This is a genomic window from Pseudomonas sp. CFII68 (assembly GCF_000416195.1).
Taxonomy (GTDB): domain Bacteria; phylum Pseudomonadota; class Gammaproteobacteria; order Pseudomonadales; family Pseudomonadaceae; genus Aquipseudomonas; species Aquipseudomonas kilonensis.
The window spans coordinates 1-51,277 of sequence record NZ_ATLN01000096.1 but is presented as its reverse complement, the minus strand read 5'-3'; the positions used below and the strand labels follow the sequence as shown (position 1 = coordinate 51,277).

The 51,277-nt window shown below is 64.2% G+C and carries 17 protein-coding genes and 3 pseudogenes; 10 read left to right on the top strand and 10 right to left on the bottom strand.

Translation table 11 applies throughout. The features are described 5' to 3' along the window. Window positions 1-98 precede the first annotated feature (98 nt). Complete coding sequence (locus tag CFII68_RS10115; protein ID WP_018609421.1) at window positions 99-500, bottom strand: lysozyme inhibitor LprI family protein; 402 nt, start codon at window positions 498-500, stop codon at window positions 99-101. 142 nt (window positions 501-642) lie between these two features. Here CFII68_RS10115 and CFII68_RS10120 point away from each other — a divergent pair, with 142 nt between their 5' ends. Further along, window positions 643-1,101 carry an SRPBCC family protein gene (locus CFII68_RS10120; RefSeq protein ID WP_018609420.1) on the top strand — a complete coding sequence of 153 codons (459 nt, stop codon included), beginning with the start codon at window positions 643-645 and terminating at the stop codon, window positions 1,099-1,101. A 486-nt stretch (window positions 1,102-1,587) separates the two neighbouring features. Here CFII68_RS10120 and CFII68_RS10125 read toward each other — a convergent pair. Together CFII68_RS10125 and CFII68_RS10130 are read right to left on the bottom strand one after the other, a co-directional pair. Beyond that, window positions 1,588-1,944 (bottom strand): annotated as a pseudogene (locus CFII68_RS10125) (hypothetical protein); the annotation flags it as partial. 179 nt (window positions 1,945-2,123) lie between these two features. Then, complete coding sequence (locus CFII68_RS10130; protein ID WP_018609418.1) at window positions 2,124-3,071, bottom strand: AraC family transcriptional regulator; 948 nt, start codon at window positions 3,069-3,071, stop codon at window positions 2,124-2,126. 201 nt (window positions 3,072-3,272) lie between these two features. Here CFII68_RS10130 and CFII68_RS10135 point away from each other — a divergent pair, with 201 nt between their 5' ends. Next, window positions 3,273-4,010: an SDR family oxidoreductase gene (locus CFII68_RS10135; protein WP_018609417.1), complete on the top strand. Its 738-nt coding sequence runs from the start codon at window positions 3,273-3,275 to the stop codon at window positions 4,008-4,010. 224 nt (window positions 4,011-4,234) lie between these two features. Here CFII68_RS10135 and inhA read toward each other — a convergent pair whose 3' ends face one another. After that, window positions 4,235-4,921, bottom strand: coding sequence for an isonitrile hydratase (gene inhA, locus CFII68_RS10140; protein ID WP_018609416.1), 687 nt, complete (start codon window positions 4,919-4,921; stop codon window positions 4,235-4,237). A gap of 99 nt (window positions 4,922-5,020) precedes the next feature. On the opposite strand from inhA, the gene CFII68_RS10145 reads away from it, so the two are divergent. Beyond that, a complete protein-coding gene (locus CFII68_RS10145; protein WP_018609415.1) occupies window positions 5,021-6,013 on the top strand; it encodes a GlxA family transcriptional regulator in 993 nt (330 codons plus the stop codon). Here the strand turns inward: CFII68_RS10145 and CFII68_RS10150 are convergent. Continuing rightward, entirely contained in the window at window positions 5,982-6,884 is a 903-nt protein-coding gene (locus tag CFII68_RS10150) for an alpha/beta fold hydrolase (protein ID WP_018609414.1), read from the bottom strand. The two genes, CFII68_RS10145 and CFII68_RS10150, sit on opposite strands and share 32 nt — an antisense overlap. A 28-nt stretch (window positions 6,885-6,912) precedes the next feature. Next, on the bottom strand, window positions 6,913-7,290 hold the full coding sequence (locus tag CFII68_RS10155) for a hypothetical protein (protein ID WP_018609413.1): 378 nt from the start codon (window positions 7,288-7,290) through the stop codon (window positions 6,913-6,915). 600 nt (window positions 7,291-7,890) lie between these two features. Here CFII68_RS10155 and CFII68_RS10160 point away from each other — a divergent pair. After that, window positions 7,891-8,256, top strand: a complete 366-nt coding sequence (locus CFII68_RS10160; RefSeq protein ID WP_018609411.1) for a DUF6124 family protein — start codon at window positions 7,891-7,893, stop codon at window positions 8,254-8,256. Window positions 8,257-8,437: 181 nt separating this feature from the next. On the opposite strand, the gene CFII68_RS10165 is transcribed toward CFII68_RS10160, so the two are convergent. The 4 genes from CFII68_RS10165 to tam all read right to left on the bottom strand — a co-directional run bounded on the left by CFII68_RS10165 (window position 8,438) and on the right by tam (window position 13,292). Continuing rightward, a complete protein-coding gene (locus tag CFII68_RS10165; RefSeq protein ID WP_018609409.1) occupies window positions 8,438-10,261 on the bottom strand; it encodes a glycoside hydrolase family 15 protein in 1,824 nt (607 codons plus the stop codon). Continuing rightward, complete coding sequence (locus CFII68_RS10170; protein ID WP_018609408.1) at window positions 10,254-11,054, bottom strand: SDR family oxidoreductase; 801 nt, start codon at window positions 11,052-11,054, stop codon at window positions 10,254-10,256. Before CFII68_RS10170 ends, CFII68_RS10165 begins: the two co-directional genes overlap by 8 nt. A 242-nt stretch (window positions 11,055-11,296) precedes the next feature. Beyond that, window positions 11,297-12,430 (bottom strand): cupin-like domain-containing protein, encoded by a 1,134-nt coding sequence (locus tag CFII68_RS10175; RefSeq protein WP_018609406.1) that lies wholly within the window; start codon window positions 12,428-12,430, stop codon window positions 11,297-11,299. Window positions 12,431-12,521: 91 nt separating this feature from the next. After that, window positions 12,522-13,292 (bottom strand): trans-aconitate 2-methyltransferase, encoded by a 771-nt coding sequence (tam, locus tag CFII68_RS10180; RefSeq protein ID WP_018609404.1) that lies wholly within the window; start codon window positions 13,290-13,292, stop codon window positions 12,522-12,524. Window positions 13,293-13,508: 216 nt separating this feature from the next. Between tam and CFII68_RS10185 the strand changes: the two genes are divergently transcribed. From CFII68_RS10185 to CFII68_RS10205, 6 genes and pseudogenes are all read left to right on the top strand, one after another. Next, window positions 13,509-14,291: a thioesterase II family protein gene (locus tag CFII68_RS10185; RefSeq protein ID WP_018609402.1), complete on the top strand. Its 783-nt coding sequence runs from the start codon at window positions 13,509-13,511 to the stop codon at window positions 14,289-14,291. A gap of 214 nt (window positions 14,292-14,505) precedes the next feature. Next, window positions 14,506-27,090, top strand: a complete 12,585-nt coding sequence (locus tag CFII68_RS10190) for a non-ribosomal peptide synthase/polyketide synthase (protein WP_018609400.1) — start codon at window positions 14,506-14,508, stop codon at window positions 27,088-27,090. Continuing rightward, on the top strand, window positions 27,091-38,178 hold the full coding sequence (locus CFII68_RS10195) for a non-ribosomal peptide synthetase (protein WP_018609398.1): 11,088 nt from the start codon (window positions 27,091-27,093) through the stop codon (window positions 38,176-38,178). Then, window positions 38,178-39,590 (top strand): annotated as a pseudogene (locus tag CFII68_RS27530) (condensation domain-containing protein); the annotation flags it as partial. The gene CFII68_RS10195 and the pseudogene CFII68_RS27530, both read left to right, overlap by 1 nt. 190 nt (window positions 39,591-39,780) lie before the next feature. Further along, complete coding sequence (locus CFII68_RS0126085) at window positions 39,781-50,892, top strand: non-ribosomal peptide synthetase (protein WP_218187452.1); 11,112 nt, start codon at window positions 39,781-39,783, stop codon at window positions 50,890-50,892. 144 nt (window positions 50,893-51,036) lie between these two features. Beyond that, window positions 51,037-51,277: pseudogene (locus CFII68_RS10205) on the top strand (alpha/beta hydrolase); the annotation flags it as partial.

Here is a 51,277-nt window from a genome sequence, read left to right as displayed (position 1 = left end):
TGCTGATGCAGGTAGGGGTTTTGTTTTTGCCTGCAATAAAAAGCTTTGGCCAAAAAAAGGATGACCTGTAGAGGTCATCCTTTTTTGCATCCAGGCCCTTAAGCCTCGGGTACTGGGCAGCTCAGATCCCCTTCCTTGCACTTGAGATAGGTCTTGAATGCCTCGACCCGGGCTTTAGTCTGGGCGGTGATGCAATTGCTGTAGATCAGCGGATAGACGCTACCGCCCTCGACCCCGGAGGCGGAGAAATTGCATTCGGCATCACGGAAACCTATCCAGGCACGCTGCGCCTTGACCAGCATCTGCTTGGCCTCCGGGTTGTCCTTCAGGCGTGCTGTGATCTGCTTGTACAAGCTGTTCAGCTCGTTGTCGGCGGCCTTGTTTTCTTTGGCTGCGCATTGGTTCATTTCGCCTTGAGTGGTGGCGTCGGCGCAGTCGTCGGCCTGGGCAACAGTGACGAAAAGCAGCGGCATCAGGGCCAGAAGCAAGCGCGGGGACATGTTTGGTCTCTCCTTGAGGGGGGTGAAAACGCCGGGTGAGTTTACATTGCTCCATGCAGTTTTAAAGAAGGCGGTCCTGATACAACTTTCTGGTTGGCCTTGTGGTCTTACAAGCCTACTGTTGAAACACAGGAGGTGACCCATGCATTCATCCGACCGCATTGAAAGAAAGATCCTGCTCAAGGCTCCGCGCTCTCATGTCTGGCGAGCCCTGGCCAATGCCGAAGCTTTCGGCCAATGGTTCGGTGTCGCCCTTGAGGGGAAACGGTTTGTGGCAGGGGAGCGTACCCAAGGGCAAATCACTTACCCAGGTTACGAACACCTCATCTGGGACGTAGCGGTGGAGCGGGTGGAGCCCGAGCGGGTCTTCTCGTTTCGCTGGCACCCGTACGCTGTCGAGCCGCAGACGGATTATTCCCAAGAGTCCGAAACCCGGGTGCAATTCGAACTCGAAGACATGGACGGCGGCACCTTACTCAAAGTCGTGGAGTCAGGTTTCAACAAAATTCCTGAAGCTCGCCGGCTCAAGGCTTTTCGCATGGACAGTCGTGGCTGGGACGAGCAGATGGCCAACATTGAAGCGTTCCTGAACAAGTCTTGAGCTTGGCCGGCGGATGGGGCTAAGGGGTTTCGGAAGGGTAGGTATAGCGAATGTCTTACATGAAATGGTAGCTATGTCGTCTATTTCATTTTGGATCCGAGGCGTAATCTGGACTCATCCACTGAAGCACAGGAAGTGCTCAGGATCAGGGACGATCGACCATGCAAGGATTGGCTATCGACAGGGAGTCGTAATGGTCTTGGAAAAACCCGCTTCGGCGGGTTTTTTTTCGCCCGTTAAAAAGTCAGGAAAGCGCCCTATAGCGAAACGCTTACACACCGTTGCTGCTTTCTCGTCTTTTTCCACAATACCGATGGGCCTAATCTATGTTCATCCACTGGGTACAGGGAGTGCTCGGGGTCATGGATGATTGGACCAGGCATGGAATGCCGGACAGGGAGTCAAATTGGTCCTCAAAAAACCCGCCTAGGCGGGTTTTTTTTCGTCTGTGAAAAAGTGGCCTGATCATGCCAGGCGCCGGGTCATGGTGCGGTCGGAGCCATCGGCAGCCAAGGTCTGGCCTCCCGGCGTCCGGTCCGCACCATCAGCAGCGAGAGTCTGACCCCCAGGCGTCCGGTCCGCGCCATCGGCAGCCAAGGTCTGGCCCCCAGGCGTCCGGTCCGCGCCATCGGCAGCCAGGGTCTGACCTCCAGGCGTCCGGTCGGCACCATCGGCAGCCAAGGTCTGCCCTCCCGGCGTCCGATCCGTACCATCAGCGGCCACTGGCTGCTGGTAATCGCCAGCCTGGGTAAAGAAACGGTCTTGTTGCTGGCTCGGCAGGGCAAACGCACTGACGCTCAGGGCGAAGGTGGTAACGGCGATCAAGGTGTTGAGCGTTTTCATGGTAAAGACTCCGGTCATATCAAGGGTTGAGTGCCGGGTCGTTCAGATGTCGTGATCTGCTGAACCCGTTGCAGCGGCGACGGTTGTCTTTGCTGCATGGGTTCAGATTAGGGGCGAGGCGGGGGCGGGCGTTAGACGGATACTGTCCTGGTTTTGCCTGATCCTGTTTGTGTGCAGGATCAGGCGCTACTGGCTTGCAGTGCCTGGGCACGCAAACGAGCGATGTCCTTGCTCGGGGAGGCGCCAAATAGACGGCTGTATTCACGGCTGAACTGCGAAGGGCTTTCATACCCCATCTTGTAGCCAATTGACGAAACGTCGCTGTTCTCTGCCAACAGCAACCGTCGAGCTTCCTGCAAGCGCAGTTGTTTCTGGTATTGCAGCGGGCTCATGGCGGTCACGGCTTTGAAGCGGTGATGCAGCGCCGAAGGGCTGAGATTGATCATTTGTGCCAGGCTGTCGATGCTCAGCGGTTCGGCGTAATGGGTATTGAGCCACTCGATGGCACGGCTGATGCGATGGGTCTGGGTGTCGGGAATGGCGATTTCGTGCAAGCGCTGGCCTTGGGTACCACGCAGCAGCCGGTAGAAAATCTCCTGTTGGGCCAACGGCGCGAGGGTGGCGATATCGTCCGGGCTGTCCAACAGCCGCAACAAGCGCAACAGCGCGTCGAGTAATGGCGTATCGATACGGTCCAGGAACAACCCGCGTCCGGTTCTTTCGGCCGGCACGCCGATAGGGCTGGCGTCGGCAATCAGGCGGCAGATCTGAGCCGGGTCGATATCGAGGCGGATGCACAGGTAGGGGTGCTCCGGGCTGGCTTCAATCACCTGGCCGGCCAGCGGCAGGGTCACCGAGACGACCAGATAATTGAGTGGGTCATACACGTAGCATTCGTCCGCCAGGCGCACTTCCTTGCGTCCCTCGATAATCACGCATAAACCAGGCTTGTGCACGGTGTGCAGGGCTTCGGTCGGCTGGTCGCTACGGATCAGGTGCAAGGCCTCGATGGCCGTAGGGTGGACGCCGTATTCCGGCGCAAAGCGCTTCATCAGGCTCGCCAGTTCGGCGCGGCGCTGGCTGACGCCGTCGTCTGGCGCAATGTGGATGGACGTGGATACCGACATGCCGATCAATCTCCCAGGCCAAATTGAGTGGACCGCGCTAGTAAAACCGATTGCGCGGCTGTCGGCCAGAGTCGGTTTTATCGCCACAGGATCGTGCAAGTGCGCAGGAGGATCCGGCTAACCCAGGCCGTGGTCGGTTCCCTAATCTGGACCTGTCAAAACGCTCCCACCGGGGCAACACATCCAGACGAGGGAACCATCATGTCCGATATTCAAAACAAAGTAGTGGTCATCACCGGCGCCAGCAGCGGGATTGGTGAAGCGGCGGCGCGGTTGCTTGCGGCTCGCGGTGCCCGTGTCGTGCTTGGCGCCCGGCGCATCGATCGTTTGCAAACACTGGTGCAGGAACTCGAAACCGCCGGCCAGCAGGCTGTCTGCAAAGCGGTGGACGTGACCCGCCGCGACGACGTCCAGAACCTGATCGACTTCGCTGTCCAGCGTTTCGGCAGGGTCGACGTGATCATCAACAATGCCGGGGTCATGCCGCTCTCCAAGCTCGAGGCGCTGAAAGTCGAGGAGTGGGACCGCATGATCGACGTCAACATCCGTGGCGTGCTCCACGGCATCGCCGCCGGCCTGCCGCTGATGCAGCGCCAGCGCAGCGGCCAGTTCATCAACATCGCGTCAATCGGTGCCTACGCCGTCAGCCCGACGGCCGCCGTGTATTGCGCCACCAAGTTTGCCGTGCGGGCGATTTCCGAGGGCTTGCGCCAGGAAGTCGGGGGTGATGTACGGGTGACGGTGATTTCCCCCGGCGTGACCGAATCGGAACTGGCCGAGAGCATTTCCGATGAAGGTGGCCGTGCCGAAATGCGCGAGTTCCGCAGGATCTCCATTCCCGCCGAAGCCATCGCCCGGGCGATCGCCTACGCCATCGAACAACCAGCGGATGTGGACGTCAGCGAACTGATCGTGCGGCCCACTGCCAGCCCGTTTTGAATCGAGTTGACCCGACAGGAGAACCCTCATGAGCGAGTGGTATCGCCATGAGGGAAACCTGAGCTCTGTGGCGGGCCCTGCTGTGTGGGAGCAAGGCTTGCCCGCGATAGAGGCGATGCGGTCTTTCCAGAAACAGAGGCGCCTGTTTCGCGAGCAAGCTTTGCTCCCACAGATGAGCTCAGTTCCCACAGCCCAGCCCAGCTATGCCTGGCTGGGGCTTAGCGTTACGCCAGTTCCAACCGCGCCGCAGCACGTTGGGCGATCTGCGAGCGCACCCGGAACGATTCTGCGGTACGTCGGTGGGCTTCTTCCAGGACGCGCGTCGGCGCGGTGTCGGGACTGCCGGCGTTGAACGGCGGGGCAGGGGCGTATTCGAGCTGCAGTTGGACCAGTTCGGCGGTGTCCTGGTCGAACAGTTCGGCCGCCAGGGTCAAGGCAAAATCGATTCCGGCCGTGATGCCGCCACCGGTGAGCAGGTTGCCATCGCGGACCACGCGATCCTTGACCGGTGTCGCGCCCAAGGTTTGCAGCAGGCTGTGATAGGCCCAATGGGTGGTGGCGCGTTTGCCTTGCAACAGGCCCGCCGCACCAAGCACCAGCGAACCGGTGCACACGGACGTGATGTATTTCGCCTCGGCGGCCTGCCGCTTTATGAAGGCCAGCGTCTGCTCGTCTTCCATCAGGGGGCCGACGCCGGTCCCGCCGGGAACGCAGATCACGTCGAGCTTCGGGCAGTCCTCGAACGTGGTGGTGGGCAGCAACACCAGCCCGGTGCTGGCAGTGACCGGCGCCAGGTCCTTCCAGATCAGGTGGACCTTCACGTCTGGCAACGAGGCCAGTACGTCATAAGGGCCGGTCAGATCCAACTGCTGGACTTGGGGGAATAACAGCAAACCGATCTGCAGCGTCATGTCGCGTGCTCCTTTGGATGATGCCCGAGGGGTGGACGGTTTTACTTTAGATCCGTAGGCTCTGGCGTATACGCCAATAAACCCACGAATCACGCCAATATGCCCAACCCACCGAAAACCGTTCATGTGCTGGCCTTCGCCAACGTGCAAGTGCTGGATGTCACCGGGCCTTTGCAGGTGTTTGCCTCGGCCAACGACCTGGCCCGCCAGCAAGGCCTGCCGTTGCCCTACACGCCGACGGTCATCGCTGTGGGTGGCGGGGCGGTGATGTCCTCGGCAGGGTTGGCGCTGGTAGCCGAGCCGCTGCCGAGTGAAGGCAGCGACACGCTGTTGATCGCCGGTGGCTGGGGCGTGTACGAAGCGGCGAAGAATCCGGCACTGGTGGCCTGGGTCAAGGAGCACGGCCTGCGTTCGCGACGGGTGGCGTCGGTGTGCACCGGGGCGTTCCTGCTGGCCGCCAGCGGTTGGCTGGACGGGCGGCGTGTGGTGACGCACTGGACCCGCTGCGAACAACTGGCCGAGCAGCATCCGCAGTTGCGGGTCGAACCCAACCCGATTTTCATCAACGATGGCCCGGTCTGGACCTCGGCTGGGGTCACGGCCGGCATCGACCTGGCCTTGGCGCTGGTGGAGGAAGACCTGGGCCGCGCGGTGGCGCTGGAGGTCGCCCGGCAGCTGGTGGTGTTCCTCAAGCGTCCCGGTGGGCAATCACAGTTCAGCGTGACGTTGTCGCTGCAAAAGCAGGGCAGTCGGTTTGATGACCTGCATGCCTGGATCGCCGAAAACCTCACCCGCGACCTGGGCCTGTCGAGCCTGGCCGCCGAGGTCGGTATGAGCGAACGCAGCTTTGTGCGGCACTACCGCGCCGACACCGGTCAGACCCCGGCGCGGGCGGTGGAGTTGATTCGCGTGGAAACCGCTCGCCGCCTGTTGTCCGACACCGCTGTGTCGATCAAGCGGGTGGCGGTGCAATGTGGCTTCGGCAGTGAGGAAACCTTGCGCCGCAGCTTTTTGCGGGCCATGGGGGTGACACCCCAGGCCTATCGCGAGCGGTTCGCCGTCAGCCCTCAAGCAGATCCAGCAATGCCTTGAGCGTGGCCTTGGGGGCTTCCTGTGGGATGTTGTGGCCGACACCGACCAGCACGCGGCGCTCGTAAAAACCTGTGAAATGTTCGGCGTCTTCATCATGTTCCGGCGCTGGCCCCACGCCGTCGTCGGCGCCGCACAGGGAAATGCTCGGCACGCTGATGGCCGGTTGTGCCGCCAGCCGTTCCTCCATCCACTCCAGCGTCGGGTCGCCCGGTGCGTACATGAAGCGATGGCGGTAGGAGTGGATCACCACGTCGACGAAGTCCGGGTTGTCGAACGACGCAGCACTGAGGGGATACCGTTCGGCGCCACGTTTCCAGGTCGGTGACCACAGGCGCCAGAGCAACTCACACAGTTCACGTCGGTTCCGGGTCAGGCCCTCGACGCCCCGCGCCGTGTGGAAATAGTACTGGTACCACAGGCGATGTTCGGTTTCCGGGTCCAGCGGCTGCGTGGAACGGGGAATGTCCTGCAGGTTGTAGCCGTCGCCAGTCACCAGGCAGCGAACGCGCTCGGGCCACAGCGCCGCGACGATACACGCCGCCCGACCGCCCCAGTCGTAGCCGCACAGCGCGGCCTGGGGGATGGAGAGTGCGTGCATCAGGTCCAGCAGGTCCTGCGCCAGTGCCGCTTGTTGGCCGGAGCGCAGGATGGCCGGGTTGTTGAACCGGGTCGGGCCGTAGCCGCGCAGGTAGGGCACGATGACCCAATATCCACGCTCGGCCAGGGCGGGTGCGACTTCATCGAAAGCCCTGGGGTCGTAAGGAAAGCCGTGCAGCAGGATGACGGGCTCGCCGCTGGCGGGACCGTGTTCTTCGTAGGCGATGCGCAACAGCGGCGTCACGGCGAAGTTGACCTTGGGATCGAGGTTCATGTTGGCCTCCGGCATTGCTCGGTTGCGGTCAGGCGGGTTCCTGGTTCACGTATTTGGCCCGATCCGGCGTGAACGTCACGATCATGTTCGTGCTGGAGCAGGTCAGGGTGCGCTCCTGGGTCAAGTCGATGTCCAGGTCTTCACCGCGCAGGCCCTGCCATTGGGCGAGGTACTTGAGACAGCCGAATTTTTCGTTTTTCTTCAGGCTGCGGCTGACGCCACCTTTCCACCCCAGTACCGGCAACTCACCGGCCAGGCAGCGTTGCGCCAGTTCGGGAAACTTCACCGCGCGGTCGCGGCCGATTTCCCAGCATTTGATCAGGCCCCGGTCCTGGCCCTCCCAGAGGTCTTCGCGGGTCAGGCCTCTTCGGGGGGGGGTGGTGATGGGGCGTTTGATATGGGTCATGTCAGGTCCTTGAGTCGGGTTTTTATCGGGCAGCTCCGCTGCACCCGTGAGAGCAACGATCTTAGGAGGGGTTTGGGGGGCTGGCAACTCGAAACGGGACGTAACTAGTTTTTGTGGCGAGGGGATTTATCTGTGGCGAGGGGATTTATCCCCGTTGGGCTGCGAAGCAGCCCCCTAAACAGCCAACTCAATCTGCCTGATGCACCGAGGCGCTGATTACAGGGGCTGCTGCGCAGCCCAGCGGGGATAAATCCCCTCGCCACAGTGGTGCGGTGTTCCTACAAAAAAATAGGTGAACCGGAATTTTCTGACGAGTCGCGGCGGTTGCCGGTTAGGAAATAGCGGGGATAGGCTTTGCTCGTCGCTGCAAAATCAGCGACCGGGTTTGGTCACCCGTCCAATGTCAGGCGCACACGCGCCAACCTCAGCATGTCGGCGCTTTTTTGCGTGCTTGTCGGTATGCTTTGCGGTGGGCTGTGCGCGGGGCACTTTCGAGTGCGCCGGGTGCCTGACTTCCCGGTTGACCAACCTGCGTATAGCCCACCACCCTCGTTTGGTCACGAGGTGGGGTGAGCTCAACTTCAAGTCAGGAGTTTCACAATGGTCAAGATCACCCCCAACCCTCCACGCGCCGAAGACCTCTCTGCCTACACCACCCTCGATACAAAAAAACTCCGCGAAGCCGCCGACCGGGCGCTGAATATCCATTTGTCGCCCACGCCGCCTAAACCCGACACCCAGGACGGCCAGGTTTTCACCGTGGTCCCCGGCCTCAACACCGAATCGGTGCTGACCACCCTCAGCGAAACCCTGGCCTCGGCCGATGCGCTGGTCAGTGACCTGGGGTTCGATCTGGAAGGTTCCCGGCGGCATGTTGCGCTGGGGATTCAGCAGTTGATCGAACTGGCCAGGTTGCTGGCTAACCGTGCGTTGGATGACCTCGAGCTGGCCGACTCAGCGCGGTAGCCGGCACACCATGATCGTTCCCACGCTCCGCGTGGGAATGCAGCCCGTGACGCTCTGCGTCACCCTCCAGAAGCGGAACGCGGAGCGTCCCTGGCGGCGTTCCCACGCGGAGCGTGAGGAACGATCACAATGAACGCGTCACCTTCATCGCGGGCAAGCCTTGCTCCCACAAAAGCCTAGTTCACGGCTGCCAATGAGTTTTCTCCCCGCTCAACTTGCGGTCCAGGAAGCTCGCCGCGCTGATCAGCGCAAGATGGGTCAGGGCTTGGGGGGTGTTGCCCAGGTGGTAGCCGTGGCTGTCGAATTCTTCGGCGTACAGCCCCAGCGGGTTGGCGTAGCGCAGCAGTTGTTCGAACTCCAGCTGGGCTTTTTCCACGCGGCCGGCGCGGGCCAGGCATTCGACGTACCAGAACGAGCAGGCCGCGAATGAGCCTTCGATGCCGCTGAGGCCGTCGATGGGGCTGTCGTCGTTGCGGTAGCGATAGACCATGCCGTCGCGCACCAGGTTTTTTTCGATGGCGTCGAGTGTCGAGAGCCAGCGCGGGTCGCGGGCGCTGACGAAGCGCACCAGCGGCATCAACAGCATCGAGCCGTCCAGGGCGGTACTGCCCTGGCGCTGGATGAAGTGCTGGTGTTCGTCGTTCCAGAAGTTCGTCCAGATGTCCTGGTAGATGGCCTGGCGCGTCTCGTCCCAGCGGGCGAACGGGGCGGGCAGGGAGCGTTTTTCGGCCAGGCGGATGGCGCGATCCACCGCGACCCAACACATCAGCCGCGAATGCAGGAAATGCTGTTTGTCGCCGCGCATTTCCCAGATACCCACATCCTTGTCCTGCCAGACCTTGCACACCTGGTCGACCACCTCGACGGTGTGTTTCCAGCCTTGATGGGAGATGGCTTCGCCGTATTTGTTGACCAGGTACACCGCGTCCATCAGCTCGCCGAAAATGTCCAACTGCACCTGTTTGTAGGCCAGGTTGCCGATGCGCACCGGTCGGGCGTTGCCGAAGCCGCTCAGGTGTGGCAACTCGGTTTCCGGTAGCTCCTGCCTGCCGTCCAGACCGTAGAGAATATTGAGTTTGATCGGTTGATCACAGCAGTCACTGACCCGGCCGCGCAGCCAGCGCATGTAGGCGTTGGCTTCTTCGACGAAGCCCAGGCGGATGAACGCATAGACGGTAAAGGAAGAGTCGCGGATCCAGGTGTAGCGATAATCCCAGTTGCGTTCGCCGCCGCGGGTTTCCGGCAGGCCGAAGGTGGCGGCGGCGAGGATGGCGCCGTGTTTGCGCGAGGTCAGCAGCTTCAGCGCCAGGGCCGAGCGGTTGACCACTTCCCGCCAGCGTCCCCGGTAGGTGGACTGGCCGATCCAGCCGCGCCAGAACGCCAGGGTGCGTTCCAGGCAAATCGCGCTGACATCGTCCTGAAGGCGCGGGTCGTCGATGCCACCCAGCAGGAATTCGGCGCTCTGGCCCTGCGCCAGGGTGAACTCGGCCACCGCCGCATTGCCGTCCAGCGTCATGGGCTGGTCGGAGCATAGGCGCAGGCTCGGTTGCCCCGGCGCCTCGAAACAGATGTGGGCAGCGTCCTGGCGCGCCGTGGTGGCGGCCCGGGCGTAGTCATGCCGCACCGCGCAGCGCATGCGAAACGTCGCGCTGCCGACGGTCATGTGCACCTTGCGCATCAGCACCGGCAAATCATCCTCGCTGTCGCCAATGGGCAGCAGGTCGGTGACTTCCACCACGGCGCCGTCGCTCAGCCAGCGGGTTTGCAGCACGTTGGTGTCGGGCAGGTAGATCTGCTGGCGGCGGGCATTCGGCAGGTCCGGGGCCAGTTGGAAAATGCCCGCTTCGGGCGTATCCAGCAGCGAACAGAAGATCGATGGGCTGTCGAATTCCGGCCAGCAGAAAAAATCTATGCTGCCTTGGTCATTGACCAGCGCGGCGCTGCGCATGTCGCCGATGATGCCGTGGTTCTCGATGGGGCTTTGGGGTTCGTCATGATCAGCCATTGCCGCGAAACCCCGGATAAAGGCTCATCCCGCCATCGATGAACAGCGTGGTGCCCACCACATAATCGGACAAATCCGAGGCCAGCCAGACCACCGCGTTGGCGACGTCCTCCACAGCGCCGACGCGACCGTAAGGAATCAGCTCCAGCAGTTTCTGTTCCTGCTCGCCCTCGGTGGCGTCCTGGTTGATGGCCGTGCGGATGGCGCCGGGGGCGATGCTGTTGATGCGGATGCGCTGGTGGCTGGTTTCCTGGGCCAGGCTCTGCATCAGCAGATCGACCCCGCCCTTGGACGCGGCGTAATTGGCGTGGCCGGCCCAGGGAATGCGCTGGTGCACCGAACTCATGTGGATGATCTTGCCAGCGGCCCGGGACACGCCGTGGCGAATACCCTGGCGGGTGAAAATCCGCAGGGCGGCGCGAGCGCAGAGGAACTGGCCGGTGAGGTTGGTGCCGATCACGGTGTTCCAGTCTTCCAGGCGCATGTCGACGGTGGCGGCATCTTTTTGCAGGCCGGAGTTGGCGACCAGGATGTCCAGCGCGCCAAAGGCTTCGAGGGTCTGGGCGAACAGCCGCTCGACGTCCGGCTCCTTCGACACATCGGCCCCGACGGCGATGGCGCGGCCGCCGTTGGCGTTGATTTCACGGGCCAGCGCTTCGGCCGGGCCGGCACTGGAGTGGTAGTTGAGTACCACTGCGGCACCCGCGTCTGCCAACGCCCTGGCCGCGCCAGCGCCAATGCCGGAGCTGGCGCCGGTGACCAGGGCAACCTGTCGGGCGAGGGATATCTGCATGGTCTAGCACCTTGAATGGAGGGCCTTACCTGCTGACTGGCGTGAGGCGTGCAGAGTTCAGTTGGGTGAAGCGGTCTTCATATTCCAGGTCCAAACACAAACCTGTGGCAAGGGGACCGTGGGAGCATAGCTTGCTCGCGAAACAGGCGACTCGATTTCTGAAAGACCGCATTGCCTTCATCGCGGGCAAGCCTTGCTCCCACAATCCTCCAGCCACAAAGAATTTTGCTTCAGGTCGGCTGTTACCAACCCCGCCCCGAATTCACCCAGAAATTCACCGACAACGACGTAGACACCGACTCCACCTGATGGAACCAACCCTCAGGCAAAAACAGCAAATCCCCTGCCTCCAATGTCACGCGCATGAAGGTCACGTCGCGGGCGTGGGGGAAGCGTTGGTAGTCCGGCGCGTCCGGGTTGAAATCACAACCGTCCAGCCCGCCTTGGGGCGCCGTGGACCAGGTGCCCAGGGCTTCGCGGTGGTGAGGCGCGGCGAGGGTGAAGGTTTTCTGGCCCCAGACCTGGGCGAACAAATTGTCGGTGTCGTCGCGGTGCAGCGGCGTCAGGGTGCCCTTGGGGCCGATCCAGATGCGCGGCGGGATGAACAGCGAGGGGGCGAAGTAGGGCGGGTACTTGATCTGCTCCATCAGTTGCGCCGGCAGGATGTTGTTGCCCATGTAGGCCGGTGGTTCGCCGTCGGCGCCCTTGGTCGCCGGGCTGTCGAGGGAGGCGATGAAGTCGGCCATGGACGTGGAGCGGAAATCCCGCTCGGTGGAGAAGGTCTTCTTCACGTAGTCGCCGTGGCGGGTGATGCCTTGCAGCTCGGCAAAATGCACCAGGGATTCTTCGCGGCTGAGTTTGAACAACGGCCAGTCCTGCAAGGCATCGCTGATGACCAGCGGAATGCCGTGGGGTAAATAGCGCGCTTGAAACTCCTGCACCGACAGCTCGCTGCGAGGCCGCCGTTCCACGCTGCGTTGGGGCGGCAGGCTCGCGGTGAGTTTTTCGCTGAAGCGCGACGGGGTGGGGTAGCGCTTGTTCATGTCGACCTTTTCCACCACGCCACCGCCATGCCGGGCATGGTCGATGATCTGCGGCAGCAACGTCGCCAGGCCCATGTTGCCACCGATCTTCAGGCGCCCGCTGGCGAACAGTTCCTCGACATTGGCCATGCCGGCCATGATCCCGAGGAAGTCCTTTTCCGCCACCTCGATGGTCACGTCAGGGCTGCTGTGGCGGCCAGCTTCGGTGCGGCTGCTGGCCTTGACCTCGGACCAGTACGCCTGGTGCGGGCCGAACACGAATTGGAAGACGCCTTCGATACCAACGGCGCCGGCATTGGCGAACAGCTTGCCCAGGATGGTGTGCAGGTCCACGGCGGTCACTCTTGCGGGTTTTTGGTCTTAGCAGGTAACGAGGGCCCGGATCAGAAATTTAGGCCCCGTCGCTGCGTCATCGACCGTCGCCCTAGCGCGTCGCAACTATGAACAACCGGGGAAACGGCAGCAGCACCGTCCCATCGTCCTGGGCGGGATAAGCCTGTTCGATCGCCTTGAGGTAGCGGGCCAGGTACTGTTCGCGTTGCGCCTCGTCCAGCGGGTCGAGAAACGGCCGCAAGGCGCTGCCCTTGAACCATTCCACCACGCCTGCGGCACCGCCGGCCAAGGGGTGATGGTAGGTGGTGCGCCACACATCGACGCGGCTGCAGTGGGGCTTGAGGATCGAGTAATAGGCGCTGGCATCCGCCATCTCGGTACGCGAATCAGCCGCCGCGGCCAGTTGGCTGGCCCAAGGCCCGTTGGCAGCGATTTCCCGCATCAAGCGGTGGGAGGGCTGGTGCAGGTTGTCGGGCATCTGGATTGCCAGGCTGCCACCGGGAGCGAGCTTGCCCACCAGCGAGGGCAGCAGGGTGGCGTGGTCAGGCAGCCATTGCAGCACGGCGTTGGCGAAAATCACGTCGAACGGCCCGGGCTCATCCCATTGGCCGATGTCGGCAGTGTCGAACGCCACGGCGGGCAAGCGTTTGCGGGCGGCCTCGACCATGTCGCTGGAACTGTCCAGGCCGCGCACCGTGGCGCTGTTGAAATGTTCCACCAGCAGCTCGGTGGAATTGCCCGGGCCGCACCCCAGGTCGATCACCGAGCCGGCCTGTGTCGGGGGGATGGCGGCGAGCAGGTCCCGGGACGGACGGGTGCGTTCCTGTTCGAAGGTGACGTATTGCTTGGCGGACCAGCTCATGGCGTTCTCCTGTGCAGTGCGGTGAGTCGAGGTGCCGCCAGTATAAGGTCGTGTGGGAGGATGAACCGCGTTATCGTTCATCGCGGGCAAGCCTTGCTCCCACAAGCCTTGCTCCCACAAGGGGCAGGCATCTCGTGGCGAACGTCACGGTTTTGACTAATTCCATGGGTTACGATTTCGTTATCTTCCCTACACGACCGATCGGAGAAAACCGCAGTGACCCAACTGACCCTGCTGTGCCTGCCTTATTCCGGCGCCAGCGCGATGGTGTACAGCCGCTGGCGGCGCACGTTGCCGCAATGGCTGCACGTGCAACCGGTGGAACTGCCGGGGCGCGGAGCGCGCTTCGACGAGCCGCTGCATACCGACATGGGCCCGTTGGCGATGCAGCTGGCGCGGGAGCTGCGTCCGTCGCTCCAGGCCCCTTACGCCTTGTTTGGCCACAGCCTGGGCGCGCTGCTGGCCTGTGAAATCGCCCATGCCCTGCGTGAACTTGGCTGCCCGGAACCGGTGGCGTTGTTTGCATCCGGCACCGCGGCGCCGACGATGCGCGCCGACTACGACCGCGGTTTCGCCAAGGCGAAAACCGACGCCGAGTTGATCGAGCAACTGCGCACCCTCAACGGTACGAGCGAGGAGATCCTGGCCAATGAAGAGCTGATGGCCTTGACCTTGCCGGTCCTGCGCGCCGATTTTTTGCTGTGCGGACATTTCCAGCCGCGGCAGCGGCCGCTGCTCAACTGTCCGGTGCACGTGTTCGGCGGCACGGCCGACAAGGCCACCACGGAGCAACTGATGGGCTGGCGCCAGGAAACCACGGGCAGCTTTTCGGTGGACATGCTGGCGGGCGGGCACTTCTTCATTCATGAGCACGAGGCCAAGGTGCTGCGGCTGATCAAGGATCAGTTGAGCGTGCATCATCGGCGGCATGGGTTGGCCCCTGTGGCGAGGGGATTTATCCCCGCTGGGGCGCGAAGCGGCCCCATTCAAACTACCTGACGCAACATCTCCTCGGTTTTTGGGGCTGCTTCGCAGCCCAGCGGGGCGGTGCGACGCTTCGCTAAATCCCCTCGCCACAATGCGGACTGTCCTTTCCTGTCGGGAAGCTCTTCCTGACACAAATTCTCAAACGCTAATTTTTCCGGTTTGCATTCGTTTCATAGGGACGACTTGCCTTTGTGCCTTGTGCCCACTGATTCCGGATACCCCAGAAATGAATGCTGAAGACGCCTTGAAACTTGCTCGCCGGTTTATCGGGTTGCCCCTGGAAAAGCGCCGGATGTTCCTGGCCGCGCTGGACAAGGAGGGCGTGGAGTTCAGCGGTTTTCCCATCCCCCGGGGCGTCGAGGCCGAGGATCGCCAGGCGTTGTCCTATGCCCAGCAGCGCATGTGGTTTCTCTGGCAGTTGGAGCCGGACAGCGGTGCCTACAACCTGCCGGGAGCGGTGCGGCTCAAGGGCGCGTTGAGCCTGCCGGCGCTGGAGCAAGCCTTCGCCAGCCTGGTGGCCCGTCACGAAACCCTGCGCACGGTGTTCCAGCGCCAGGCCGACGACAGCCTCCTGCAAGTGCCGACCGACTCGCCGCTGGTGATCGAGCACAGGGACTTCAGCACCATGCCGGCAGCCGAGCGCGAGCACGCGGTGCGTCGGGCCGCCGAGGAACAATCACTGCGGCCCTTCGACCTGTCCAGCGGCCCTTTGCTGCGGGTCGAACTGCTCAAACTCGATGATCAGGAGCACGTGCTGCTGCTGACCTTGCACCACATCGTCTCCGACGGTTGGTCGATGAACGTGCTGATCGACGAGTTCATTCGCTGCTATGACGCCCATGAAGCGGGCGTGGAACCTCAGTTGGCCGACTTGCCGATCCAGTACAGCGACTACGCCCTGTGGCAGCGGCGCTGGCTGGAAGCGGGCGAGCTGCAGCGTCAACTCGATTACTGGCAAGCGCAGCTGGGCGATGAGCATCCGGTGCTGGAGCTGCCCATCGACTATCCGCGCCCGGTGCTGCCGAGCTATCGCGGTCGCCGCCTGGAGCAGGTGGTGGACGCCGCGCTGGTCGAGCAACTGCGCGGCGTTGCCCGCCAGCATGGGGTCACGTTGTTCATGCTGTTGCTGGGGACTTTCAATATCCTGCTGCATCGCTACACCGGACAAGACGACTTGCGGGTCGGCGTCCCGATCGCCAATCGCAACCGCCGGGAAATCGAAGGGCTGATCGGTTTCTTCGTCAACACCCAGGTATTGCGGGTGCAACTGGACGGCCAGACTCGCCTCGGCGACCTGTTGCGTGACATCAAGGAAACCGCCCTCGGCGCCCAGGCCCACCAGGACCTGCCCTTCGAACGGTTGGTCGAGGCGCTGAAGCTTGAGCGCAGCCTGAGCTACAACCCATTGTTCCAGGTGATGTACAACCACCAGCCGGAAGTGGCCGACGTCACCACGCTGAAAGTCGGCAGCGGTCTGGAGTTGGGCGTCATCGAGTGGGAAACCCGCAGCACCCAGTTCGACTTGAGCCTGGACACCTACGAAAAGGGCGGGCACTTGCATGCGGCGTTCACCTACGCCAGTGACTTGTTCAGCCACGACACCATCGAGCGCATGGCTCGGCACTGGACGTTGCTGTTGCGCAACATCGTCAACGACCCGCAGCAGCGCGTCGGCGAGCTGGCGTTGTTGGCGCCGGCCGACTATCGGCAGGTGGTGACAGAGTGGGCGCGCCACGACACGAGCTGGCCGAGTGAGCGCCCGGTGCATGAACTGTTCGAGGCCCAAGCTGAACGCAGCCCGGACGCCATCGCCTTGATCTGCGATGGACAACGATTGAGCTATGGCCAGCTCAATGCCCGATCCAACCGCCTGGCGCGCGCATTAGTGGCGGCGGGGGTCGGTCCTGACGTGCTGGTGGGCATCGCTGTCGACCGGAACCTGGACCTGGTGGTGGCCATTCTTGCCGTGCTCAAGGCCGGCGGTGCCTACGTGCCGCTGGACCCCCAGTACCCGGTGGATCGCCTTCGATTCATGATCGAAGACAGCGCCAGCCGTTTGCTCCTGAGCCAAAGCCATTTGCTTGAACGACTGCCTGTGCCCGACGGCGTGCGTTGCCTGTGCCTGGATCAGGCCGAGTCCTGGGAAAATGCCGAGCCAGGCAACCTGCAACGCAAGGTGTGGGCCGACAGCCTGGCCTACGTCATGTTCACCTCCGGCTCGACCGGGCGGCCGAAAGGCGTCGGTATCAGTCATGGCGCGTTGAGCAAGCATGCGTTTGCCTCGCAGTACTATTACGGCTTGAACAGCACCGACTGCGTGCTGCAATTCGCGACGTTCAACTTCGATGCCTTTGGCGAGCAACTGTTCGGCCCGCTGACCTGTGGCGCCTCGGTGGTGCTGCGCGGCAACGAGGTCTGGGACAGCGAAACCCTGTACCGCCAGATCGTCGAGCAGGGCATCACGGTCATGGACTTGACCACCGCCTACTGGAACATGATCGCCAAGGAATTCGCCGCTGTCGGGCCGCGTGACTATGCAGCGCTGCGCCAGGTGCACAGCGGGGGTGAAGCCATGCCGCCCGAAGGCGTGCAGGCCTGGCGCCGGGCCGGGCTGGAGCAGGTCAAGCTGCTCAACACCTACGGCCCGACCGAAGCCACGGTCACGGCCACCACCCTTGATTGCAGCGATTACGTTTTCAATCGCCGGCCGCTGCCGCTGACCTTGCCCATTGGTCAACCGCTTCCAGGCCGGCATACCTATCTGCTCGATGCGCACCTGGCGCCCACGCCGGTGGGGGTGACCGGGGAGTTGCTGATTGGCGGCGAGTTGCTGGCGCGTGGTTACTTTCAACGCCCGGCCTTGACCGCCGAACGTTTCATCCCCGATCCGTTCTCCACCAGCGGTGCGCGCCTGTATCGCACCGGCGACTTGGCGCGCTTCAATGCCTTGGGCGAAATCGAATACGTGGGCCGCGTTGATCATCAAGTGAAGATCCGTGGCTTGCGCATCGAGCTGGGCGAGGTCGAAGCACGCCTGTTGGAACTTGCGGCGGTCAGTGAAGCCGTCGTACTGGCGGTGCAGGGTGGCAGCAGCTTGCAACTGGTGGGTTACGTGGTGCCCAAGGATGCATCGCTGGTGTCGGCCTCGGCGGATGAGCAGGGCGCTGCGCGGGAAACCCTCAAGGCGCAACTCAAGGAGCATCTGCCGGATTACATGGTGCCAACCCAGCTGGTGTTCCTTGCGCAATTGCCGCTGAGCCCCAACGGTAAGCTCGACCGCAAGGCCTTGCCGTCAGCGGATGCCAGCCAACTGCAACAGGCCTTTATCGCCCCCCGCAGCGAACTGGAGCGAGGCATCGCGGCCATCTGGCGGGACGTGCTCAAGCTTGAACAGGTCGGCTTGACCGATAACTTTTTCGAGCTGGGTGGCGACTCGATCATCTCGATCCAGGTGGTCAGCCGCTCGCGGCAGGCCGGGATCCATTTCACCCCCCGTGACCTGTTCCAGCATCAAACCGTGCAAGGCCTGGCGAGCGTCGCGCAACAGGGCGGCAGCGGGCTGCAGATCGATCAGGGGCCGGTCAGCGGCGAACAGCCGTTGCTGCCCATCCAGCAGGTGTTTTTCGAGGACGCCATTGCCCAGCGTCACCACTGGAACCAGACCGTCTTGTTGCGCAGCCATCTACCGTTGCAGGCCCCGGCGCTGCTGCAGGCCCTCAACGCCGTGTTGGTGCATCACGATGCCTTGCGTTCGCGCTTCGTCGAAACCCCGGCAGGCTGGCGGGCTGAGGTCGCGCCGATGGTGGTCGACCCTGAGTTGTTGTGGACGGCGGACAACCTGAGCGCCGCTGAGCTGCAAGACCTGTGTGCCAAGGCTCAGTGCAGCCTCGACCTGCACAATGGCCCGCTGCTGCGCGCGGTGCTGGCGAGCATGGCCGATGGCAGCCAGCGTCTGTTATTGGCCGTGCACCACCTGGCCGTGGACGGTGTGTCGTGGCGCATCCTGCTGGAAGATCTGCAACGGGCTTATCAACAGGCCAGCGCCGGCGCCGTCATCAAGCTGCCGGCCAAGACCAGCGCCTACAAGGCCTGGGGTGAACATCTGCAGGCCTATGCCAGCACGGAAAACGTTCAGGCCGAACTGACGTTCTGGCAGCAACAACTGCAAGGCGCGGGAGTGGATCTGCCATGGGATAACGCCCAAGGCAGCCGGCAAAGCCGTTACGCCAAAGTGCTGCACAGCCGTCTCGACAAAACCCTCACTCAACAGCTGCTGCAACAGGCTCCCGCGGCGTATCGCACCCAGGTCAACGACCTGCTGCTGACCGCCCTGGCGCGGGTGATCTGTCGCTGGACCGGCCACGCCGAGACCTTGATCCAGCTCGAAGGCCATGGCCGCGAAGAGTTGTTCAAAGGCGTCGATCTGACCCGCACGGTCGGCTGGTTCACCAGCCTGTTCCCGGTGCGGCTGACCCCGGCCGATGGCGTGGGCGCCGCGATCAAGCAGATCAAGGAGCAACTGCGGGCGATCCCGAACAAGGGCATCGGTTTCGGTGTGCTGCGCTACCTCGGCGACGATGCGGCGCAAGCCTGTCTCAAGGCCTTGCCATTGCCGGGCATCACCTTCAATTACCTCGGCCAGTTCGACGGCAGTTTCGATGCCCGGGAGGGTGCGCTGTTCAGCCCGGCGGGGGAAAGCGCCGGGCGCGAGCAGAGCCTTGATGCGCCATTGGATAACAGGCTGAGTGTCGAAGGCCAGGTCTACGACGGCGAGCTCGACTTGCGTTGGACGTTTAGCCTTGAGCAATTCAACGAGGCGACCATCGCCCGTCTGGCCGATGACTATGCCCGCGAACTGGAAGCGCTGATCGGCCATTGCTGCTCGGCCGCCTCCATGGGCACCACGCCGTCGGACTTCCCGCTGGCGCGCATCACCCAGGCGCAGTTGGACGCGATCCCCGTGCCGGCTGCCGCCATCGAAGACATTTATCCGCTGTCGCCGATGCAGCAAGGCATGCTGTTTCATACCCTGTACGAGCAGGGCACCGGTGCCTACATCAACCAATTGTGCGTGGATGTCGATGGCCTGGACCCCGAGCGTTTCCGCGCGGCGTGGCAGGCGACCCTGGACGCCCATGAGATCCTGCGCAGCGGCTTCATCTGGCAGGGCGAGTTGCAGCAACAGTTGCAGATCATCCACCGTCGTCTGGCGCTGCCCTACACCGTGCTCGATTGGCGCGAACGCCACGACGTCGCCCAGGCCCTCAAGGATTTCATTGCCGCTGACCTGGCCATGGGGTTTGACCTGACCCAGGCCGGGCTGCTGCGGGTCACGCTGATTCAACTGAGCGATGAGCGTCATCACCTGATCTTTACCAACCACCATATCCTGATGGATGGCTGGAGCAGTGCGCAGATGCTCGGTGAAGTGCTGCAGCGCTATGCCGGTCAGCAGCCGCCGCGACCGGTCAGCCGCTATGCCGATTACATCCAATGGTTGCAGCGCCAGGACGCCGCCCTCAGCGAAGCGTTCTGGCTGGGGCAACTGGCCGACCTCCAGGAGCCGACGGTACTGGCGAACGCCGCTGCGGCGGGTGGCGAGGTGCGCAGCGAAAGCGCTCATGCGCTCAGGCATTACCACCTGGATGCGCCGGGCACTGGCCGTCTCAACGCGTTCGCCCGCCAGCAGAAAGTCACCGTCAACACCCTGGTGCAAGCGGCGTGGCTGCTGCTGTTGCAGCGCTACACTGGCAGCGACTGCGTGGCGTTTGGCACCACCGTGGCCGGGCGGCCGGCGGAGCTGGTTGGCATCGAACAACAGGTCGGCCTGTTCATCAACACCTTGCCGGTGATCGCCGGCTCGCGTCCGGACCAGACCGTCGCGGCCTGGCTGGCCGCCGTACAGGCGCAGAACCTGAGCCTGCGCGAGTTCGAGCACACGCCGCTGGCGAGCATCCAGCGCTGGGCTGGGCAGGGCGGGGGAGCGCTGTTCGACAGTCTGCTGGTGTTCGAGAACTTCCCGATTTCCGCGGCGTTGCAACACGGCACCGCCCAAGGCGTGGTGTTCGGCGAAGTCGCCAACCAGGATCAGACCCACTACCCGCTGACCCTGGGCGTGACCTTGGGCGAGACGCTGGCGCTGCACATGAGTTTCGACCAGGCGCATTTCAGCGTTGCAACCATTGAGCGCTTGAGTGCGCAACTGTTGCTCCTGCTGGAGCGGTTTGCCGAATCCGCCGAGCGTCGCCTCGGCGAGATTGCCCTGGCCGATGACGAGGAGCACAGGGCGCAACAGGCTGCCAACCACCCGCAGTCCTACCCGACCGACATGGCCGTACACCAACGCATCGCCCATCTGGCGACGCACAAGCCCGACGCGACGGCGGTGATCTTCGACGGCCAGCGCTTCAGCTATGGCGAGATCGACCGGCGGGCCAACCAGTTGGCGCACGCCCTGATTGCCCGTGGCGTGGGCCCGGAAACCCGCGTTGGCGTGGCCCTGCCGCGCAGTGAAGGGGTGATCGTCGCACTGCTGGCGGTGCTCAAGGCCGGCGCGGCCTATGTGCCGCTGGACACCAGCTACCCACGGGAACGCCTGGCCTACCTGATCGAGGATTCCGGGCTGGCGCTGTTGCTCACCGACTCCCGGGTGTCGGCGCAACTGCCGCTGGAAGGCGCCAACCAGGTGCTGGAGCTCGATCGCCTGGACCTGAGCCTGCAATCGGCCGATGCACCGTCGATCACCGTCGATCCGCAGAACCTCGCCTACGTCATCTACACCTCCGGTTCCACCGGCAACCCGAAAGGCGTGAGCGTGGCCCACGGTCCGCTGGCGATGCACTGCCAGGCCATCGGTGAGCGCTATGAAATGCGCGACAGCGATTGCGAATTCCATTTCATGTCGTTCGCCTTCGACGGTGCCCATGAACGCTGGCTTACCAGCCTGACCCACGGTGCCTCGCTGCTGATTCGCGACGACAGCCTGTGGACCCCGGAACAGACCTACAACGCCATGCGCGAGCACGGCGTGACGGTGGTGGCGTTCCCGCCGGTGTACCTGCAACAACTGGCCGAACACGCCGAGCGCGAGGGCAACCCGCCGAAGGTACGCATCTACTGCTTTGGCGGCGATGCGGTGCCCAACGTCAGCTTCGAACGGGTCAAGCGCGCCCTCGACCCGGACTACATCATCAACGGCTACGGCCCGACCGAAACCGTGGTCACCCCATTGATCTGGAAGGCTGGTCGCGACGTGGCGTGTGGCGCCGCCTATGCGCCCATCGGCAGCCGCATCGGCGACCGCAGCGCCTACGTGCTCGACGCTGATTTGAACCTGCTGCCCCAGGGCATGGCCGGCGAACTGTACCTGGGCGGCAGCGGCCTGGCGCGGGGGTACCTGAACCGTCCGGGCCTGACGGCCGAGCGATTTATCGCTGACCCGTTCAGCAGCGGCGGTTTGCTCTACCGCACCGGCGACCTGGTGCGCCAACGCGCCGATGGCACTTTCGATTACCTGGACCGCATCGACAATCAAGTGAAAATCCGCGGCTTCCGCATCGAACTGGGCGAAGTCGAAGCCAGCCTGCAAGCCCTTGAAGGCGTGCGCGAAGCGGTTGTCGTAGCCCAGGAAGGTGCTGCTGGCAGCGGCAAGCGCCTGGTGGCCTATGTGGTGGCCAATGAAACCGTGCCAAAGGATTTCGCCGAGCACTTGCGTGACCAGCTCAAGGCGACCCTGCCGGCACACATGGTCCCGGCTTATCTGCTGCTGCTCGAACGCCTGCCGTTGACCCCCAACGGCAAGCTCGACCGCAAGAACCTGCCCAAGCCCGACGTCAGCCAATTGCAGCAAACCTACGTGGCCCCGCGCAGCGCGCTGGAGCAGCAACTGGCGTCGATCTGGCAGGACGTGCTCAAGCTCGCGCAAGTGGGCCTGCGGGACAACTTCTTCGAACTGGGCGGCGACTCCATCGTCTCGATCCAGGTGGTCAGTCGTGCTCGGTTGGTCGGTATGCACTTCACGCCGAAGGACCTGTTCCAGCACCAGACCATCGAGGCCCTGGCCGCCGTGGTACAGACGGGCGCGCCGCTGCAATTGATCGACCAGCAACCCGCGACCGGCGAAACCGCACTGCTGCCGATTCATCAGTGGTTCTTCACCCAGCCGATCCCCGATCGCCATCACTGGAACCAGTCGGTGATGCTCAAACCGACCCAGGCGCTGGATGCGCAGGCGCTGGAACAGGCCTTGGGCGCACTGGTCGTGCACCATGACAGCTTGCGCCTGGACTTCATCGAGCAGGGCGAACGCTGGACCGCGCGTTACCGTGACGTCGACGCGCAGGCCGCCGACACGCTGCTCTGGCAAGCCGACGTCGCCGATCTCGCCGCACTGCAAGTGCTGGGCAACCAAGCCCAGCGCAGCTTGCGATTGGCGGGCGGGCCGCTGATCCGCGCGCTGCTGGCGAACCTCGCCGATGGCACGCAGCGGCTGTTGCTGATCGTCCATCACCTGGTGGTGGACGGTGTGTCCTGGCGGATACTGTTCGAAGACCTGCAAAGCGCTTATCGCCAGACCCTCGCGGGCGCGGCGGTGCAACTGCCGGCCAAGACCAGCGCGGTCAACGCCTGGACCGCCGCGTTGCAGGACTATGCCGCCAGCGCACCCTTGCAGGCCGAACTGGGCTTCTGGCAGCAGCAGTTGCACGGCGCCCCGGCCGGTTTGCCGTGGGACAACCCCCAGGGCGGGCAGCAACAGGGCCAAGCCGTGACGATTCGCACGGCACTGGACAAAAACCTCACCCGGCAATTGCTGCAGCAAGCCCCGGCGGCCTATCGCACCCAGGTCAACGACCTGCTGCTGACGGCGCTGGCGCGGGTGATGGTGCGCTGGACCGGCGATGACAGTGTGTGGGTGCAACTCGAAGGCCACGGCCGTGAGGATCTGTTCGCCCATGTCGACCTGAGCCGTACCGTAGGCTGGTTCACCAGCCTGTTCCCGGCCCGACTGACGCCGGTCGCCGACCTCGGTGCTTCGTTGAAGCAGATCAAGGAGCAACTGCGCGCCATCCCCAATAAGGGCATCGGTTTCGGGGCCTTGGCGCACCTGGGCGATGACCTTGCGCGTGAAGCCCTGCAGGCCTTGGCGAAACCGCAACTGACCTTCAATTACCTTGGTCAGTTCGACGGCAGTTTCGATGCGGCCGCCGATGCCTTGTTCGTGCCGACCACAGAGCGCGGTGGCGAGGAAGTGAACCTGCAAGGTCCGCTGGGCAGCCCGCTGGCCCTTGACGGCCAAGTGTTCGGCGGTGAATTGGACTTGAGCTGGACCTTCAGCGGCGAGCTGTTCAATACCGCGACCATCCAGCACCTGGCCGATGACTACGTGCAAGAGCTCACTGCGCTCATCGGCCATTGCTGCGACAGCCACAGTGGTGGCGTGACGCCGTCGGATTTCCCGCTGGCGCGTCTGACCCAGGCGCAACTGGACACCCTGGTCCAAGCACCACAGGCCATCGACGACATCTACCCGCTGTCGCCGATGCAGCAGGGCATGCTGTTTCACTCCTTGCTCGGGCAGGGCGGCGGCGACTACATCAACCAGATGCGCCTCGACGTCGAAGGCGTCGATCCGCAGCGTTTCCGCGCGGCCTGGCAAGCGGTGGTCGATGCCCATGACATCCTGCGCAGCGGCTTCTTCTGGCAGGGTGACCTGGAGCAGCCGGTGCAAATCGTCCAGCGTCAGGTCGAGGTGCCGTTCCGTATGCTCGACTGGAACGGGCGGGCTGATATTGATGGCGCCCTGCAAACCCTCGCCGATGAAGAACGGGACCAAGGCGTGGACCTGACCCAGGCACCGCTGATGCGCCTGGTGCTGGTGCGCACGGCGACTGATCGGCATCACCTGATCTACACCAACCATCACATCCTGATGGATGGCTGGAGCAGTGCGCAGTTGCTCGGCGAAGTGTTGCAGCACTACCGCGGCGACGCGGTAGCACGTCCGGCTGGACGTTATCGCGACTACATCGCCTGGCTGCAACGCCAGGACGCGAGCCTCGGCGAAAGGTTCTGGACGCAACAATTGCGCACGCTGGATGAGCCGGTGCGCCTGGCCCAGGTGTTTGCGCGCCCGGCCCAGGACGTCTCGGCGAATCTGTACGGTCATCATCTTGTGCAACTGGATGCGCAGCAGACCCAACGCCTGGCCGAGTTCGCCCGCGAATCCAAAGTGACCGTCAATACCCTGGTGCAAGCGGCCTGGCTGCTGCTGTTGCAGCGCTACACCGGTAAGGCCAGCGTGGCGTTCGGCGCGACGGTGGCGGGGCGGCCGGCGGACCTGGTGGGTGTCGAGGGCCAGATCGGCCTGTTCATCAACACCTTGCCGGTCATCGCCAGCCCGCGTCCGGAACAGGCGCTGGGCGACTGGCTGCACAGCGTCCAGGCGCAGAACCTGGCCTTGCGCGAGTTCGAGCACACGGCGCTGTTCGACATCCAGCGCTGGGCCGGCCTGGGCGGCGAAGCGTTGTTCGACAACATCCTGGTGTTCGAGAACTACCCGATTTCCGAAGCCCTGGAGCACGGTGCGCCCGAAGGCTTGCGTTTCGGTACCGTGGATAACCTGGAACAGACCCACTACCCGCTGACCCTGCTGGTCAGCCTCGGTGCCGAGCTGGCGGTGCAGTTCAGCTACCAGTGCGCCAGTTTCGCCCCGGCCTCGGTCGAGCAGATCGGCGTGCATTTGCGGCGCTTGCTGCTGCAAATGACCGACGGTACCCAACGACCCCTGGGGGAACTGAGCTTGCTCGACGGCGGTGAAACCCGCCAGCAGGTGCAAGGCTGGAACGCCACCGCGGCCGACTATCCGGACGAGCGTTGCGTGCACCGGCTGTTCGAGGCCCAGGCCCGCCAAACGCCGGATGCCACCGCGCTGGTGTTCGCCGAGCAGGCGCTGAGCTACGCCGAACTCGACGTTCGGGCCAACCGCCTGGCCCATCGCTTGATTGAACAAGGCGTGGGGCCCGATCAATTGGTCGGCGTCGCGCTGGAGCGTGGCGTGGAGATGATTGTCGCCTTGCTGGCGATCCTCAAGGCCGGCGGCGCCTATGTGCCGCTCGACCCGCAATACCCGGCCGACCGGCTGGCGCACATGATCGAAGACAGCGGCATCGAACTGCTGCTGACCCAACGTTCGCAGCTCAACCCATTCGCGGCACCCTGTGGGAGCGAGCCTGTGGGAGCAAAGCTTGCTCGCGATGGCGGTGGTTCAGTCAATGGTGATGGTGGGTGTGCCGACGCTATCGCGAGCAAGCTTTGCTCCCACAGGCTATCCCCCACAGGGGCCGGGGTTGGCGTCAAGACATTGGTGTTGGACCAGGAGGGTGACTGGCTCGACGGTTATGCCTGCGAGGCGCCGGCGACGCGCCTGGATGCGGAGCACTTGGCCTACGCCATCTACACCTCGGGTTCCACGGGCAAACCCAAAGGCGTGATGGTGCGGCATGGGGCGCTGGTGAATTTCGTCGCCAGCATGGCCCGCGAACCGGGCATCGTGGCCAGTGATCGAGTGCTCTCGCTGACCACGTTCTCGTTCGATATCTTCGGCCTGGAACTCTACGGCGCGCTGTTGAGTGGTGCCTGCGTGGTGCTGGTGGACAAGCAGAGCGCCCACGACCCCGAAGCGCTGCTCAAGACCATCGATAGGCAGCAGGTCAGCGTGGTCCAGGCCACGCCATCGACCTGGCGCATGTTGCTCGACCATCCGGCGTCCGCCTTGCTGGCCGGGCGCAAATGCCTGTGCGGTGGCGAGGCGTTGGCCGAGGACCTGGCCGAGCGGCTGCTGGCTGTCGCCGGTGAAGTCTGGAACCTGTACGGCCCGACCGAAACCACCATCTGGTCGGCGGCCTACCGCTTGACCGCCGAGCAGCGCCTGCCGTACCTCGGTCGACCGATTGCCAACACCGCGTTGTACATCGTCGGCGATCACTTCGCGCCGAACCCGGTCGGGCTGATCGGCGAACTGCTGATTGGCGGCGACGGCCTGGCCCGGGGTTACCACGCGCGGGCGGCGCTTACCGCCGAGCGATTCCTGCCGGACCCGTTCGGCAACGGCGCACGGGTGTACCGCACCGGTGACCTGGCGCGCCAGCGTGGCGACGGCGTGATCGAGTACATCGGCCGGGTCGACCATCAGGTGAAGATCCGCGGCTTCCGCATCGAGCTGGGGGAAATCGAAGCTTGCCTGCTGGCCCAGGCGTCGATCCGCGAAGCGGTGGTGGTGCCACAGCAAGGGCCGGGCGGCCTGCAGTTGGTGGCGTACCTGATCGCTGCCCATCCAGAGACAGCGGAACCGGCGGCCTTGCGCGAAGCCCTCAAGGCCCAGCTCGCGCCGTTGCTGCCCGACTACATGATGCCGGCGCACTGGCTGTTGCTCGAACGCTTCCCGCTGACCCCCAACGGCAAGCTCGACCGCAAGGCCTTGCCGTTGCCGGACGCCCAGCAACTGCTGCGTGCCTACGTGGCGCCCGAGGGCGCGCTGGAGCAGGACATCGCCGGCATCTGGCAAGACGTGCTCAAGCTCGAGCGAGTAGGGCGCGACGACAACTTCTTTGAACTGGGTGGGCATTCCCTGCTGGCGACGCAAGCGACGGCGCGCCTGCAAATGCAGCAAGGCGCCGCGGTGCCCCTGGACTTGCTGTTCAGCACCACGTCCCTGGCCGACTACGCCGCCCAACTGGCGGCCCACCTGACCCCTCACTCCAGCGACGACCTGAGTGAGATGCATGATTTCCTGGCAGACCTGGAGACCCTTTGAATGACTCAGCTCGATAACCTGTCTCTGGTTCAGCGATTCATCCGTTTACCGCTCGCCCAACGGCAAGCGTTCCTGCACAAGCTGCACAGCAAGAACATGAGCCTGGCGACGTTGCCGATCCCGGCGATGCGTGACGAGTTCGCGATGCTCGACCTGTCCTACGCCCAGGAACGCCAGTGGTTCCTCTGGCAACTGGACCGCCACAGCGCGGCCTACCACGTGCCCACGGCGCTGCGCTTGCGCGGCGCCCTCGACCTGCCGGCGCTGCAACGCAGCTTCGACGCCTTGCTGGCCCGTCATGACGTGCTGCGCACGGTATTCATCGACAGCCCGCAAGGCCCCCAACAAGTGGTGCAGGCCCACTTGAGCCTGGCGATCGAGCCCCAGGTGGTGTCGGGGTCAGCGGATGAGGCTGCGCTCAAAGCCCTGATCGATGATGAAATCGCTGGATTGTTCGACCTGCAACAGGGGCCGCTGCTGCGGGTCAAGCTGCTGCAACTCGCTGCGCACGACCATGTGCTGGTGCTGACCCAGCACCACATCATCTGCGACGGTGCGTCGGCGCACATCATGGTCAATGACCTGGTCCAGCTCTACGCCGCCCACCGCAGCGGCCAAGCGCCGACCCTGGCGCCTTTGCCGATCCAATACGCCGACTATGCGATCTGGCAGCGCAAATGGATGGAAGCCGGCGAACTGGCGCGGCAACTGGCCTATTGGACCGAACGGCTGGGCGATGGCGGCGAAGTCCTGCCGTTGCCAACGGACCGGCCGCGCCCGGCGGTGCAGAGCCATCGCGGCGCCCGCCTGGACCTGACCGTTGACGCCGGGCTGACCCAGGGCTTGAAGCAACTGGCCCAGCGCGAAGCCTCGACGCTGTTCATGGTCTTGCTGGCGTCGTTCCAGGCCTTGTTGCACCGCTACAGCGGCCAGTCGGACATCCGTGTCGGCGTACCGGTGGCCAACCGTAATCGCCCGGAAACCGAAGGCTTGATCGGCTTTTTCGTCAACACCCAAGTGCTTAATACCCAGGTGCGCGGCGACCTGCCTTTCGAGCAATTGCTGGCGCAGGTCAAACAGGCTTCGCTGGGGGCGCAAGCCCATCAAGACCTGCCGTTCGAGCAGTTGGTGCAGGCACTGGCACCCCAGCGGCAGGCGAGCCACAGCCCGCTGTTCCAGGTGATGTTCAACCACCAGGGCAGCGGCACGGCCCAAGCCCTGCAATTGCCTGGGTTGCAGGTCGAGAGCCTCGACTGGAGCTCCCATACCGCCCAGTTCGACTTGACCCTCGACACCCACGAGACCCACGGTGAGCTGGCCGCATCCCTGAGCTACGCCACCGACCTGTTCGACGCCAGCACCGTGCAGCGCCTGGCCGGGCACTGGCTGAACCTGCTGCACGGCATCGTTGCCAATCCCCGCCAATCCATCGGCGAACTGCCGTTGCTGACGGCTACCGAGCAACAGCAACACATCACCCAATGGAACCCCGCCCCGCGCAGTTTCCCGGGCGAGGCGTGCCTGCATCAGCGCATCGCCGAACAGGCGCGCTTGCGTCCCGATGCCATCGCTTTGCGTTGCAACGCCCAAACCCTGACCTACGGCGAACTCAACGCCCAGGCCAACCGCCGCGCCCATCAGTTGATCGCCCACGGCGTCGGCCCGGATGTGCTGGTGGGATTGGCGGCCGAGCGGGGCTTCGACATGCTGGTGGGCCTGCTGGCGATTCTCAAGGCCGGCGGCGCCTACGTGCCGCTGGACCCGACCTATCCCCAGGATCGTCTGGCCTACATGATGCAGGACAGCGGCATTCAACTGCTGCTGACCCAAGCGGCCCTGGTCGAACAATTACCGGTGGCGGACGGCGTGCAGACGCTGCTGTTGGACGCCGACGTCAGTGCTTTCACCAACAACGATCCGCACGTAGCAATGGACGCTGCGAACCTCGCCTACGTGATCTACACCTCCGGTTCCACCGGTAATCCGAAAGGCACCTTGCTGCCGCACCACAACGTGCTGCGGCTGTTCGAGGCCACCGAATCCTGGTTCAACTTTGGCGCGCAGGATGTCTGGAGCCTGTTCCATTCCTACGCATTCGACTTCTCGGTCTGGGAAATCTTCGGCGCGCTGCTGCACGGTGGCGAGCTGTTGATCGTGCCCTATGACATCAGCCGTTCGCCGCAGCAGTTCCACGAGTTGCTGTGTGATGCCGGAGTGACGGTGCTCAACCAGACGCCATCGGCGTTCAAGCAGTTGATGCACGAAGCCTGCGCCGACTCGCGAAGCAATGCCTTGCGCTACGTGGTGTTCGGCGGCGAGGCGCTGGACGTCAAGTCCCTGCGTCCGTGGTTCGAGCGTTTTGGCGACGCGACGCCGCAACTGATCAACATGTACGGCATCACCGAAACCACCGTGCACGTGACCTACCGTCCGCTGTCAGTGGCTGACCTGGAGCAGGACGCCAGCAGCCCCATCGGCGAACCGATTGCCGACCTGTCGTGGTACTTGCTGGACGGCGACCTCAACCCAGTGCCGAAAGGCTGCATCGGTGAACTGTACGTCGGTCGCGCCGGCCTGGCCCGTGGTTATCTGAATCGCGGCGACCTCACCGCATTGCGGTTCATCCCCGATCCGTTCGGCGAAAGCGGTGCACGGCTGTACCGCACTGGAGACCTTGCGCAGTACCGCAGCGATGGGGTGATCGAGTACGTCGGCCGTATCGACCATCAAGTGAAGATCCGCGGTTTCCGCATCGAACTGGGCGAGATCGAAGCGCGCCTGAACGCCCTGGATTCTGTGCGCGAAGCATTGGTGCTGGCTCAGGAAGGGCCGAGCGGCCAGCAACTGGTGGCTTATGTCATTCCGGCGCACATCGGCGAGGATGAAGCTGGCCTGCGCGACCAGATCAAGACCCAGCTCAAGGCCGATCTGCCGGACTACATGGTGCCGACGCACCTGCTGTTCCTCGAACAATGGCCGCTGACCGCCAACGGCAAGCTCGACCGCAAGGCCCTGCCGACCGCCGACGCCAGCCAGGTCCAGCAGGACTACGTGGCGCCACGAAGTGAACTGGAACAACAGATCGCCGCGATCTGGCAAGACGTGCTCAAGGTGGCGCGGGTCGGCTTGAGCGATAACTTCTTCGAACTGGGTGGCCACTCGCTGCTGGCGACGCAGATGGTGTCGCGCATTCGCCAGGCCCTCGGCCTGAACCTGCAACTGCGCCAGTTGTTCGAAAACGCCAGCCTTGAAGCCTGTGTGGCGGCGCTGATGGACGGCGAAGTGGCACGGCCGGCGAGCATCCCGCGTCTTTCCCGGGGCCCGGCACCGTTGCCGTTGTCCTACGCCCAGCAACGCCAGTGGTTCCTCTGGCAGATGGAGCCCGACAGCGCGGCGTACCACATTCCAGCGGCGCTGCGAATTCAGGGCAACCTGGACCTGCCGGCCCTGCAACAGAGTTTCGCCGCGCTGGTGCAGCGCCACGAAAGCCTGCGTACCACCTTCGTCCAGGTCGATGAGCAAGCGTTCCAGGTCATTCACCCACAGATGAATCCGGTCGTAATTGCGCAGATGCTCGACGGCGGCAACGAGCAGATCCAAGCCTTCGTCCGCCAGCAGATCGCCCAGCCATTCGACTTGCAAAACGGCCCGCTGCTGCGGGTCGGCCTGTTGCGGGTGGCGGCTGACGAGCATGTGCTGGTGCTGACCCAGCACCACATCGTCTCCGATGGCTGGTCGATGCAATTGCTGGTGCAGGAACTGATGCAAGGTTATGCCGCGTGCCGCGAGGGTGAGTCCTTGGCCTTGGCCGAGCTGCCGATCCAGTACGCCGATTACGCGGTATGGCAACGTCAATGGATGGACGCCGGCGAGCGGGAACGGCAACTGGCCTACTGGACCGAGGTGCTGGGGGGCGAGCAGCCGTTGCTGGCACTGCCCACCGACCGGCCGCGCCCGACCCGGCAGAGTTTTGCCGGCGCCCGCCTGGCGATCGACTTGCCGCAGGCCTTGGGCCAACAGCTGCGACAGTTGGCCCAGCGCGAAGGCAGCACGCTGTTCATGGTCTTGCTGGCGTCGTTCCACGCCTTGCTGCACCGCTATAGCGGCCAGTCGGACATTCGTGTCGGCGTGCCCATCGCCAACCGCAACCGGGTGGAAACCGAAGGCCTGATCGGCTTCTTCGTCAACACCCAGGTGCTCAAGGCCGAGGTCGATCCGCAGCAGCGTTTCAGTGAATTGCTGGCGCAGGTCAAACAGGCAGCCATCGGTGCCGAGGCCCATCAGGACCTACCGTTCGAACAACTGGTCGAAGCCCTGCGGCCTGAACGCAACCTGAGCCACAGCCCGTTGTTCCAGGTGTTGTACAACCACCAGAACGTGGCTCACCAGGCGCTGCCGGCGCTGCCCGGGCTGGTGATCAAGGCCCAGGAATGGGAAAGCCAGACCGCCCAGTTCGACCTGACCCTCGACACCCTGGAAGCCGAGGGTGAACTCGGTGCGGCGCTGACTTATGCCACTGACTTGTTCGACGCCAGCACCGTGCAGCGGCTGGCCGAACACTGGCTGAACCTGCTGCACGGCATCGTTGCCAATCCCCGCCAATCCATCGGCGAACTGCCACTGCTGACGGCCACCGAGCAACAGCAACACATCACCCAATGGAACCCGGCCCCGCGCAGCTTCCCGGGCGAGGCGTGCCTGCATCAGCGCATCGCCGAACAGGCGCGCTTGCGTCCCGATGCCATCGCTTTGCGTTGCAACGCCCAAACCCTGACCTACGGCGAACTCAACGCCCAGGCCAACCGCCGCGCCCATCAGTTGATCGCCCACGGCGTCGGCCCGGATGTGCTGGTGGGATTGGCGGCCGAGCGGGGCTTCGACATGCTGGTGGGCCTGCTGGCGATTCTCAAGGCCGGCGGCGCCTACGTGCCGCTGGACCCGACCTATCCCCAGGATCGTCTGGCCTACATGATGCAGGACAGCGGCATTCAACTGCTGCTGACCCAAGCGGCCCTGATCGAACAATTACCGGTGCCGGACGGCGTGCAAACGTTGCTGTTGGACGCCGACGTCAGTGCTTTCACTGACAACGATCCGCACGTAGCAATGGACGCTGCGAACCTTGCCTACGTGATCTACACCTCCGGCTCCACCGGCAATCCGAAAGGCACCTTGCTGCCGCACCACAACGTGCTGCGCCTGTTCGAGGCCACCGAATCCTGGTTCAACTTTGGCGCGCAGGATGTCTGGAGCCTGTTCCATTCCTACGCATTCGACTTCTCGGTCTGGGAAATCTTTGGCGCGTTGCTGCATGGCGGTGAGCTGTTGATCGTGCCGTATGACATCAGCCGTTCACCGCAGCAGTTCCACGAATTGCTCTGCGACGCCGGGGTGACGGTGCTCAACCAGACACCGTCGGCGTTCAAGCAACTGATGCACGAAGCCTGCACCGATGACCGGGCCAATGCCTTGCGCTACGTGGTGTTCGGTGGCGAGGCGCTGGACGTCAAGTCCTTGCGCCCGTGGTTCGAGCGCTTCGGCGATGCGGCGCCGCAGTTGATCAACATGTACGGCATCACCGAAACCACCGTGCACGTGACCTACCGTCCGCTGTCAGTGGCGGACCTGGAACAGGACGCCAGCAGCCCCATCGGCGAACCGATTGTCGACCTGTCGTGGTACTTGCTGGACGGCGACCTCAACCCAGTGCCGAAAGGCTGCATCGGTGAACTGTACGTCGGTCGTGCCGGTCTGGCCCGTGGTTATCTGAATCGCGGCGACCTCACCGCATTGCGGTTCATCCCCGATCCGTTCGGCGAAAGCGGTGCACGGCTGTACCGCACTGGAGACCTTGCGCAGTACCGCAGCGATGGGGTGATCGAGTACGTCGGCCGTATCGACCATCAAGTGAAGATCCGCGGTTTCCGCATCGAACTGGGCGAGATCGAAGCGCGCCTGAACGCCCTGGATTCCGTGCGCGAAGCGTTGGTGCTGGCCCAGGAAGGGCCGAGCGGCCAGCAACTGGTGGCTTATGTCATTCCGGCGCACATCGGAGAGGACCCGGCCGGCCTGCGTGATGAGATCAAGACCCAGCTCAAGGCCGATCTGCCGGACTACATGGTGCCGACGCACCTGCTGTTCCTCGAGCTGTGGCCGCTGACCGCCAACGGCAAGCTCGACCGCAAGGCCCTGCCGACCGCCGACGCCAGCCAGGTCCAGCAGGATTACGTGGCGCCGCGAAGTGAGCTGGAGCAACAGATCGCCGCGATCTGGCAGGACGTGCTCAAGGTGGCGCGGGTTGGCTTGAGCGACAACTTCTTCGAGTTGGGCGGCGACTCGATTGTCTCCATCCAGGTGGTCAGCCGCGCCCGTCAGGCGGGCATCCGCTTTACCCCCAAGGATTTGTTCCAGCACCAGACCGTGCAGGCGCTGGCGAGCGTCGCCCAGACCGGTGGGCAGGCGCCGGCAGTCGATCAGACACCGAGCCAAGGAGCGACACCGCTGCTGCCGATCCAACAGGCGTTTTTCGCCGAGGCGATTCCCCAGCGTCATCACTACAACCAGTCGGTGCTGCTGAAACCGGCCAGTGCGCTGCAAGCGCCCGTGCTGGAGCAGGCTTTGCAGGCGTTGGTGCTGCACCACGACGCTTTGCGTTTGTCCTTCAGTGAAACCGCCGAAGGTTGGCGCGCCGAGCACCGTGAGGTGGCGGCGCAACAGCAAGCTTGGGCAAGCAACGGTTTGTTGTGGCAGCGTGACGTGGCCGATGCCAGCGCGCTGGAAACCCTCGCCAATCAGGCCCAGCGCAGCCTCGACCTGCACGCCGGGCCGCTGTTGCGCGGCGTCCTGGCGACCTTGGCCGATGGCAGCCAGCGCCTGTTGCTGGTGGTTCATCACTTGGCGGTGGACGGTGTGTCGTGGCGGATTCTGTTCGACGACCTGCAAACCGCCTACCAGCAGTTGCTCGCCGGCCAAGCGCTGCAATTGCCGGCCAAGACCAGTTCGATCAAGGCCTTTGCCGAGCAGTTGCAAGCCCACGCCCGCAGCGCGCAACTGCAGCAGCAATTGGCCTACTGGCAAGGGCAACTGCATGACGCACCGACCGACCTGCCGTGCCTCGACCCCGAAGCGATCGCGCAAAACCGCGAGGCCGTCACCGTTCATACACGGCTCGACGCGCACTTGACCCGGCAGTTGCTGCAAGAGGCGCCGGCGGCCTATCGTACCCAGGTCAACGACCTGTTGCTCACGGCCCTGGCCCGGGTGATCTGCCGCTGGACTGGTCACGACAGCCTGTTGCTGCAGCTCGAAGGCCATGGCCGCGAAGAGCTGTTCGCCAATGTCGACCTGACCCGTACGGTGGGGTGGTTCACCAGCCTGTTCCCGGTGCGGTTGTCGCCGGCCGTCGAACTGGCGGACTCGATCAAGTCGATCAAGCAAGGGCTGCGGACGATTCCCGACAAAGGCGTGGGTTTCGGTGCGCTGCGTTACTTGGGTGACGACGCCAGCCGGGCAGCCCTGGAAGCACTGCCGGTGCCGCGCATCACGTTCAACTACCTCGGTCAGTTCGACGGCAGTTTCGATCAGGACCAAGGCGCGCTGTTCAGCCCGGCCAGTGAAAGCGCCGGTGACGAGCAAAGCCCGCTGACCACCCTGGGCAACTGGCTGACGCTCAACGGCCAGGTGTTCGAGGGCGCGCTGCGGTTGGGCTGGACGTTCAGTGCGCAACAGTTCGAGCCGGCGACCATCCAGCAATTGGCCGATGACTACGCCAGCGAGCTTGCGCTATTGATCGCCCATTGCTGCGAGCCGACGAGCCAGGGCATGACGCCAACGGATTTCCCCCTGGCCGGCCTGACCCAGGCGCAACTCGATGGCCTGGCGCTGTCGGCGCGCGGGGTGGAAGACCTTTACCCGCTGGCGCCGATGCAGCAGGGCATGTTGTTCCACAGCCTCTACGAGGCGGGCAGCGGCCAGTACATCAACCAGATGCGCCTGGACATCGAAGGCCTCGACCCACGGCGGTTCGAGGCAGCCTGGCAAGCGGCGGTCGATGCCCATGACATTCTGCGCAGCAGTTTTATCTGGCAGGGCAGCGAGCGTCCGGTGCAGGTGGTGCACAAGCAGGTGCGTGTGCCATTCGCTTCGCTGGACTGGAGCGCCCGCACCGATGCCCGCCAGGCCCTGGACGTGCGGGCGGATGCCGAACGCGAGCAGGGCTTCGACCTGGCCTGCGCTCCGTTACTGCGCCTGGTGCTGGTGCACACGGGTGAGCAGCGTTATCACCTGATCTACACCCATCACCACATCCTGATGGATGGCTGGAGCAACTCGCAGTTGCTCGGCGAGGTGCTGCAACGTTATGACGGCCAGGCCCCGCCGCGCCCGGCCGGGCGCTATCGGGACTACATTGCCTGGCTGCAAGGCCGCGACGCCCAGGCCAGCGAAACCTTCTGGCTGGCGCAACTGCAACCGCTGGAGGCGCCGACGCGTCTGGCCGAGACCCGTTTCGCGCCGCTGCAATCGACGTTGGAAAGCGGCCACGCCAGCCACTATCACGACCTGACGCCCGAGCAGACCCAACGCCTGAGCGAGTTCGCCCGCCAGCAGAAGGTCACCCTCAACACCGTCGTCCAGGCGACCTGGCTGTTGCTGCTGCAGCACTACACCGGACACGCCGCCGTGGCCTTCGGCGCCACCGTGTCGGGACGTCCGAGTGAGCTCAAGGGTGTCGAACAGCAGATCGGCCTGTTCATCAACACCTTGCCGGTCATCGCCAGTCCGCGTCCGGAGCAAGCGCTGAGCGAACTGCTGCAACAGGTCCAGGGCCAGAACGTGGCCTTGCGCGAGCACGAGCATACGCCGCTGTTCGAGATCCAGCGCTGGGCCGGGCAGGGCGGCGACGGTTTGTTCGACACCTTGCTGGTGTTCGAAAACTACCCCGTGTCCCAGGCCCTGCAAGAGCAGGCCCCCTCGGGCTTGAGCTTCGGCAGCGTGGCCAGCCAGGAACAGACTAATTTCCCGTTGACCCTGGCCGTCAATCTAACTGACATCCTGAGCCTGCACTTCACCTATGCCCATGCTGCTTTCCCTACACACACCGTCGAGCGCCTGGCTGAGCAGGTGGCACACGTGCTCGCGCAAATGGTGAGCCTGCCGGCCGGCGGTTGCGTGGGCGACATCCAGCTGCTGGATGCGCTGACCCGCGACAGGCTGCTGGGCGACTGGAACGCCACTTCGGTGGTGGAGCCGCCTCGGCGCCTGGTGCATCAATGGATCGAAGCCCAGGCCCAAAGCTGCCCCGACGCGGTCGCCCTGGTCAGCGAACAGGAAACGCTCACTTACGCCGAGCTCAATGCCCGGGCCAATCGCCTGGCCCATGGCTTGATCGAACGCGGCATTGGCCCCGATGTATTGGTGGGCCTGGCGTTGTCGCGCAGCGTGCAGATGGTCGTCGGCTTGCTGGCGGTGCTCAAGGCCGGTGGTGCCTACGTGCCGCTGGACCCGGCCTATCCCCGGGATCGCCTGGCGTACATGGTCGAGGACAGCGGCATCGCCTTGCTGCTCACTGAAACCGCTGTGCTGCCGCTGTTCGGCGACGCTGCCGTGGCCGCGCTGCTGTTGGATCAACCCGGGCAATGGCTGGCCGGCTACAGCGAGCGCGACCCTGGCGTGGACATCGACGGCGAGAACCTCGCCTACGTGATCTACACCTCCGGCTCCACCGGCAAGCCCAAGGGCGTGACCTTGCGCCATGCCGCCCTGAGCAACCACATGGCGTGGATGCAAGGGTGCTTGAAACTGACGACCGCCGACCGCGTCCTGCAAAAAACCGCGATCAGTTTCGATGCCTCGGTGTGGGAGTTCTGGCTGCCGTTGATGAGCGGTGCGCAGCTGGTGCTCGCCAGCCCGCACCTGAACCTCGACCTGACCACCCTTTGGGCCGACGTGGCGCGGTGGCGCATCAGCGTGCTGCAAATGGCGCCGTCGCTGTTGCAGGCCTTGCTGCCACTGGCGACCCGCGAACAACTGGTCTCCCTGCGCCTGCTGCTGTGCGGTGGCGAAGCCCTCAGCGCGCACCTGTCGCGCCAGGTCATGGCGCTGTTCGAGGGCGAACTGCGCAACCTGTATGGCCCGACCGAAGCGACCATCGACACCAGCAGCCATGCCGTGGTGCGCGACAGCGAAGACGACGCCGAGCGAATCATCGCCATCGGCCGTCCCATCGATAACGTGCGCACCTACGTGCTGGATGCGGCGTTGCAGCCTTGCGCCGTGGGCGCCGTCGGCGAGTTGCACATCGCCGGTGATTCCCTGGCCCGTGGTTACCACCAACGACCGGCACTGTCCGCCGAGCGCTTCATTCCCGATCCGTTCGCCCCCGTTGCGGGCGGTCGCCTGTATCGCACCGGTGACCTGGCGCGTTATGGCGCGGACGGTGTGATCGAGTACCTCGGCCGGATCGACCACCAAGTGAAGATCCGTGGCTTGCGCATCGAGCTGGGGGAAATCGAAGCGCGCCTGCAAGCCGATGCCGATGTGCGCGATGCAGTGGTGCTGGCGCGGGACGACGTGAGCGGGCCGAACCTGGTGGCCTACCTGGTCGGCCAGGACAGCTCCCTGGATTCGGCCAGCCTGGGCAACCGACTCAAGGCGCGACTGGCGGCCCAGGTGCCGGACTTCATGGTGCCGACCCACTGGGTCTTCCTCGATCGCTTGCCGCTGACCCCTAACGGCAAGCTCGATCGCAAGGCCTTGCCGGCACCGGACACCCGTGCCCTGCAATCGGCTTACCTGGCGCCGCAGAGCGATCTGGAATGCCGGGTCGCGGCGATCTGGCAGGACGTGCTCAAGGTCGAGCAGGTCGGGCTGGGCGACGACTTCTTCGAACTGGGCGGGCATTCGCTGCTGGTGGTGAGCGCGGTCTCGCGCCTGCAACTGGAACTGGGCCTGACCTTGACCCCGCAACTGATTTTCCAATTCCCGGTGCTCGGCGCGTTCGTGGCGCAACTCGAGCCTGCCGGCGAACCCATGAGTACGTCGAAATTGAGCAAGCTTGAAGCGCTGCTCGATGAATTTGAGGAGGTTTGATGGACACCGCTGTCGCACAACGTATTGCCAGGCGCTTCATAACGCTGCCGCTGGAAAAACGTCGCTTGTACTTGCAGAAAATGCTCGAAGAGAACGTTTCCCCGGCGAACCTGCCCATTGCGCCTGTCAGTGCCGAGTTCGACACGTTGTCGCTGTCGTTTGCCCAGGAACGCCAATGGTTCCTCTGGCAGTTGGACCCCGACAGCGCGGCCTATCACATGCCCACGGCCCTGCGCTTGCGCGGGCCGCTGGACATCGCTGCGCTGGAGCAGAGTTTCACGGCGTTGGTGGCGCGTCACGAGAGCCTGCGCACCACCTTCCAGATCCAAGGCGAGCAGGTCGTGCAGCAAGTGCACGCGGCGACGCCAGTGCATTTGCAGGCAGACACCCTGGAACAATTGCCGGACGAGACGCAGCTGCGCCAGTTGATCGAGGCAGAAACCCACCAGCTCTTCGACCTGCAACAGGGGCCGCTGCTGCGCACGCGCCTGCTGCGATTGGCGGCGGATGATCACGTGCTGATCGTGACCTTGCACCACATCGTTGCCGATGGCTGGTCGATGCAGGTGATGGTCGAGGAACTGGTCAATGGCTACGCCGCCTTCAGCCAGGGCCACGCACCGGAACTGCCGGCGCTGCCGATCCAGTACGCCGACTACGCCATCTGGCAGCGGCACTGGATGGAAGCGGGTGAGCGCGAGCGCCAGTTGGAATACTGGACCGCACGCTTGGGTGGCCAGCAACCGGTGCTGGAATTGCCGACCGACTTCCCCCGTCCGGCGGTGATGAGCTATCGCGGCGCGCGGCTGGAACTCGCCATCGACGCGGTACTGGCCGGCGACCTCAAGCACATGGCCCAGCGCGAGGGCGTCAGCCTGTTCATGATTTTGCTGGCGTCGTTCCAGGCGCTGCTGCATCGCTACAGCGGCCAGAACGATATCCGCGTCGGCGTGCCGACGGCCAACCGCAACCGGGTCGAGACCGAGCGCCTGATTGGCTTTTTCGTCAACACCCAGGTACAGGGCAGCGATGTGCGGAGCGAGGATGCGTTTGGCGCCTTGCTGCAACAAGTGAAACAGACAGCCCTGGGCGCCCAGGCCCATCAAGAGCTGCCGTTCGAGCAACTGGTCGAAGCGTTGCAGCCTGAGCGCAACCTGAGCCACAGCCCGCTGTTCCAAGTGATGTTCAACCACCGGACCCAAGGCCCGGCGGGCGAGGGGCCGGTCGGTGCCTTGAAAGTCGAGGGGCTGAGCTGGGATTCTCGCACGGCACAATTCGACCTCACCCTCGAAACCGTCGAGCATGGCGAAGGCCTTTCGGCTGCACTGATCTATGCCACCGACCTGTTTGGCGCCGAGACGATGGCGCGCATGGCCGGGCATTGGCAGAACCTGTTGCGGGCCATCGTGGCCGACCCGGGGCAGCGTATCGGTGAATTGCCGCTGCTCGACGCGGCCGAGCGCCTGGCCCTGCTCGACGACAGCCAGCGCACCGCGGCGCCAGCGCCCGAGGCGGGTTTTGTCCATCAACTGTTCGAAAGGCAAGCGGCGCGGACCCCGGACGCCCCGGCGCTGGTGATCGACGGCGAGCGCTGGAGCTACTGTGACCTCCGATGTCCTGGTGGGCATTGCCGTGGAGCGCAGCGCGCACATGCTGGTGGGCCTGCTGGCGATTCTCAAGGCCGGCGGCGCCTACCTGCCGCTGGACCCGGCGTTCCCCCAGGACCGCCTGGCGTACATGATCGAAGACAGCGGCATCGAACTGCTGCTGACCCAAAGCTCGTTGCTCAACCAGCTACCACTGTCCTGTGGGAGCGAGCCTGTGGGAGCAAAGCTTGCTCGCGATGGCGGTAGTTCAGTCAATGGTGATGGTGGGTGTGCCGACGCTATCGCGAGCAAGCTTTGCTCCCACGGGCTCGCTCCCACAGGGGCCGGGGTTGGCGTTAAGACATTGGTGTTGGACCAGGAGGGTGACTGGCTCGACGGCTATAGCTGCGAGGCGCCGGCGACGCGCCTGGATGCGGAGCACCTGGCCTACGCGATCTACACCTCCGGCTCCACCGGCAAGCCCAAGGGCGTAATGGTGCGCCACGGCGCGCTGACCAACTTCGTCGCGAGCATGGCCAAGGCACCGGGCATGACGGCCCAGGACCGGGCGTTGTCGCTGACCACGTTCTCGTTCGATATTTTCGGCCTGGAGATCTACGTGCCGCTGATGGTCGGCGCCTGCATCGTGCTGACCGGCCAGCACGTCGCCCAGGACCCGTACGCGGTGTTGGCATTGATCGCGGCCGAGCAGGTCAATGTGCTGCAAGCTACGCCGTCGACCTGGCGCATGTTGCTGGACAATGAAAACGCCCAGGGTCTGCGTGGCTGCAAATGCCTGTGCGGTGGCGAGGCGTTGCCCCGGGAACTGGCCGTGCGCATGCTCGCCCTCGGCGGTGAAGTGTGGAACCTCTATGGCCCGACGGAAACCACCATCTGGTCGGCCTTGCACCCGTTGCAGACCCAGGCCGTACAACCGTGGCTCGGCGGGCCGATCGACAACACCACGCTGTACATTGTCGGTGCCGACCTGATGCCGGTGCCTTATGGCGTGGCCGGGGAATTGCTGATCGGCGGCGAAGGCTTGGCCCGTGGTTATTTCCAGCGCCCGGCGCTGACCGCCGAACGTTTCGTGCCCCATCCGTTTGTCGCCGGCGAGCGTCTGTATCGCACCGGTGACCTGGCGCGCGAGCGTGCCGACGGCCTCCTCGAATACCTCGGGCGCATCGACCATCAAGTGAAGATCCGCGGCTTTCGCATCGAGCTGGGAGAGATCGAGGCGCGCCTGCTGGAACAGGACAGCGTGCGCGAAGCGGCGGTGCTGGCCCAGGACGCGCCAGGCGGCCAGGCGTTGGTGGCGTACATCGTGCCGAGCGCTGAACTGAGTGACCTGGACGCCGCCGCCCAGAGCGGCCTGCGCGACAGCCTCAGCGCACGGCTCAAGGTCAACCTGCCCGACTACATGGTGCCGTCCCACGTGGTGCTGTTGCCGCGCTTCCCGCTGACGCCCAACGGCAAGCTGGATCGCAAGCAGTTGCCCAAGCCCGATGCCAGCCAGTGGCAGAAAACCTATGTCGCGCCGCAGACACCCACGCAGCAGGCGGTGGCGACGATCTGGGCCGATATCCTCAAGGTCCAGCGGGTCGGCCTGGACGACAACTTCTTCGAACTGGGCGGCCATTCCTTGCTCGCCACCCAGGTGATGTCGAGGATTCGCCAGCAACTGAGTATCCAAGTGCCGTTGCGCCTGTTGTTCGCCCATCACAGCCTGCGGGCGTTTGTCGAGGCCATGGGCACGGCATCGGCGCATGATGAAGCGAGCATCCCACGCATTGCTCGCGACCAGCCGCTGGCGCTCTCGTTCGCCCAGCAACGGCAGTGGTTCCTCTGGCAACTGGAACCCACCAGCAGCGCCTATCACATTCCCGCGGCGCTGCGTTTGCGCGGTGCCCTCGACCGCGGCGCGTTGCAACGGAGCTTCGATGCGCTGGTGGCACGTCACGAGAGCCTGCGGACCCGCTTCGTGCTCGATAACGAACGCCCCCTGCAAGTGATCGACGAACCGGCACCGCTGACCCTGGCGATCGAATCGGTCGAGGCCGGGATCGATGAACAGGCCTTGCGTAGCCTGATCGAAGCCGAAACCCGGCAACTGTTCGATTTGCAGCGCGGTCCGTTGCTGCGGGTCAAGTGGCTGCAACTGGGCGCTGATGACCATGTACTGATTCTGACCCAGCACCACATTGTCTCCGATGCCTGGTCGATGCAGATCATGGTCGACGACCTGCTGCAGTTGTACGCAGGTTTCAGCCAGGGCCAGGCGGTGGAACTGGCGCCGCTGCCGATCCAGTACGCCGACTACGGCCACTGGCAGCGGCAATGGCTGGCGGCGGGGGAGCAGCAGCGTCAACTCGACTACTGGATCCAGCAGTTGGGCGGCGAGCAACCGATTCTCGAACTGCCGACCGACCATCCGCGCCCGGCCCAGCAAAGCTACCGTGGCGCCCGGCTGCCCATCGCCCTCGAACCGGCCCTGGCCGAAGGCCTCAAGCGCCTGGCCCAGCAGCACAACAGCACGCTGTTCATGCTCTTGCTCGCCGGCTTCCAGACCTTGCTGCACCGCTACAGCGGCCAGGACGACATCCGCGTCGGCGTGCCGATCGCCAACCGCAACCGGGTGGAAACCGAGCGCCTGCTGGGCTTCTTCGTCAACACCCAGGTGCTCAAGGCCGACATCGACGGCAACCTGCGGTTCGACCAGTTGCTCGATCAGGTCAAGCAACGCGCCCTCGGCGCTCAGGCCCACCAGGACCTGCCGTTCGAACAATTGGTGGAACGGCTCGAGCCAGCGCGCAACCTGAGCCACACGCCGTTGTTCCAGGTGATGTTCAACCATGCCAGCGATGCCCGCCGGGACCTGTCGGCGTTGCCGGGCCTGAGCCTGGAGCCACTGACCTGGGACTCAGGCACTGCGCAATTCGACCTGACCCTGGACACTTTTGAATACGCCGATGGCCTCAGCGCCGCGCTGACCTATGCCAGCGACTTGTTTGAACCGAGCACCATCGCCCGCCTCGGCGAGCACTGGCTGAACCTGTTGCGCGCCATCGTCGCCAACCCGACGCAGCGCATCGCCGAACTGCCGATGCTGGACGGGGCGCAGCGGCGCTTGATCGTCGAGGACTGGAACCGCACCTACGCCGATTACCCGAACCATCTCCCGGTGCATCAGTTGATCGAAGCCCAGGTCGAGCGTGACCCCCACGCCGAGGCGCTGGTGTTCGAAGGGCAGTCGCTGAGCTATGCCCAGCTCAACGCCCGCGCCAACCCGTTGGCCCACGCCTTGATCGCCCGCGGCGTCGGCCCGGATGTGCTGGTGGGCATCTCGGTGCAGCGCAGCGTGGAAATGGTCGTCGGCCTGCTGGCGATCCTCAAGGCCGGTGGCGCCTACGTGCCGCTGGACCCGGACTACCCGCCAGAACGCCTGGCCTACATGATCGAGGACAGTGGCATCGAGCTGCTGCTGACCCAGAGCTCATTGCTCAATCAATTCTCGGCACCCTGTGGGAGCGAGCCTGTGGGAGCAAAGCTTGCTCGCGATGGCGGTAGTTCAGTCAATTGTGATGGTGGGTGTGCCGATGCTATCGCGAGCAAGCTTTGCTCCCACAGGCTCGATCCCACAGGAATTTGCGTTAACACGCTGGTATTGGACCAGGAGGGCGACTGGCTCGACGGCTATAGCTGCGAGACGCCCGTGACGCGGTTGGATGCGGAACAGCTTGCTCGCGATGGCGGTAGTTCAGTCAATTGTGATGGTGGGTGTGCCGATGCTATCGCGAGCAAGCTTTGCTCCCACAGGCTCGATCCCACAGGAATTTGCGTTAACACGCTGGTATTGGACCAGGAGGGCGACTGGCTCGACGGCTATAGCTGCGAGACGCCCGTGACGCGGTTGGATGCGGAACACCTCGCCTACGTGATCTACACCTCCGGTTCCACCGGCAAGCCCAAGGGCGCTGGCAACAGCCATGGCGCGCTGACCAACCGCTTGTGCTGGATGCAACAGGCCTATGGCCTGGGGGCCGGTGACAGCGTCCTGCAGAAGACGCCGTTCAGTTTCGACGTGTCGGTCTGGGAGTTCTTCTGGCCGTTGATGACCGGCGTGCGCCTGGTCGTCGCGGCACCGGGCGATCATCGTGACCCGCAAAAACTGGTCAGCCTGATCGAACGGGAAACCATCACCACCCTGCATTTCGTGCCGTCGATGTTGCAAGCGTTCGTGCTCGACGCCAACGTCAGCCGTTGCACCAGCCTGACTCGCATCGTCTGCAGCGGCGAAGCCCTGCCGGTGGATGCCCAGCAACAGGTGTTCGCCAAGTTGCCCAATGCCCGGTTGTATAACCTCTACGGTCCGACCGAAGCGGCCATCGACGTGACCCATTGGACCTGCCGCGACGAAGGGCGCGATGCGGTGCCGATTGGCGAGCCGATTGCCAACCTGATGACCTACATCCTCGACGATGAGCTGAACCCGGTACCGAGCGGCGTCAACGGCGAGCTGTACCTCAGCGGCCAGGGTCTGGCCCGTGGCTATCACCGTCGTCCCGAACTGACGGCCGAGCGTTTCGTCGCCAGCCCGTTCGTGGCCGGCGAGCGGCTGTACCGCACCGGCGACCTGGCGCGCTATCGCCCGGACGGGGTGATCGACTACATCGGTCGGATCGACCATCAGGTGAAGATCCGCGGGTTCCGTATCGAATTGGGGGAAATCGAAGCACGCTTGCTCGAACACGGGGCGGTGCGCGAAGCGGTGGTGGTGGCTCAGGACAGCCGCAGTGGCAAGGTGCTGAGCGGCTACGTGGTCGCCCAGGCCGAGGCAATCGGCGATTGGACGCAATTGCGTGAAGCGCTCCTGGCCCATTTGCGCCTGAGCCTGCCGGAACACATGGTGCCGACGCACCTGACCCGCCTGGAACACATGCCACTGAGCCCGAACGGCAAGCTCGACCGCAAGGCGCTGCCGGCGCCGGACCTGGCCGAGCGCCAGGAGGCGTTCACCGCACCGGTCAACGCCATCGAGCGGACGCTGGTGCAGATCTGGCAAGGGGTGCTCGGCGTCGAGCGGGTGGGCACCGCCGACAACTTCTTCGCCCTGGGCGGCGACTCGATCAACTCGATCCAAGTGGTCAGCCGGGCACGTGCCCAAGGCATTGGCCTGACCCCCAAGGACCTGTTCCTGCACCAGAACATCCAGGCCCTGGCGCGGGTCGCCACGGCGGCCGATGAAGCGCTGATCGACCAGGGGCCGGTCACCGGCGACAGCCCGCTGGTGCCGATGCAGCACGGGTTCTTCGCCAGCGATATCCCGCACCGCGACCACTGGAACCAATCGGTCCTGCTGACCCCGCGCGAACCGCTGGACATCGCGCACCTGCAACAGGCCCTCGCTCACGTGGTGGCCCATCACGATGCCCTGCGCCTGCGGTTCACCCAGGCCGACGATGGCCGATGGCACGCCAGCCATCAGGCCATGGATGAGCAGCCCCTGGAGATTTGGCAGCGCACCGCGCAGGACGCCGCCGGGATCATTGCCATCGCCGACCAGGCGCAACGCAGCCTCGACCTGCAACACGGCCCGTTGCTGCGTTGCAGCCTGATCGCGGTGCAGGACGGCAGTTCGCGCCTGCACCTGGCGATTCATCACCTGGTCATGGACGGCGTGTCGTGGCGGGTGCTGCTGGAAGACCTGCAAAACGTCTATCGCCAACTGCGGGCGAACCAGGCGCCGGCCTTGCCGGGCAAGTCCACGGCGTTCAAGGCCTGGGCCGCCCGGTTGCAGGACTACGCCCACAGCGAAACCCTGAACAAGGAACTGGATTACTGGGTCGGGCAACTGGACCAGCCCTTGCCGCCGTTGCCACGGGCCCGTCCCGAGGGCAGCCAGGCCGCGGCCCATGGCCGTTCGGTGAGCACGCGCCTGGATGCCAACCAGACCCAGCGTTTGCTCAAGCAAGCGCCGACGGCCTATCGCACCCAGGTCAACGATCTGCTGCTCAGCGCACTGGCGCAAGTGGTCTGCCAATGGACCGGGCAACCGGCCTGCCTGGTGCAACTCGAAGGCCATGGCCGCGAAGAACTGTTCGAGGGCATCGACCTGAGCCGCACCGTCGGTTGGTTCACCAGCCTGTTCCCGGTGTTGCTGACGCCGGCCAGCGATCCTGCCGAGTCGATCAAGCGGATCAAGGAACAACTGCGCGCGGTGCCGAACAAGGGCTTGGGCTATGGCGTGCTGCGTTACCTCGGTGCCGAAGCGGTCCAACAACGGTTGGCCAAACTGCCGCCAGCGCGCATCACCTTCAACTACCTGGGGCAATTCGACCAGAGCTTCGATGAGCAGGCGCTGTTCGTGCCGAGTGAGGAGGGCAGTGGCGCAGGGCATGGCGATGATGTGGCGCTGGGCAACTGGCTGACCATCGATGGTCGGATCTTCAATGGCCAGTTGTCCCTCGATTGGACCTTCAGTGGCGATGTCTTCGACGAGGCCACGCTCCAGCAGTTGGCCGATGCCTACGCGGTGGCGTTGCAGCAACTGATCGACCATTGCTGCACCGACGGGCACTTGGGCCTGACACCTTCCGACTTCCCGCTGGCGCGCCTGAGCCAGGCGCAACTCAACGGCCTGCCGGTGCCGGTGGCGCAGGTGGAGGACATCTATCCGCTGTCGCCGATGCAGGACGGCATGCTGTTCCATACCCTGGCCGACGACAGCTCCGGCTTGTACATCAACCAGATCTGCCTGCCGGTGCATGGCCTGGACACGGAGCGTTTCGCCCGGGCCTGGACTTCGGTGATCGAGCGCGAGGACATCCTGCGCACCAGTTTCCACTGGCAGGATGGCTTGAGCGTGCCGGTGCAAATCGTCCATCGCCAGGTTGAGTTGCCGTTGCAGGTCGAAGACTGGCGTGGACAGGACATCAGCGAGCAGGCGATCAGCGCCCGGGCGACTGCCGACTACCTGGCCGGTTTCGACTTGAGCCGCGCGCCCCTGCAACGGGTGCTGTTGCTGCGCCTGGACGATGATCGCTATCAGATGATCTGGACCTGCCACCACATCCTCATGGATGGCTGGAGCAGTTCGCGGTTGTTCGGTGAAGTGTTGCAGTTCTACGCCCACGGGCAGGTGCCCAGCCGCAACGGTCGCTACCGCGAGTTCATCGAATGGCTGCAACGCCAGGACCAGGGTGCGCTGGAACGCTTCTGGCGCAGCCGCCTCGACGCCCTGGAACAGGCGACCTCTCTCAACCAGGCGATGTTCCCACGGCATGTCGAGGCATTGCCGGGGCACGAGGCGCTGTATTCGCGCTGGGACGTGACGCAGACCGCTCGCCTGCAACAGGCCTGCCGCGCCTTGCAGATCACCCCGAATACCTTGATCCAAGGGGCGTGGCTGCTGTTGCTGCAACGCTTTACCGGGCAGGACACCGTGGTCTTCGGCGCCACCGTCGCCGGGCGTCCGGCGGGGCTGGTCAACGCCGACAACATTCTCGGCCTGTTCATCAACACCTTGCCGGTGATCCAGACCCTGGACCCCGAGCAGCCACTGGATCAATGGCTGCAACAGCTACAGGCCTACAACCTCGACCTCCGTGAGCATTCCCATGCGCCGCTGGCGGACATCCAGCGCTGGTCGGGCCTGGGCGGGCAGGGCTTGTTCGACAGCATCATCGTGTTCGAGAACTACCCCATCGACGAACGCCTGGGCGACCAGCAGGACACCGGCCTGAGCTTCGGCGAGTCGCGCAATCATGACGTGACCAACTTCCCGATGGACCTGGCGGTCAACCTGGGCGAAACGCTGTCCATCGAGTACCTGTTCCTGCGCAACGCCTTCAGCGTCGAAGCGGTGGAGCGCATCCGCCGGACCATGGAAGACACCCTGGAAGCGATGATCCATGCACCCCACGCGCGCCTGGGCAATCTGCAACGTTTGTCGGTGCAAGAGTGGCAGGCCTTCGAACAATGGAGCGCGGCGCCAAACGGCGACTATCAGCCGCAGCTGTTGCCGGAACTGATTGGCCGCCATGCCCAGTCGCGTCCGCAGGCCACGGCGCTGGTGTGTGGCGACGACGCGCTGGACTATGGCGAACTGGAGCGCCGGGCCAACCGCCTGGCCCACCGCTTGATCGAACTCGGCGCCGGCCCGGAAGTGGTGGTCGGCGTGGCCCTGGAGCGTTCGGTGGACATGGTCGTGGCGCTGCTGGCGGTGATGAAAAGCGGCTCGGCGTATGTGCCGCTGGACATCGATTATCCACCCGAGCGCCTGGCGTTCATGATCGAAGATTCGGCCATGGCGCTGTTGCTGACCCACAGCCGGGTACAGGGGCGCTTGCCGGATCTCGACGGTTTGGCGCGCCTGGCCATCGACGGTTTCGACAGCCGTGGCTACAGCGATGAGCCGCCGCGTAGCGGTTTGCTCGGCGGCAACCTGGCCTACCTGATCTACACCTCGGGTTCCACCGGTCGACCCAAAGGCGTCGCCGTGGCGCACGGGCCGATGAGCATGCATTGCCAGGCCATCGCCGGGCTGTATGACATGGACGAGCGCACTCGTGAGCTGCATTTCATGTCGTTCGCCTTCGACGGGGCCCATGAACGCTGGTTGAGCACGTTGCTGCGCGGCGGCACCCTGGTGATTCGCGACGGCGCGCTGTGGACGCCGGAGCAGACCTTCGACGCCTTGCACCGCCATGGCATTACCATCGCCTGCTTCCCGCCGGCCTACCTCAAGCAACTGGCCGAATTCGCCGCCAACAGCCCACTGGCGCCACCGCCAGTGCGGGTGTACTGCTTCGGTGGCGATGCGGTGCCGGACCAGACCTTCGAGCAGGTGAAGGCAGCGCTGCGTCCGCAATTCTTCACCAACGGCTACGGTCCGACGGAAACTGTGGTCACCCCCATGCTGTGGAAGGTGCCGGCCAGCGAACGTTGCGAAGCCGCCTACGCGCCGATCGGGCGTGCGGTGGGCGAGCGCGCCTTGTATGTGCTCGACGACCACCTCAACCCATTGCCGCCGGGCATCGCCGGCGAGTTGTACATCGGTGGCGCGGGCATCGCCCGTGGTTATCATCGTCGCCCGGACCTGAGTGCCGAGCGCTTCGTGCCGGACCCATTCGGCCAGCCGGGCGATCGCCTGTACCGCAGCGGCGACCTGGTGCGCCAGCGCGCCGACGGCGTGCTCGATTACGTCGGGCGTATCGACCACCAGATCAAGGTGCGGGGCTTCCGCATCGAACTGGGGGAAGTCGAGGCCAGCCTGCGGCAACTGGACGATGTCAGCGATGCGTTGGTGATCGCCCGCGACAGCGCCTCGGGCAAGCAACTGATCGGCTACGTGGTCACCCCCGACGGGGTGGCCATCGGCGATCGGCTCAAGGCTGAACTGCGGGCGCAATTGCCGGACTACATGGTGCCGGCCCAGGTTATCTGCCTGGAGGCGTTGCCGGTCACGCCGAACGGCAAGCTCGATCGCCAGGCCCTGCCGGAGCCGGAGTTCAAGGGCGCCGAGTATGTGCCGGGGCGCAACCGCGATGAGCAACTGTTGGCCGAGGTCTGGGCTGATGTGTTGCAAGTCGAGCGGGTGGGCATCACCGACAATTTCTTCGAGTTGGGCGGTGACTCGATCCTCAGCCTGCAAGTGGTCTCGCGGGTGCGCAACCATGGCGAGCTGAAGATGGAGCTCAAGCTGCGGGACCTGATGCGCGGCCAGACCATCGAGGCGATTTTCGATCAGCGTTCGAACACCCTCGCCGTGACGGTCGAGGACGTGACCCAGGTGGCCGCCGAAGGACAGTTCAACCTGATTCCGATCCAGCAGTGGTGGTTCGACCAGCGCATGAGCGAACCCCATCACTACAACCAGGCACTGATGCTGCGGGCCCGCCAGGGGTTGAACCTGACGGCGCTGGAATTGGCGTTGCGCGGCATGATGCAGCAGCACGACGCCTTGCGCCTGCGCTTCAGCGAAGTCGGCGGGCGTCATCTGCAGCATTACCAGGCGTTGGCAGAAATGCAGGCGCAGTGGGCCAGCGAACCCTTGTTGTGGCAGCACAGCGTGGCCGATGAAGCCGAGCTGGAGTTGTACGCCGAACAGGTGCAACGCAGCCTCGATCTGCACAACGGCCCGGTGTGGCGCACGGCACAGGTGACCTTGGGCAACGGTGAAGTTCGCGTGCTGATGGTCATTCATCACCTGGTCATCGACACGGTGTCGTGGCGTTTGCTGCTGCAGGATTTGCAGACGGCTTATACGGCCTACAGTGAAGGCCAGGCGCCGAACCTGCCGATTCGCACCAGCAGTTACCGGGCCTGGGCCGAGGGCCTGCAAGCCTATGCGCTGGATTATCCGGCGCAGGAAAAAGCCTGGTGGCTGGAACAGATCGACCAACCGGGCAGCGAGTTGCCGTGTGACAACTTGCGGGGCAAGAACCAGGTGCAGTACCAGTCGGTCGCGCACATGAGCCTGTCGGAGCAGCACACCCAGCAGTTGCTCAAACAAGTGCCGGCGGTCTACCAGACGCAGATCAACGACGTGTTGCTGGCGGCGCTGAGTCGGGTGTTGTGCCGTTGGAGCCAGCAGCCTTCGGTGCTGATCCAGTTGGAGGGGCATGGTCGCGAGGACCTGCTCAAGGACATCGACCTGAGCCGCAGCCTGGGCTGGTTCACCAGCATGTTCCCGGTGCGCCTGGCCCCGAACCCTGAAGCCGATATCGGCACGTCGGTGCGGGCGGTGCAACGGCAGTTGGCCGCCGTGCCGAACAAGGGCTTGGGCTACGGCGTGTTGCGCTACATGAGCGGCGAGCCGATGGCCGCCACCTTGGGCCGCGCGCCCCAGGCACGGGTGACGTTCAACTACCTGGGGCAGTTCGACCAGAGCTTCGATGACAAGGCATTGCTGGTGCCGGCGGCGCAAAGCTACGGCAGTTGCTACAGCCCCCATGCCGCGCTGGGCAACTGGCTGGAAGTGGTGGGGCAGGTGTATGACGGGCGCCTGGCGCTGCGTTGCATCTTCAGCACCCGCCGCTACCGTGCCGAGACTGTCGAGGGCTTGATGCGTGCGTACCAGGAAGAACTGGAAGCGTTGATCGAGCACTGCGTGGCGCAGGCGGCGTAGGAGCTGACGAGTGCAACGAGGCTGCGATCTTTCCGCTGGCGCTTGAGTCCCAAGCAAAAGTCAAAAGATCGCAGCCTTCGGCAGCTCCTACAGGGCGTCATCGGGCTGCCCGGTACTGTTTTTTTTTCATAAGGAACCCCTGCGATGTCTCTGCATCCGGAACTCAATGCCTTCCTCGACCTGGCCGAAGAAAGCCAGGCCGAGGGCCCCGGGCCGTTTCACCTGTCGACGCCGGCCCAGGCCCGTGAGGCGTTCGAGCGCACCACCAGGCAATTGCGCTGGGACGCTCCGGCGGATGTGCAGTGCGCCGCGCACTCATTCACGACCCGTGACGGCGCGACGCTGGCGCTGCGGCTGTACCGTCCCGCCACGGCGTCGACCCAGG

What these genes read in the sequence shown, in the direction of transcription:
- CFII68_RS10115 (WP_018609421.1), bottom strand. Translation starts at nt 500, where the DNA reads ATGTCCCCGCGCTTGCTTCTGGCCCTGATGCCGCTGCTTTTCGTCACT.
- CFII68_RS10120 (WP_018609420.1), top strand. Translation starts at nt 643, where the DNA reads ATGCATTCATCCGACCGCATTGAAAGAAAGATCCTGCTCAAGGCTCCG.
- CFII68_RS10130 (WP_018609418.1), bottom strand. Translation starts at nt 3,071, where the DNA reads ATGTCGGTATCCACGTCCATCCACATTGCGCCAGACGACGGCGTCAGC.
- CFII68_RS10135 (WP_018609417.1), top strand. Translation starts at nt 3,273, where the DNA reads ATGTCCGATATTCAAAACAAAGTAGTGGTCATCACCGGCGCCAGCAGC.
- inhA (WP_018609416.1), bottom strand. Translation starts at nt 4,921, where the DNA reads ATGACGCTGCAGATCGGTTTGCTGTTATTCCCCCAAGTCCAGCAGTTG.
- CFII68_RS10145 (WP_018609415.1), top strand. Translation starts at nt 5,021, where the DNA reads ATGCCCAACCCACCGAAAACCGTTCATGTGCTGGCCTTCGCCAACGTG.
- CFII68_RS10150 (WP_018609414.1), bottom strand. Translation starts at nt 6,884, where the DNA reads ATGAACCTCGATCCCAAGGTCAACTTCGCCGTGACGCCGCTGTTGCGC.
- CFII68_RS10155 (WP_018609413.1), bottom strand. Translation starts at nt 7,290, where the DNA reads ATGACCCATATCAAACGCCCCATCACCACCCCCCCCCGAAGAGGCCTG.
- CFII68_RS10160 (WP_018609411.1), top strand. Translation starts at nt 7,891, where the DNA reads ATGGTCAAGATCACCCCCAACCCTCCACGCGCCGAAGACCTCTCTGCC.
- CFII68_RS10165 (WP_018609409.1), bottom strand. Translation starts at nt 10,261, where the DNA reads ATGGCTGATCATGACGAACCCCAAAGCCCCATCGAGAACCACGGCATC.
- CFII68_RS10170 (WP_018609408.1), bottom strand. Translation starts at nt 11,054, where the DNA reads ATGCAGATATCCCTCGCCCGACAGGTTGCCCTGGTCACCGGCGCCAGC.
- tam (WP_018609404.1), bottom strand. Translation starts at nt 13,292, where the DNA reads ATGAGCTGGTCCGCCAAGCAATACGTCACCTTCGAACAGGAACGCACC.
- CFII68_RS10190 (WP_018609400.1), top strand. Translation starts at nt 14,506, where the DNA reads ATGAATGCTGAAGACGCCTTGAAACTTGCTCGCCGGTTTATCGGGTTG.
- CFII68_RS10195 (WP_018609398.1), top strand. Translation starts at nt 27,091, where the DNA reads ATGACTCAGCTCGATAACCTGTCTCTGGTTCAGCGATTCATCCGTTTA.